Source organism: Mesorhizobium sp. M2A.F.Ca.ET.043.05.1.1 (genome assembly GCF_003952445.1).
GTDB lineage: Bacteria > Pseudomonadota > Alphaproteobacteria > Rhizobiales > Rhizobiaceae > Mesorhizobium.
Genome location: NZ_CP034446.1, coordinates 2,531,232 through 2,584,757, shown reverse-complemented (window position 1 = coordinate 2,584,757; position 53,526 = coordinate 2,531,232). Strand labels below are relative to the sequence as shown.

Sequence of the window (53,526 nt, the reverse complement as noted above, 5' to 3'; positions counted from 1 at the left end):
GAGCTGGGGCAAGCCGAACCCGATGTTCCGCCAGGCCTTCTGCTCCATGTTCATCCCCGGCGCCACCCACGAGCATTTCGCCTGGATGGACGATCTGATGCTGCGTACTGTCTCGCCCGACGATGCCTGGCGCCTGCAGAGCGCCTTTTCAGTGATCGACGTCAGCGATTTGCTGGAAAAGGTGAAGGTGCCGACGCTGGTGCTGCACGCGCGCGACGACAACGTCGCTCCCGTCGAATCCGGGCGCACCATGGCCGCGGGCATTCCCGGCGCGCGTTTCATCGAGCTCGAGAGCCAGAACCACATCCTGCTCGAAGGCGAACCCGCCTTCGAGGAGTTCATAGACCACGTTCGCGCTTTCATCGCCGAGACGGCGGGCAGGTAAGCGGATACGCGAAGTCCTCAACCCTTGGCGAGCGGCACGGTGAACACCGTCGCGGTGCCGGTGAGGCAAAGCTCGCCGGCTTCGTTGCGCACCGACGTCTCCAGCTTCGTGATCGGCTTATCGGCGCGCACCTCCTTGACCTCGACGCGGCCGGTGATCAGTTCGCCGACGCCGACCGCCTTGACGAATTTCCACGAGACTTCAAGGAACACCGAACCGGGGCCGGGGAGGTCTTCCGCCACCACCGCGTTCAGGATCCCGGAGGTGACGCCGCCCTGCACGATGAGCTTGCCGAACACCGAGGCCTCGGCCAGTGCCTTGTCGTAATGCAAGGGGTTACGGTCGCCGGTCATCTCGGCGAAGGCGTCGATATCCTGCGGTTGGGTGCGCCGCGAGCGCTCGGCAAAGGCGCCCACCTTTGGCCGTCCCTTGGTGACACCGACCCAGCCGTCCTTCATCACATGCCCATCCTTTATCGAATGCAAAGTCATGGCCTTGCTCCGGTTCGGTTGCGATTGAGATTGGAGCCGGCCGAAACCGGCGGCTCGTCCTGATTGGCCGGCGCACGGTGCGCCGTCGGCCGCGATGCAGGGAAGGGTGCCCGACGGCCAGGCATGGGCTGGCCTGCCAGCGCCTGCACCTCAGCCTTCAGCACCGCGCTGAAGCGGCGATGACGCCCGCCGAGATCGTCGAGCGTCCATTCGAAGCCGGCGATCGCGTCGGTGGTATCCAGGATCTGGTTGGCGATCAGGTCGCGCTGCTGCTGCCAGATCGCGAATGCCGCCTCCGAGCCGTCGAGGATGGCGCGCGCCAGGCCCTCGGCGTCGCGCAGCGCATCGGAAATGCCGTGCGAGGTGATCGGGTCGCGGAAGAAGCCGGCGTCGCCCACCAGCGCCCAGCCGGGGCCGTGCGGCTGGCGGATATAGCCCGGCACACCGCGGAACACCTGCAGGCGAGTGTCCTTCGGCGCGCGGGCCGCCTGTGCGGCAAGAGCCGGCGAAAGCGCTTCGAGCACATCCATGCGGGCACGCGCATGGCCGAGGCGGAAGCGCTGGTCGAACAGGCCGGTCGGCACCGAGGCGACAATGCAGGCGAGGCCGTCATTGGTCGGGATGAAGGAGCCGGCGATCCCGTCGCGGAAGTACCAGTGATAGCCGGCGCCCGGCTCGGCCGGCGCATAGCCATAGACATGGGCGGCGGACACTGCGCCGCGCCGCAAGGGCTGGGCGTCGACGCATTTTGCCACCAGCGAGCCGATGCCGTCGGCGCCGACCACGATATCGGCGCTGACCCTGAGCGATGCGCGCCCGGCAGCGCGGATCTCGACGCCGCGTACCCGCCCGCGTGTGTCGGCGAAGAGGTCGCCGACCGCGACTTCGTGCAGGATCTCCGCGCCGGCCTTGCGCGCCGCGTCGACCAGGATGCGGTCGAGCACCGTGCGCCGCGGCGCGATCAGGCCGGGTAGGTCCGAACCGGAGGCAAGCGGGATGGTGATCTCGTCGTCGCCATAGTGGAACGTCGTCGTCTCGATCAGCGGCGTCCCGGCCTCGAGCAACGGCTCGAGCAGGCCCCAGCGCCACAATTGCAGCACCGCGGGCCGCATCAGCGCATGTGTCGACAGCGTGTCCGAGCCATAGGGCTTGCGGTCGATCGCCAGCACCTTTAGGCCCGCGCGGGCGAGCAGCATCGCGGTCGCGGCGCCTGCGCAACGAGCGCCAACGATGATCGCATCGTAATGGCCGCGCCTGGGGGAGGCCATGAGGGAGATGGGATTGATTGCCATGGTCGTCGTCCTCAGGCGGCCTTGCGGCCGTTTCGGCCGAGATGACGGGAGATTTCGGAGGCGATCGCCTCGGCATCCGCGCCGACGCCGCCGATGAAGTTGGAATCGCGCTTGCGCAGGAAGCGGAAGCCGAGCGCGTAGAGGCCGGGCACGCTGGTGACGCCGCCCTGATGCGCGAGCTCGCCATCGCCGCCGAGCGCCAGCGGATCCAGCCAGCCGAACGAGCGCGCATAGCCGGTCGCCCAGATGATGGTTCGGACCGATCCGTCGGTCAGTGACAGCCGCTCCGCGGAGGCTGCCGGCATCACCACCGGCTCGGGCCGGTATGGTGTCGCCACACCCGCGAACCGGTCGATCTGGCCGAGCAGGCGCGCCTGCTTGGCTTCGGCTGCCGCGATGTGTGCCCCAAGATCGCCGGCGAAGCCGATCTCCCGGTCGCCGACGTCGCGCACCCGCCCGGTCAGTTCCACGCCGAGCGCCTGCAGCGTGGCGAGATCGACATCGGCCCTGTCGGGCCGGCCGGCGAGCTGCAGCGATGGCTGGCGCCGGGCGCCTTCCGGATTGGCGAGGTCTTCGGGGCGCTGCGCCATCAGACCCATCGCGCAGAGCCAGAAGAAGATGTCGTGGCCGCGCCATGTTCTGGGCAGCCGCGTATGCTTGCCGACCGAAAGCACCACGCGGCGCCCGGCGCGGGCGAGCTCGTCGGCGATCTGTACGCCGGAGGATGATGCGCCGACGACCAGCACGCCGCCGCTCGGCAGCTCGCCGGGCGAGCGATAATGCGAAGCGTGGATACTCAGCGGTCCGCGAATGGTTTCGGCTCCAAACGGGATGACCGGCCGGTCGCAATGCCCCGTCGCCACGACGACCGCGCGGGCCGACCAGTCGCCGGCGCTGGTACGCAGGCCAAAGCCGTCGCTGGTCCGCTTGGCGGCGATGACCTCGACATTGGTCTCGACGGGCGCATGCCATTGCCAGGCGTAGCGCTCCAGGCTTTCCACGAACGCCCCTTTGCTCATGAAGCCGTCCGGATCGCCGCCCTTGTAGGGTGAGGCGGGGAGCGCATTCAGCCAGTTCGGCGTGAGCAGCCGAAGCGAGCGCCAGCTCTGCGAGCGCCAGCGCTCGCCGATGCGCCCGCGCTCCAGCACGGCATGGTCGATGCCGGCCTGGCTGAGGCAATGGCTGAGCGCAAGGCCGGCCTGGCCCGCGCCGATGATGACGACCGCGCGTCTCATGGTTCAGTTCCGTCCGAGGAGAGGGAAGCGGCCCGGACAGTTCCGGACCGCCTGTCGGCTTACTGGATGCTCTTGATGCCGACGGTGACCGGCACGCCTTTGGTCAGCACGTCGAAGACGGCCGAACGGGCACGCGACTGCTCGACCAGCTGCTGGAGCTTTTCGGCCGGCGCGTCGCCTTCGATCTCGAACGACACATGGATGTTCTGGAAGCCGTTGCGGACCTCATCGGAGATGCCGAGGATGCCGCGCAGGTCGATGTCGCCGTCCACCGAGCACTTCACCTTGGTGAGCTTGATGCCGCGCGCGGCGGCGATGTTGGCGACGCCGGCCATCAGGCAGCCAGCCAGTCCGTGCAGAAGCCACTCGACCGGGGTCGGCGCATTGTCGGCGCCGCACAGAATCGCCGGATGGTCGGCGTCGGCATAATGCGGCTTCTCGTGCTTCTGCTCGTTGCCGGCGCCGAAGAAGCCATGCATGACGGTCTTGCTGTGCGTGCCCTCGATCCACTCATTGTGGGCGCGGAACTGGAACTTGGCGAGCTCCGGCTGCCCGGCGACGAAATTGATCGTCGCCATCAGGTTCGGCGTGTCGACGCCATTGAGAGGAAGCCGTGCAGGTTTGGTGTTGGGTTGCATCATCATCTCCAAAGGTTGTTTTGCGGCTTGGTTGCCGTGACGGCCTCTGTTTGCCGTTGGAGCGTTTGAACGAGAGTGGATGCGACCGTGGAATTTTCCATACGCCCACCGTGGAAATTGGCATGGACGTATCGTTTGAAACAAACTGACCCCGCGCCTGAACCGAACGCGCCGGAACGAAAGAACCCCGAGCGTTGGAGGCGCCCGGGGTCTATCAACGGCGTTGGCCGCGATCGGCGTCGCCCTGTCATCCGGCGTTGCGGATATCCATCTTCTCCGCTTGGGAGGCAGCGAAGCGAATGGAGGTGTAGCGGTCGATTTCCGAGCGTGCGATGCCCATGTCCTTGAGCAGAAAGTCGGGCATTGCCTGTAAGGCGGCGCGGTCGCTGCGCATCCTCATTGCACGATAGGAAAGTCTGAGCGCACGACCGGCAAAGCCGATCAGACCGGGGCTCGCGCGGCCGGTTTCATAAGTGGTCCGTTCCAAAGTCGTCATCGTTGTCTCCATCCTTTGCGGCGCGACCATTTCGCGTCGTCGATGGCCGACTTGTCGCCCATGATCGGGGGAGCCAGCGTTGGTGCGGGCGTCGAAATTGCCGTGGAATCTGGCGGTCTCTCAGTTGAAATATCCTCCTTTGCCAACAGGCGCCGGAGCGCGCTCGAGCGAAGCCGAGCGCGATCACTTCGCCTTCGCCGGCGAAGCGGCCGGCGATAGGATCGCGGCGCCGCTTCGCAGATCCCGCATGAAAGCGCGGGCGGGAATGAGGCTGGCGGCTCGCGCCCTTGGCCGAAACCCCGTGCAGCAGGCAAGCCGGCGTTCGAACCGGTCAGGAGCGAAAACAGGCGGGAGGAGCAACCAGATGCCTGTCCCGGCGTTGAGTGACAGCAGCCGGCTCACGAGGCCGCAAGCCGTGGGCCGCCGCGAAATGCTCTTTGGGAGCAGCGCTCATGCCTCCACTGGTGCTCTTTGTCGTCAAGAACCTCGCCATCGGGGCGATCATCGGGTTGGCCGTGGCGTGCTGGCTCCTGGCTTTCGGCACGCTCGGCAGCCATCTGTCGTCGGGCGGGGGCGACTATGTGGCTGCCGGGATGATCGCCTATTCGATGGCGTCTTGCTTCGGGATGGGATTCCTGGCCACGGCCCTGATGTTTCTGGAATAGGCCGTCTGCCCAACGCCGATGCCCCGGGACGTAGGGCCTGCCGCTCCAGCGAAGCAATACCGTAAACGACCGCCGGTAACCGCCCGCCTTTACCTTTCCGCAAATGCCCGCGCGAAGGAATCCATCATCGGCCGCACCAGATATTCGAAGAAGGTCCGGTCGCCGGTGCTGATGAAGGTGTCGACCGGGGCGCCGGGGTAAAGCTGTTCTCGCTTCACGCCGGGCGGCAGGGCATCGGCGATCTTCAGCCTGGCTCGGAAATAGGGCTCGTGGGTGGTTTCGTCGATCAGCCGGTCGGCTGAGATCTCGCTCACCGTGGCCGGCACCTCTGGCGTGAGCCGCGCGTTGAGCGCCGACAGCCTGAGCTTCGCCTTCTGGCCGACATGCACCTGGTCGATGTCCCTCGGCCTGAGCTTTGCGTCCACCACCAGGCCCGATGACGTGGGCAGGATCTCCATGATCTTCTCGCCGGGCGCGACCACGCTGCCTTGCGAATTATAGGTGGAGGACACGACAATGCCCGCCGCCGGCGCGGTGATCGTCGTGCGCTTCAGCACGGCTTGCGCGGCGCGCATCTGCTCCTCGATGTCGGCGAGGTTGGTGCGCACGTCGTCGAGCTTGGTCAGCGCCTCCTCGACGCGCTGCGTGCTGGCGCGCTCGGTCTGCGCTTCGGCCTCCGCGATCTGCGTGTTGGCGGAGGCAAGGTACGCCTCCAGCGCGCCGGCCTGACCGACAAGGTCGGCCTCCGAGCGCAGCAGCTGCGAATATTCCGTGCGGTTGGTGAGGCCCTTGCTGAGAAGATCGGTCTTGATGCCGAGCTCCTTCTTCACCACTTCGGTCTGCTGCTCGATGGCCGCCTTCTGCGCGTTCAGGCCCTTGACCGACTCGCGATGCATGGCGACGCGCTGCGCCAGGATCGACTGCTCCGAGCGGAAGCGCGCGAGCCTTGCGTCGAACTCTTTCTGCTGTTCGCGGATCAGGTTCTGGAACTCCAGCTGGAACGGCGCCGGCGCGGGCTCGGCGATGGGCGCAAGCCGGTCCAGCCCGTCGCGCTCGGCCTCCAGCCGCGCGGCATTCGCCTTCAGCGCGATCCACTGGCGGGTCAGCCGGTTGAGCTCGGCCTCCGGGGCGGTCCGGTCGAGCAGGATGAGCTCCTGTCCTTCGCGCACGCGGTCGCCTTCATGCGCCAGCAATTGCCTGATGATGCCACCCTCGCGATGCTGGATCAGGATGTTGCCGCCGGTCGCCGCGATCGTGCCCTGCGTGATCACGGCGCCCGCCAGCGGCGCGCTCGCTGCCCAAGTGCCGAAGCCGCCGACCAGCAGCGCGATCGCCGCGTAGCCGGCAAAGGCCGTGCGCCGGAAGTCGGTGCGCGGGCGGTCGTCGAAGCTGAGGCTTGGCGCGGACATCGTCTACGACCCGTGGCGGATGGTCTGCGAGGCGCGGATGACCGGAGCGAACGATCCCGTCACCACCGTGCTCCGCTGCGCGCCTTTGCCCTTGTCGACAGTCGACTGCCGCAGCACCTCGGCGCTCGGTCCGAACGCCTCGATGACGCCGCCGCGCAGAACCATCACGCGGTCGCAGGCCGCTGCGATCGAAGGGCGATGCGTGATGACGATCGTGGTGACGCCCGCCGCGCGCGCGGCCGCCAGCACCGCTTCGAGCGCCGTTTCGCCGGCGCCATCGAGATGCGTGCTCGGCTCGTCCAGCACCAGGATGCGCGGATTGCCGTAGAAGGCGCGCGCCAGCCCGATCCGCTGGCGCTCGCCGCCCGACAGCGTCCCGGCGACCATCGTCTGGTAGCCGTCGCGCAGCGAAAGGATCAGCTCATGCGCCTCGGCGCGTTTTGCCGCCTCGACGATCGCCGCGTCGTCCGCGCCTGCCTCGAAGCGGGCGATATTCTCGCTGACCGAGCCGGGGAAAAGCTCCACCTCCTGCGCCAGATAGCCGATATGCCGGCCAAGCTGGTTCTCGTCCCAGGTCCTGAGCTCGGCGCCGTCGATCCGGACCGAGCCGCCGCTCGGCTGGGTCGCCCCGACAAGCAGCCGCGCCAGTGTCGATTTGCCGGCGCCGCTCGGGCCGACGATCGCCACCGCTTCGCCGGGCTGAATCGCGAAGCTCAGCCGCTTCAGGATCGGCTCGGCACCGAATGTCGCATTCGGCCCGATGAAGAAAAGATCCTGCGCGGCAATCGCGCCGGCCGGATCGGGCAAGGTCAGTTTGCTCGGCTGTGCCGGCTGCGCCGCAAGCGCGACCTGCAGCCGCGACCAGGCGCGCCTGGCCTCGCCGATCTGCCGCCACGAGCCGATCAGCTGGTCGAGCGGCTGCAGCGCGCGCGACGACACCAGCGAGGAGGCGAAGATCATGCCGGCCGTCATCTCGCCCTTCAGCACCAGCCAGGCGCCGGCGCCGAGGATCGCCAGCTGCAGAATCATGCGCAGCGCCCTGGAAGTGCCGCTGAAGATCGCGTTGGCGCTGGCCGAGCGGTCATGCAGCACGAGCGCCTCCGCCACATGCCGTCCCCATGCGCGTGCGGCGTTTTCCACCATGCCCATGGCGCGCAGCGTCTCGGCGTTGCGGGCAAAGGCCTGCTCGGCCCGGCTGGCCAGAGCCGAGCGTTCCGCGGAGAGCGCATCGTTCCTGCCGATGGCAAGCTGGTTGGCCACGACCAGCACGACCAGCAGCGCGGTGCCGCCGAGCGTCACCCAGAACAGCACCGGATGGATGAGGTAGAGCAGGCCGAGGAAGACCGGCGCGAAGGGCAGGTCGAACAGCACCGCCACGCCGCGCGAGCGTATGAAGGCGCAGACCGCGGCGAGGTCGGCGAGAGGCGACGGCGCAGCCCGCTCGCTGAGCGAAGCGGCGAAAACCGTCGCGCCCAACCTGTCATTGACGGTGGCGGCGATGCGCTGCGTGTAGACGGCGCGGACGGCGTCCAGAAAGCCGAGGAAGCCGAGCGCCGCGACTGCGATGACCGACAGATAGACCAGCGTTTCGACGCTGGAGGAGGGCAGCACCCGGTCATAGACCTGGAGCAGGTAAAGCGGGACCACCAGCAGCAGCAGGTTGATCAGCAGCGAGAACAGGCCGACATCGCCGACTGCGCGCAGGAACACGCCGCGTAGCGAAACGGGCCGCAAGCTGGTCGGAGGGCGCTCTCGCGACATTGCCCTGGACGCCTAGGCTGTGTGTTCGGCCGTGACGTTCAAATGGCTCTGCTGCAGTTCGTCCAGCGTGTAGGCGTGAATGTAGTCGATCTTCATCTGGGCCGGCGTGGCGAGATGATCCGGCGGCGCGCCGGCCTGGCCGCCGACCGCGAGATCGACCAGCATGTACATCGGCTTGTTCATGTCCGACGGCGTTGCCGCTTGCGCGACCTGCACGCCGTCATAGGTCCAGACCAGCTTGTCCGGCGTCCACAACAGGCCATAGGTATGGTAGCCGGCGGTATCCATGACGTTCACCGTGGATCCGACCGTCGTGTGCTGGCCCGTCTCGAGGGTATGCGCGGTCATCAGCAGCGAATTCGGCTTTTGGCCATACATCTCCACCACGTCGAGTTCCGGCGGCCACGAACCGTCTTCCGGCAGCAGCCAGAAGGCCGGCCAGGCGCCGGCGTTTTCCGGCAGGTCGGCGCGCATTTCGAAATAGCCATAGGTCTGCGAGAACGAGTCATGCGTGGTAAGCAAGCCGGAGGTGTATTCGTAATTGTTGATCAGCGGCTTGATGTCGGCCGGCGCCTGCGCCGCGGTGATGGTGAGCACGCCATTGTCGATGCTGAACGGATGCACCGAGCTGGTCGGGGCGTAATTGGCGTCGATGTACCACTGCAATTCGCCATTGCGGGTCAGCGTGCTGCCGTTCGCCGCGCCCCACCAGAAGTTGGTGTCCCAGGTGCCGCCCTGGCTGTTGTTGAGGTTCAGCGTGTTGAACTCGTCGCTGAAGGACAGCGTCATGCCGGACTTGTCGATCGGCAGCTCGAACTGGCTGGGCTGGAACTTGTCGATGGTCGTGTTCTTGAATTCGAGGATCTCGCCCGATCCGAGGTTCAGAACCACATTGGGTCCCGCCTGGATCATGCTGTCGTGGATGGCGGCGAAGGAAGTAAAGCCGTAGCCATCGAGCCGCACGGTGTCGTTCGCGGCGAAATTGACGATCGAGTCGCTGCCATTGCCCTTGGCGATGATGAAAGTGTCGGCGCCGCCGCCGCCGCCATCGATCAGCACGTCGTTGCCCGCGCCGCCGTCCAGGGTCTGGCCGCCGCCCTTGGCGGTGATGATATTGTCCAGCGCATTGCCGAAGGCATAGTTGTGGGCGTTGGTGACGACGAGGTTCTCGACATTGTTGGGCAGCGTGTAGCTCATCCATGTGTTGATGGTGTCGACGCCCTGGCCGGCGTACTCGACCACCTTGTTGCTTGCCGAATAGAGGTAATAGATGTCGTCGCCTTGGCCGCCATACATGGTGACGTTGACGCCGCTGGAGGCCCAGATGGAGTCGTTGCCGCTGCTGCCATTGAACGTCCCGGGCGAGGACGCCGAAAACCAATGGTTGGAAGCGCCGCTATAATAAAGAGGAACGCCTATCGCGTTGACGACGAAGCTCATCGGACACTCCTTCCGTGCTGCCCCGCCCGGAGGTTCATTGCAGGTTCAAGCGCCTGCTTCGAACCAAATTTGCAACATGGATTATCGTTCCCGAAAATAAGCAAATAGTACAGAGAAAATCGGCGGTATTTTTATCGATATTTTTGCATAGATAGAATAAGTGGTGTCTAATGCAATTATGACGTGAGACTTTCTCAATTTTACTTAATTTTGCAAGGTTTTCTGCCGAGGGATTGTGCAAATGCCTTGGATGGGTGCATGTGGTGCAGCGCAGCCGCCCATAGCAGCCGGCGATGCAAAATCGGCGCCGGGCTGCCTGCCGGACAGGGGAGGGGTGGTTCGGTGCTATTGAACCGTTCCGCACCGCAAACCGCGACAAGGCGATCGGGCAAAAAATTTGACAGCCTCTGTCGGATCGGCTGGAGGCTGCCCGTCCTTGGGGCATCGATCAACGAAACCAGAGAGGATATCGAGACATGCCGAGCACCATCCACCTGCACCGCGTCCTGGCGACCAAGCCGGAGAAGGTCTATCGCGCATTCGTCGAGGCCGACGCGCTGGCCAAGTGGCTGCCGCCGAACGGCTTCACCTGCACGGTGCATGAGTTCGAGGGCAAGGTCGGCGGCGCCTACAAGATGTCCTTCCGCAACTTCACCACCGGCGGCAGCCATTCCTTCGGCGGCGAATTCGTCGAACTCGTCCCGGGCGAGCGCCTGCGCTACACCGACCGCTTCGACGATCCCAATTTGCCGGGCCAGATCGAGGTGACGGTGACCTTGAAGAAAGTGTTGGTCGGCACCGAGATCAACATCACCCAGGCCGGTATTCCGGACGCCATCCCCGCCGAGGCCTGCTATCTCGGCTGGCAGGAATCGCTGCGCAACCTTGCCAAGCTCGTCGAGCCGGAGATCAATCAATAGTCCCGGGCGAACCGGCGCGGTTGCCGTGATCCTCCCGCCTGGAATTGCGTCAAACCGAGAAACGTGGCGGCCGGGTTCCCGGCCGCCGCGTCCCCCAAGGTAAGCAATATTTCACCAAGCGCTGATAAAAGCCGCTGCCATGGATCGCAACAAGAACAACGACCTCTTTGTCCTGATGGCCGCGCTTGCCGCCATCGCGATCTACAACATTGCCTGCGGCATCAAGACGGGCGAAGTCCGGGGCAAGCTGCACTGGGTCGCGCTCTCGGATGATCCGACACGGTTCTGGAACATCGTGGTCGGCAATTCGATCGTCCTGGTGGGCTCGATAGCCTTCCTATGCGTTCTGTGGGTGATCAATTCACGCAAGCCGGGATGATCTGAGGCGACATATCCCACAGGGCGATAAGCAAAATTTCATCGGACGCGGTTAGACCACGCTCCATGTATCGCAACAAAACCGACGCCGTCTTTGTCCTGGTGGCGGCACTCGCCGCCTTCGCGATCTATAACCTCGCTTGTGGCCTGAAGACCGGCAAAATCCGGGGAAGGCTCAACTGGATTTCGTGCGCGGACGACCCGACGCGCTTTTGGAGCAACGTTATCGGCAACCTTGTCGCTGTCGTTGCGCTGTTGGGCTTTCTCTGGTTGCTGCATCGTCGCGGCGGCAAGTGACTTTTCGCCCGGCAAGACCGGGCGCCGTCCTGCCGCGGCGGGACTTACAGCGCCCTTGTGATGCCCCCATCCACGCGGATGTTCTGCCCGGTGATGTAGGCCGCTCCATCCGAGGCTAGGAACGAGATGGTCGCGGCGATCTCCTCGGACGTGCCGTAGCGCTTCATCGGCACGCTGTCGCGGCGCTCCTCGGTCGCCGGCAGGCTGTCGATCCAGCCGGGCAGCACATTGTTCATGCGGATGTTGTCGGCGGCATAGGTGTCGGCGAAGATCTTGGTGAAGGCGGCAAGGCCGGCGCGCGCCACGGCCGAGGTCGGGAACATCGCGCTCGGCTCGAACGCCCAGGCGGTCGAGATGTTGATGATGACGCCTGATTTCTGCTTCTGCATCACCGGCGTCACCAGCCGGGTCGGGCGCACGGCGTTGAGGAAATAGGTGTCGATGCCCTTGTGCCAGTCCTCGTCGCTGATCTCGATGATCTGCGCGCGCGGCCCGTGGCCGGCGCTGTTGACCAGCACGTCGATGCGGCCCCAGCGCTCCAGCGCGCCGTCCGTGAGGCGCTTCAGGTCGTTATTCGACTGGTTGGAGCCGGTGACGCCGAAGCCGCCGAGTTCCTTGCCCAGCGCCTCGCCCTTGCCGGAGGAAGAGAGCACACCGACCTTGAACCCGTCGGCCGCCAGGCGCGTCGCCGCCGCCGCCCCCATGCCGCTGCCACCCGCCGTCACCAGAGCCACTTTTTCGCCTGCCATGTCCTGATCCATCCTGGTGTTGAGGTGAAAGTGACCCTGTTAGCATGCGCGGGGCAGGGGAATGAACCGGATTAGATTGCGCCAACGTATGAGGGCTTAGGTTCCTCGCCCCCGCCAAAGGCGGGGAGAGGTGTCCGCGAAGCGGACGGAGAGGGGGCCTTCGTAGGGCGCTCCCCCTCTCCGTCTCGGCTTCGCCGAGCCACCTCTCCCCCGCCTTTGGCGGGGGCGAGGAACAGCACCTCACACCCTGAACACGCTCATCACCGCCTTCGAAACCCTCGCGCAGCGCCCCGGCTTCACGTCGCCCGGCTTGAGCGGCACGCCTTTTCCCGGCGCCACCGCCGGCTGGTACCAGCTCCGCAGCGCCTGGTCGGCGGCGCAATAGCCCCAGTTCACCAGGTCGACCGTCTCTTCGCTGCCCAGGAAATGCAGCGAGGTGCCGATATCGGCCGGCGCGGTCGCGGCGGTCTGCACGAAATTCGGCTCGGTCGCGTCCGGCTTGCTGGCGATCGACCAGAAGACGCCGCGCGTCGCCGCATAGTCGGGTCGGGTCGCGTCTTTGGGCAGGCCGCGATCGTCGGCGTCCTTGGCCGCCTGGAAGCGCGCCACCAGGTCCCGTCGCCTGAGCGAACGCACCTGGTTGTCGGTGGTGTCGAGCACGCGTTTGAGCTGCGAGAACCAGTTCCAGTAGCCCGCCTTCGAAGCCTGCCAGGGCGCGCCGGCATCGCTCACCAGCAGCCAGCGGCAGCGCTTCAGCGCCGGCTCGATGCCGTGATTGTCGTAGACGCCGCCATCGGTGAGCACGGCTCGGGAAGGCGCCACGGGCGCGCCGACCGAAGGGTCGAGCTTGTCGTTCTTCCAGGCGAAGGGCGTGAGGTCGAGCCTCAGCGGCGACAGGAAAGGCGGGAAGGCCGACGAGGCGGCAACCGCGGTCGCGACCGGCAGGTCGGCCTGGTACGCGACGCCAATGCGATAGTCAGCCACGTAGCGCCGCGACAGGCGAAACAGCGAGCCGGTGCCGAGATTGCTCGAGCAGAACACGAACCAGGGCTTCTCCGGCAGGCTCTTCAACATCGGCCTGGAGCCAGCGAACAAGTGCCGCTCATAGCAGGCGGCGACTTCTCGCGCCGCGTTCGAAAACGGGTTGAGCAAGCCCTTGAAGATCGACGGCGCGTCGACGAACACCTGCGAGAACTCCAATATCCTGTGCAGATAGATATCGAAGTTGCTGGCGACGCCGCCCGCGAAGACGAAGCGTGGCCAGAGCACCGCCAAGAGCCCGGCCGCAATCGAGCCGCCCGAAACCGAGCTCACCATGTCGAGCTTCTGGAGCAGTCCCGCCTCGTTGAGACGGCAGAGCGCGCCGGCGTGGAACAGCATGGCCCGGTAGCCGCCGCCCGACAGGCATAGGCCGAGGTCGTAGCGCTCGGCCTTGCCGTCGTCCACGTCCGGTGCTGACCCGGCCGCAATCGGTTCCATTGCGCCCCCCCGGACTACGGCGTCCTCGATCTTGGCTTTGGCCATTCCAGCCCAGCGCCGGCCCTCTTGCAAGTGGGGGAACGCGTAACTTCACGGATTGGAATCGGCCGCGACCGCCGGGAAGATTATCCAAAGCGTCTGGTCGGCACGCCGCGCACGCCGGGCTTGAGCGCGAACAGGCCGCCTTCGGCGGGATTGGCGGCAAGATGCTCCGCGCTCATCGTGAAGCGTGCGGAGGTCACGAACAGCGTGTCGAGCCCGGCGCCGCCGAAGGCACAGCTCGTCGGCCAGCCGCAGGGCAGCTCCGCGATCCGGTCCGGCCTGCCGTCCGGCGCGATGCGCAGCACGCAGCTCCCGCCCACCACCCGGCAGTTCCAGATGTGGCCCTCGGCGTCCAGGCATGAGCCGTCGGGCAGGCCGCGCGGGAAATCGGCGAGGAAGACAAGCCGCTCGCCAAGCCGCGCGGCTTCCTTGTCCCACGCGTAGCTGTAGAGCGCATTCTTCGTCGTGTCGGCGGTGACGAAGCGGCCGCCCGGCAACCACACCATGGTGTTGGTGATGCCGAACCGGTCCTTGCCGAGCGCCGTCACCGTGCCGTCCGCATCGACGCGATAGAGCCGCCCGTCGTCGCCGGTGATGGCTCGCGGCGCGTCGTCCGGTCCGATATTGTTGGCCATCGTGCCAACCCAGAACGAGCCGTCGGGCGCCACGACGCCTTCATTGAGCCGCGTGTCCGGCCTGTCCGGCTCGATCGTCGCGATCGTCCGGAACGGTCCGCCGAAATCCCAAAGCGCGATCTCCTTGCGCAGGCCGACGATGGCGCCGCCATCCTTTCTCAGCCCGATCGAGGTGACGAGATCCGGTGTCGGCCAGCTTTCGTGGACGCCGCTCAGCGGATCGAGCCGGTGAATCCGGCGGCCGATGATGTCGACCCATACCAGCATGGCTCGGGCTTCGTCCCAGACCAGGCTCTCGCCGACCACGTCGCGCGCGTCGAAAACCAGGGCGGCTCCGATATCGGGCATCGAGCTCCTCCGTCTCGTTTGGAAATCAGCTTGACATATATCTTTCGCGTGAACTATGAGCAATACGGTAACAACCTGTCATACAGGTTTTAGGGAAGCAATATGCAGGGATCGATGGAGCCGACAGAACCAATGAGCGAGCCGAGCCCCGGCCTGGTGAGCGCGGCGATTCAGGCGATCACCCAGCACATCCGCTCCGAGGGCCTTGCGCCCGGCGATCCGCTCCCCAGCGAAGCCGCCATGACGCGCCAGCTCAACGTCTCCCGCACCGTCGTGCGCGAGGCCTTCCGCTCGCTGTCGGCGATGCGCCTGATCGACATGAGCGCCGGGCGCCGCGCCACCGTCGCCAAGCTCGACACCGGCGCCATGTCGATGGTGATCGAGCACGGCATCACCACCCAGCAGATCAGCGTGCAGCAGGTCTATGACGTCAGGCGCACGATCGAGATGCGCACCGTTGCGCTTGCCGCGCTCCGCCGCACCGACCAGGAGGCGGCGGCCATTAGCCGATCGGCCCGGCTGATGCGCGAGAATTTCAGGAACCCAGAGGCCGTCATGGAGCATGACATCGCCTTCCACGAGGCGATCGCGGCGGCCTCGCACAATCCGGTCTTTTCGCTGATCGTCACCGCCTTCAGCGGCGTCACCCGCCGCACCTGGGTGATCGGCTGGCGTACCCGTTCTTCCGACGAGGCACAGCTCAAGATGATCAAGGGCCATGAGGATATCGCCGACGCCATCCTCAAGGGCGACCCACGGCTGGCGGCCGAGCACATGGGCGAGCATTTCGACAAGAGCGTCAAGGCGCTCATCGATGCGGGGATCGCCTGATGAAGATCCGCGCCGTGGAGACCATCCGCATCGCGGAGCGGCCGAACCTGCTCTGGGTCGAGGTCCATACCGACGAGGGCATCACCGGGCTCGGCGAGACCTTCTTCCTGTCGCGCACCGTCGAGGAATATCTGCACGAATATGTCGCGCCCAGGGTGATCGGTCGCGATCCTCTCGAGATAGACCTGCTCGCAGCCGACCTCGTCGGCTATCTCGGCTTCCGCTCCAGCGGCGCCGAGGTGCGGGGCAACTCGGCTTTCGACATCGCGCTGTGGGACATTTTCGGCAAGGCGACCGGCCAGCCGGTCGCGCAATTGCTGGGCGGCTTCAGCCGCCGTTCGATCCGCACCTACAACACCTGCGCCGGCACCGAATACATCAAGGACGCCAAGGGCCAGACGACGGCCAATTACGGCATCGGCGCCGGGCGGGATTATGACGACCTCAACGCCTTCCTCACTCGCGCCGGCGAACTGGCCGAGGAACTGCTCGAGGACGGCATCACCGCCATGAAGATCTGGCCGTTCGACCACGCGGCCGAAAAGACGCGCGGCAACGACATCTCCGCGGCAGACTTGAAGGCGGCGCTCGAACCGTTTGAAAAGATTCGCAAAGCCGTCGGCGACAAGATGGACATCATGGTCGAGTTCCACTCCATGTGGCAGCTCCTGCCGGCCATGCGGATCGCGCGCGCTCTGAAGCCATACGCGACTTACTGGCACGAGGACCCGATCCGCATGGACAGCCTCGGCGACCTGAAGCGCTATGTGGCCGCCAGCCCGGCACCGATCTCGGCCTCGGAGACGCTCGGCAGCCGCTGGGCTTTTCGCGACCTGCTGGAAACGGGAGCGGCTGGCATCGTCATGCTCGACATCTCCTGGTGCGGCGGCCTGTCGGAGGCGCGCAAGATCGCCTCGATGGCCGAGGCATGGCGGTTGCCGGTGGCGCCGCATGACTGCACCGGTCCGGTCGTGCTCGCCGCCTCGACGCATCTGTCGCTCAACGCGCCCAACGCGCTCGTCCAGGAAAGCGTGCGCGCCTTCTACCGCACCTGGTACCGCGACCTGGTGACCGCGCTGCCGGAAGTGAAGGACGGCATGATCACCGTGCCGCCCGGGCCGGGCCTGGGACTGGCGCTCAATCCGGAGCTCGGCCGCGCCTACACCGTCCACCGTCGCGTCAGCGACGCGACAAGCATCTGAAAGATCCAAAGGGAGGAACAGACATGAAGAAACTCACCGCAATGCTATTGCTCGGTGTCGCCCTGATTGGCGGCCAATCCGCGGCCCGCGCCGACGGGCTCAACATCGTCTTCACGCATCATTCATCGGCCTCGAACACGTTCTGGCAGGCGGTGAAGAAGGGTTTCGACGATGCCTGCGGCAAAGTCGAGGCGACCTGCAACATGGTCTTCACCCAGACCGAGGGCTCGGTCGAGCAGCAGGTCGCCAACATGCGCGCAGCACTTGCCGCCAAGCCTGACGCGCTCTTGACCTCCATCGTCGACGACCACGCTTTCGACGACGTCATCAAGGAGGCGCGCGACGCCGGCGTTTTGGTCATCGCCGTCAATGTCGACGACACCGAGGGCGCCACGGGCAATGCGCGGCAGGCCTTTGTCGGCCAGGGGTTCAAGCCGGCCGGCTACTCGCTCGCGAAGGCGATTTCGGAGACCTTCCCGAAGGACGGCCCGATCAAGGTGCTGGTCGGCATTTCCGCGCCCGGCCAGAACTGGTCCGAAAGCCGCGGCGCCGGCATCATGCAGTTCCTTGAGGAATACAAGGCCGCTCATAAGGATCGCGACGTGTCGTGGGAGCGCATCGACAGCGGCACCGATCTCGCCATCACCTCCGACCGCGTCGGCGCCTATCTGAACGCCCATCCCGACACCACGGCCTATTTCGACACCGGCTTCTGGTGCGCCGGCGTGGCGCGCGTCCTGGCCGATCGCGGCGTGGCGCCCGGCAAGGTGCTGCTCGGCGGCTTCGACCTCGTTCCGGAAGTGCTGCAGCAGATGCAGAAGGGTTATGTCCAGGCGCTGGTCGACCAGCAGCCCTACATGCAGGGCTTCATGCCGGTGATGGAGGCCTATCTCAACAAGAAGATCGGTCTTGCTCCTTCGGACATCGACACCGGCCAGGGCATCGTGCGGCCGAAGGAAGCCGACAGCATCATGGCGCTGTCCGCTCAGGGCATGCGCTGACGGTCGGATGGTGCTGGCGGGTTGCATAGCTTGGCGGTTGGCCGGAACGCTCCTCAAATCGTCATCCACGGGCGGAGCAAGGAGCGCAGCGACGCGGCGCAGACCCGAGGATCGATGCCGTGAGGTCGACGTGTTGCAGCGGTGCGGAATCCTGCTCCGCAGCGCCCTTCGATGGAGGTCACGGCATGGATCCCAGGGTCTCCGCGGCGTCGCTGCGCTCCTGCTTCGCCCTGGGATGACGAAGTGGGGGCGGCTGCGGTCAAGCCTGCAACCTTTGGCGTAGAAAAGAACTTCGCATCGGCAGCGTTGCCATGCGCCCTTGGACCTTCAAGTACCGGAGCCTTTCGTTGAAGCGCCTGTTCAAGACCTATCTCGAAAAACCGGAGCTGGCCGGGCTGATCCTTTTGGTGCTGCTCATTGTCCTGTTCCAGGTGCGCTCGCATGGCGTGTTCCTGAACGCCGACAATCTGCGCGGCATTCTCGGCATCCTGCCGGAGGCTGGCCTCGTCGCGATCGGCGTCACCATCCTGATGATCAGCGGCGAGTTCGATCTTTCGGTCGGGTCGGTCTTCGCGCTGATGCCGATGACCATGGCGGTGCTGATGGTGCATGGCGCGCCGTTCCCGCTGGCGTTGCTGGCCGGGCTGCTGGTCTGCGCGGCCATCGGCTTCATCAACGGCTACGTCACCATCCGCTTCGCGATACCGAGCTTCATCACCACGCTCGGCATGCTGTTCATGGCGCGCTCGCTCACGGTCGTGGTCTCGGGCGGCTTCCCGCCGCTGCTGCCCATCGACCTGCCCAACTGGCTGTTCACCTCCTTTGTCGGCCCCGGCAATATGTTCCGCATGTCGTTCCTGTGGTTCGCGGCGGTCGCGCTGCTGACCTCGCTGATGCTGTCGCGCACCAATTTCGGCAACTGGATCAAGGCCACCGGCGGCTTCCTGCCGGCCGCCGCCTCGATGGGTATCCCGACCGCCAGGGTCAAGATCGTCTGCTTCATGCTGTGCTCGGTGCTGTCGGGCTTCGCCGGCATGCTGCAGGTGCTGCGGCTAGGCTCGCCCTTGCCCTCGATCGGCGAGGGCCTGGAACTGCAGGCGGTCGCCGCCGCGGTCATCGGCGGCGCCTCGCTCACCGGCGGCATCGGCACCGTCATGGGCGGCATCATCGGCACGACGCTGATCCGCGTCATCGACAACGGCCTGGTGCTGAGCCACGTCGACGCCAACTGGTTCAAGTTCGCCATCGGCTTCCTCACCATCTTCGCCGTCGTCGCCAATGCCTGGATGCGCAAGCGCGCCAAGGCCATCAAGATGGAGGCTTAAGCCGTGGGCGACGCGATCATCTCGGTGCGCGACCTGCACAAATGGTATTCCGGCGTGCATGCGCTGAAGGGCGTCTCGCTCGACTTCAAGCGCGGCGAGGCGCTCGGCCTTGTCGGCGACAACGGCGCCGGCAAGTCGACCTTGATCAACATCCTGTCCGGCGTCCACCGGGCGGACAAGGGCGAGATCAAGGTCGAGGGCAGGGAAGTCAGCATCGCCACCCCGCGCGACGCGATGGATCTCGGCATCGAGACCATCTACCAGTACAACTCCATGGTCCCCACCATGTCGATCGCCAGGAACCTGTTCATCGGCCGCGAGCCGACCCGGTTCTCGATCCTCGGCGTCGGCATCCTGGACCAGAAGAAGATGGCCGAGGAGAGCATCCGCGCCATCGCCAATGTCGACCTGCATCTGCGCTCGCCCGACGCGCTCGTCGGCGAGCTGTCCGGCGGCCAGCGCCAGGGCGTCGCCATCGCGCGCGCCATGCATTTCAAGTCGAAGGTGATGATCCTCGACGAGCCGACCAACCATCTCTCGGTCAAGGAGACCAACAAGGTGATCGGCTTCGTGCGCGGCCTGAAGGAGCAGGGGGTGACCGGCGTCTTCATCAGCCACAATATGCATCACGTCTTCGACTGCTGCGACCGCATCGTGGCGATGGCGCGCGGCGAGGTGGTGCTGGACAAGCGCGTCGCCGACACATCGATCGACGAAGTCCATTCTGTCTTGTGAGGAGGAGCCGATGAAGGCGCTCGCTGGTCGTAAGGTGCTGCTGACGGGTGGCCTGGGCTCGCTCGGCCGGGCCCAGGCTGTGACGCTGGCGCGGGCCGGCGCGCACGTTATGGTGCTTGACCGTCCCGATGCCGTGAACGCGGCGGAGATCGTCGCCGGGCTGGCCAGCCAGGCCGCGGGCGATATCGCCTTTGTCGGCTGCGATCTCAACCGGCTGGCCGAGGCGGAAGCGGCGGTTGCCGCGCTGGCGGCGAAGGAAGGCGGCATCGATATCCTGATCAACAACGCCGCGCTGATCATCAACCGGCCGTTCGAGGACTTCTCGCTCGCCGAGTATGAGGACCAGATCCGCGTCAACTCCTCGGCCGCCTTCGCGCTGGCAAGGGCCTGCGCCCCGGGCATGAAGGCCAAGGGCTACGGCAAGATCGTCAATTTCTGCTCGATCACGCTGAACGGCCGCTGGGACGGCTATGTGCCCTATGTCGCATCGAAAGGCGCCATGCTCGGCCTCACCAAATCGCTGGCGCGCGAGCTCGGGCCGCATGGCATCAGGGTCAACGCGGTGTCGCCGGGCGCCGTGGTTTCGGAAGCCGAGGAGCGCGTCTTCGGCGACCGGCTGAAGGAATACAATGACTGGATCCTCGCCAACCAGAGCCTGAAGAAGCGCATCGAGCCGGACAATGTCGCCGATCTCGTGCTGTTCCTCGTCTCGCCGGCTTCCGACATGATCAGCGGCCAGAACATCGCCATCGATGGCGGCTGGTGATGGCCGGCGCAGTCGAGCTGAAGGATGGGCAGGCGAGGCTGGTCCTGGCGCCCGATGAAGGCGCAGCGATCGCCCGCTACGACGCGCTCGTCGCCGGCGGCGCGCCAGTTCCGCTGCTGAAGCCGGGGGACGGCACCGGCACGTCCGGCTGCCAGCTTCTCGTGCCGTGGTCGAACCGCATCTCCGGCGGCGGCTTCGAGTTCGAAGGCCGCTTCCATGCGGTCGAGCCGAACGTCCCGGGAGAGGCCTTTCCGATCCATGGCGACGGTTTCCAGAAGCCGTGGCGGCTTGTGCGCCAGACTGACACCGAGGCGGAGCTGCTACTCGACGACGGGGCGATCGGGCCATACCGCTACGCGGCTACCGTCACTTACACCCTGCGTGACGGCGCGCTGAAGGCGAGCCTCGCTGTCGAGAACCGCGCCGGCATGCGCCTGCCTTACGGCCTCGGTTTCCATCCCTGGTTCCCACGCGGCGACACGACCCTGCTGAAGGCGAAGGCGAAATGTGTCTGGCTGGAGGGCGAGCGCCATCTGCCTGTCGGCGTCGTGCCGGTGAGCGAGCATCCGGGCTGGGATTTCGATCGCCCTATCCCGCTGCCGCTGGAGTGGGTCAACAACGCCTTCGACGGATGGGATCGGCGCGCCTCGATCGTGCAGCTCGAGGACGGGATCAAGGTCACGCTGAGCGCCTCGCCGGAGCTTGGCGTCTACATCCTCTATTCGCCGTCGCCCGATGCCGGCTTCTTCTGCTTCGAGCCGGTCTCGCACGCGGTCGATGCGCATCATGGCGAGGGGCTGACGGTGCTCGACGATGGGCAAACGATGAGCGCGACGATGCGGCTGGACTGGGCAGTGTTGGAGACGGATTGAGAACCTCTACAGCTCCTTCTCGGCCAATTCCCTGAATCCATCCGGCACCGAGCGCGGGCCTTCCAGCGCCACCGTGCCGTAGCCGACGGCTTCCTTGCCGAAGCGCTGGCGGATCTTGTCGATGGCGCGGTCGGCGCCGACGCGGGCGAGGCCCTTGCGGCTGCCGGGCTTGCGCTTCTCATCCGTCAGGCCGAGCGGCAGTTCGAGCTGCAGTTCGGCATGCTCCTCCAGATGCGAGACGGAAATGGCGAGCAGCGAGATCTCCCGCTCGCCCGGATGGGCGGCCAGCACGCCGCGCACCAGCTCCTCGGCGATCTCGGCCAGCATCACTGTCGCCTGGATCGGCTGCTCCAGCGTCACCGAGCGGGTGACGGCACGCAGATCGGCGAAGCGCACCCGCACCGTCACCGTGCGGCCGGGCCGGTCCTTGGCGCGCAGGCGGCTCGCCACGCGGTCGGCCAGATGCAGAAGCGTCGGCACGAAGACGCGCGGCACCGCCGGCTTCCTGCCGAGCGCCGATTGCGCGCCGGCCGAATGCGCGCGGCGATGCGTCTCGAGCATGCGCGGGTCGCGGTTCCAGGCGAGCGCGGCGAGCTTCTGGCCGGCGGCGTGACCGATCAGCCGCTCCAACGCGCCGCTATGGGTGCGCGCCAGCTGGCCGATGGTCTCGACGCCGATCTCGGCCAGCCTCGCCTTGGTCGCCGGGCCGACGCCCCACATCAGCGTGACGGGCAGGTCGTGCAAGAAGGCGAGCTCGGTGCCGGGCTCGACCACCACCAGCCCGTCGGGCTTGGCCACCTGCGAGGCGATCTTGGCGAGGTGCTTTGTCCGCGCCACGCCGATCGAGATCGGCAGGCCGAGCTCGGCCTTCACGCGCTCGCGGATTTTCCGCGCGATCTCCTGCGGCGGCCCGAACAGATGCGTGCAGCCGGCGACGTCGGCGAAGGCTTCGTCGATGGAGATGCGCTCGACCACCGGCGTGAAATCGTCGATCACCTTGATCGCGGCGTCGCCGAGGCGCTGGTACTCGGAAAAACGACCGCCGACGAAGATGAGCTGCGGGCAGAGCTCGCGCGCCTTGCGGCCAGGCATGCCGCCGCGCACGCCGAACACCTTCGCTTCATAGGAAGCCGCCAGCACCACGCCGCCGCCGACGGCGATCGGCTTGCCGCGCAATGATGGGTCGAGCAATTGCTCGACCGAGGCGTAGAAGGCGTCGAGGTCGGCATGGAGAATGGTGGCGGCCGCGGCGTTATTCGTGGCGGCCATCGCGCGCTCCCATGGCCATTTGTGTGGCATTGCAGCATTAGCTGCGTCTTTTGTAAGGGGAATTAGTAGAACATAAAGAGAACAAAAGAAGCTCGCTGTCAAGCCGCCACGCTTGAGCGTGCAAGTTTCCACAACCTGAAGCCACAGCCGCGGGTAGAGGTCAGCTTGCACGATCACCCGTGAAGGAGATCGTGCGAACTTCACAGGAGGCGGTCCGCGCGCCCGCCAAGACGCGTGTCGAGATCGTGCGGCTGCCGGGCTACACGTGGTTTCCCTCCCATGTGAAGCGGCGCCTGACGTTGCGATCATCTGCGACCGCAACCGGATTCATACACCTTATTATGAGGGTCTGCTAATATATTGAGCGCTCCCGGCGCTCGAAGAATTTGAAAGATTTTTTTGGCGCCTTATCGGAAGTTAATGCGGAACCTTGTCGCCGCTGCTTTCCTGTTCTCGCGCTGGCACGGCGGTGGTTGAGGGACCCATCCGTTTTCGCCCGACAGGGAGAATTCGATGCGACCTCGGCAACAATCAAGGCGATATCATCGCGGCCTCGTGCATTCCCCCATCAGCATCATGCCGAACCTGTTCCAGCGCTGGCCGAGCGCCGCGGCGGCGCGACATCCTCGGCGAGGGAAGAAGCGTTTGGGCGGGGATAATCGACAACCACCAGGAGGAAACCATGCTTGATCAAGCCGTCAAAGCCTATTCGCGTCCGCCGGTCATTGCTGCTCGCCGCGGGTCGCCGGCGCTTCGCCAATGCTGCGACAGCTACATCTGTCCGGTCTGCACGCAGGTCGTCGAACTGACGGATTATCGCCAGGTGCTTTGGCACCAGCAGCCCGGCCATCAGCCGATGGACCTCGAGGCCTGATTCTACCTTGAATTTGGAAGGAGCAGTTGGAACGGCCAGTCAAAAAGGTGGACCCGTCAGCAGGCCGTGTCTTCTCTCCCTCCGCCGATTTTGATGGCCGGGCAACGGCAGCCGAAAGCGATTGTTCCGGCCTTTGGGCGACGGTCCGAGGCCTTGTTCGGACTGAAGTCTCAGCCGCCGAACGCAGAGGCCCGAGGTGCCGATTTTCAAGAAACAACAGCGCCATCAATTCATTTGGTTAGCAAGCCGCCGGACAAGTCCCTTCATCGGCGGTCGACCACGGAGTGCCCATCATTCCTGCGATGTGATGGGCACTCCTTTCTCCTGAATCGCTCCTGGAGTTGCTGGCCGTGCAACCCGGCAACACGATCGCGAACCTGATTGCGGCACTGCTCCTGGCGCTGATGATCGGCGGCGTCTTCCTTCTCTTTGGCAGGCCGCTCTGGCCGCAACGCCACGCTCGGATGATAGTCCTTCTTCCAATCGACACCATGACAACCGGATCGGTGCGCAAGGCCTGTGTCGAGCCATGCCTGCCGGCCCGCTTCGACCTCAAGCTCGCGCCGGCAAGGCCGCCGGGATGAAGCCGGCCTGGGAACCAGTCTGCGCCACACGCCGTTGACAGGGCGAAGGGATGGCCGCAGCGGAGGCCGCCATGGATCATTTCGAACTCATCGATCTTCTGTGCGTCATCGACGCATGCGTGAGCGACCGTTCGGCCGGGCGCGTCGTGCCGATGTCGAGGGCCGTCGAGGAACTGCGCGTGCTGACCGGTGATTTCGTCTCGTCGGACGAGGATGCGACCACCGCCTTGACGCAGGTTGCGCTGGAGCGCGGCTGCGCGGTGCTTTTCGACGAGCAGCCGGGCGCCGACATCATCGCGTAATTCTGCGCGGCGGCCGGGCCGACGGTTCCCGGCAGGAACACCGGTCGTCGCGGCCCTTGCGGGCCGCTGCCGCTTTCCGCCTCACTTCGCCAAAGTGATCATCCGGCCCGCATACATCTCCCGGTTTCCCAGTTCGGCCGCGCAGTCCGACTTCACGGCGGAGTTTCCCGTCATCGCCACGGTGTCGCCCACCAGCCGCAGGCAGCTGCCCTGGCCGCTCATGTCCGAATTTCCGGCATAGGTGATGGCGGCGTCCGGCGCGTAGATGAAACCGCTCACCAGCGAGCCGGATCCGCCGTTCAGCGTCAGCGCCTGTGTGTTGCCGTGCGCCTGGTAGACGGTGATGCCGGCATAGGGGCCGCTGGTGGGCGGCGAGAGGTTCACCTGCTCGTTGGCATTGATGTAGAGCTGCGAGTTCTCCATCAGAAAGATCGTCACTCCCTGGCCGCTCAGGCTGCCGTTCCCGCCCGGCTTTATGACGACGTTGCGCATGATGTAGGTGCCCGGATTGAGGGTGATCTTTCCCGACAGGGTCTTGTCGCAATAGGTGCCCGGCGAGAGCGTTATTGTCTTGCCGTTGGGCACCGGCAGGCAGAGCGTATAGGCTGGCGGAACGACGTCGGCCAGCGGATCGAACGAGGCGTACTGGTTCTCATGCGGCGTGCCGCAGGAAAGCGTGGCGCTGGGCGGCGTCAACCCTTGCGTGGCGCCGACCGTCGAAACGCAGCCGGCGCTGACGACCGCCGAGCCGCCGCGGTTGACGGAGTCGGGGGCGTCCGAATTGGCCGCGATCACGCAGCCTGCCATCGCCACATTGGTCGAGCCCTGCAGGTTGACCGCGTTGTCGGCATGCTGATTGAGCGCCAGCACGCAGGCCTGCGCCCCGGGCTTGATCTTGACCGAGGCGGTCCGCGTCGCCTGCCAGGCCGGCATGGCGCCGAGGAAGGCCGGCCGGCTGATGCTCGACGACGCCGAAATGAAATAGGCGCCCGGATCGCCGCTGGCGGCGGCCTGGAAGGCGGCGAGGCTGCCCGACAGCTCCTGCGCGTCGGCGGCGCTCATATTGGCCGCGAAGAAGGTCTGGCCCAGTTGCTGCAGGTCGGCCGCCGACATGCCCGGCTGGTATTTCGTGCCCATCGCGAGGCCGGCGGCGTCGAGGGAATTCTGCAGCTGGGCGGCGTCGTCGCTGGTGCCGATCAGGTCGATGGAAGCGGCCAGACCAAGCATCAGCGGCACCATGGCAACCGCGGTCGCGACCGCGAAGTTGCCGCGCTTCGAAACCCAAAACCGTCCAAGCATGGCGCCCGCCCCTGTCGTATTTCACAGAGTGTTATGCGTGCCGTCTCTACGTGCGATTTCCAAAAAAGATAAAATGCAGAAAGTGCTAAAATATTAGGTTTTACCGATAGTTCCGTCTTAAGTCCTAAGGCTGATGGGCCTTAAGTCTGAGTACGCGCGGCGTAAGTTGGAGGCGGCGTCCCGCTGCGGTCCTACCGGCGCAACTCGACCGAAATAATTAGGCATTCGTTCATACGGCAATGATTGACGTGGTGGTTGGGATATCTTGGGCGCGCTCGGCCATGGCCTCTTCGGGTCGGTTCTTCAGACCTCTTTTTTTCCGGCGCTTCATTCGACGCTTTTGCGAAGGCAAGGGCGGCAATGTCGCGACCATCTTCGCGTTCACCCTGCCGATCGTCGTCGGCGGCGCGGGGTTGGGTGTCGAGACGTCCTATTGGTACTATTCGAGCTTGAAGCTGCAGGCGATCGCGGACGCGGCCGCCTATGCGGGCGCGCTGGAAAAGATCCAGGGATCCAACACCGCCACGATCACGGCGGCCGCCACGCAGTCGGCCACCGACAATGGCCTCGGCAACGGCACCATCACCGTCAACACGCCGCCCACCTCGGGACCGAACACGGCCAAGAAGGCGGTGGAGGTGATCCTCAACCAGAACCTCGACCGGATGTTCACCTCCATCTTCACCCAGACGAAGGTGCCCGAACAAGCGAGGGCGGTGGCGCTGATCACCGACGCTTCGAAGGCCTGCGTGCTGGCGCTCAATCAGTCGGCCTCGCAGGCGGCGCTTTTTTCCGGCAGTTCCAGCGTCAAGTTCAACGGCTGCTCGGTCATGTCGGACTCGACGGCCAATGATGCCATCAAGGTGCAGGGATCGGCGGGGCTCCAGACGGATTGCCTGATCTCTGTGGGCGGCGTTTCACTCAACAACCCGGTGACCACGGTCTGCAAGGCCCCGATAACCCAGGCCCTTCCGGCGGCCGATCCATTCTCCAACCTGCCGGCACCGACGGCCAGCGGCTCCTGCCAGAAGGTTAACAACGGCAAAACGACGCAGACGCTTAAGTCTGGCACCTATTGCAGCGGCATGGACCTCAGCGGCAATGTCGCGCTTTCTCCCGGCGTCTATGTCGTCCAGGGCAATTTGAAGATCAACGCGGGCGCGGTCATCACCTGCGCCACACCCTGCAACGACGGTGTGACCGACGGCGTGACCATCTACATGGCCGGCAGCAACACCATCAGCATCAACGGCAATGCCAGCGTGAACCTGAGCGCGCCGACCTCGGGCACCTATTCCGGTGTGCTGTTCTACGGCGACAGGACGGGGACGGCAGCGCAGAGCACCTTCAACGGCACCGCGGATTCACACTTGACCGGCGCCATCTATTTCCCCAGGCAGCAGGTCAACTATCTCGGCAATTTCTCGGGCCAGAAAGGCTGCACCCAGGTAGTTGCCGACACCATCCAGTGGTCGGGCAATTCGACCATCAACCAGAACTGCAAGGATCTCGGGATGGGGGACGGCATCCCGGCGGCACCGTCGGTCGCGGTCGTCGAGTAGCGGACATGGAGTCGTTGGCAATCCGCTTCCGCAAGAATCGCTCTGGCACCGCCGCGGTGGAATTCGCACTCGTACTGCCGGTGCTGTGCACGGCACTCTTCGGCATCGCCGACGGCTGGTCCTATGTCACCTCGTCGCTGAACATGCGGGCGAGCGTGAAGACGGCGGCGAACCTCCTGTTGGCCGGCTCATCCGACGACAGCGCCACCCAGTCAGCAGCGCTCGCAAGCTGGTACAACAAGCCAGCCGACGCGGCAGTGACGGTCAGCCGCACCTACAAATGCGGAACGACCGTGGTTGACGCGGCGACCCCGTGCACAGGGTCGGACCTACGCACGATCTATGTCCAGATCCAGGCGTCGGGCACCTGGGTTCCGCCCTTCACCTTCGGCCCCTTCCCAAACAACACCGCGCTCGGCCATCAGCAGGTGGTCCGTGTCCGCTAGCAAAAGGGGAAAAGCGTTTGCCGGCAATGCCTCAGGCGGCGCCGCGATTGAGTTTGCGCTCATTGTGCCTATCCTGATCATGTTGCTCTTCGGCATCTTCGCCTTCGGCTGGTCAATGAACGCCGGCTCCAGCGTGCGCTATGCGCTGGAGGCCTCCGCTCGCTCGCTGCAGCTCAACAACACGCTGACCCAGGCCGACATACAGGCGATCGCGACCCAGAAGCTGCAGGCGCTCGGCTTGCAGAACGTCAACGTCACGATCACCACCGATCCGGCGAGCGGCGGCTTCTGCATGGCGCATGTCAACGCCAGCTACGCGTTCGTCATCAACTTCCCCTATTTCAGCGATTACCCGGTCAACTACGCGACCATGGTGAACGTGCCGCTAGCGAACAGCGTGCAAGGAGCTTGCCCTCAGTAACAGTCGGAACTGAATCGGTCGATTTGTGCCTTTTCGCGAAGCAGAAGCTGAAGGCGCTCGGGCTGCAGAATGTGAACGTTACGATCAACACCGATCCGGCAAGCGGCGGCTTCCGCATGGCCCATGTCAATGCCAGCTACGCCTTCGTCATCAACTTCCCCTATTTCAGCGATTATCCGATCAACTACACGACGTCCGTGACCGTGCCGCTGGTCGGCGGCTAGAGCAATTCCAGGAAAAGTGCGAGCGGTCAGGCTCGGCGTCTTCGCCGTAGCCTTCCGTCCGGAATTGCGTAAAAACAAGGAGATAGAGCGGTTCGCCGTTTCCGTGAAACGGTGAACAGCTCTAGAAGGGCAGGGGCAAACCGGGCATGAAACCCGTCTCGTCGGGTGCCGGCGGCCTACATGCCGCCCATCGGCTCCGGCCGGTCGGGGCATCATCTTAGCAATCGCTAAAGTCGCAAGCTTGACGCCAGCCAGGAATGCTAGGGATTTGCCGTCGTCCTATCAGGAGCGCAGCCATGACCTCTCCCGTCGGAAGCCAGCATCCCACTGGCGTCGTGTATCATTCGAGCAAACCTCAGAAATCGTCGGAAACCTTCCCGGGCAAGAGCGCGGAAAGCGTCGGCCACCTTGCAAAGGTCTCGGTCGCCGAGACAGATGCGGGCGAGCCGAACGCGCAAGGAAAAGCCGCGTCCCGCATCGCCCGCATGGATCTGACGGTGCTCTCTCCAACCGGCGCGGGTGAGGAATCGGATACCGCGACCGAGGCGCCGGACACCGCCGGCGACGTGGAAGCCGCGTGAAACGGCTTTCCGTCCGCAATTGCGTCAAGACAAAGAGCCAGGGCGTTTCACCCTTTCCGTGAAACGGTGAACTAGCAGCCTTCCGCTGTCGTCTTCATCTGCCCGGGAGCGTTCGATTTGGCGCTGGTGTCCTGCTGTCCAGGGGCTGCCTGCTTCGCTGTTCCGGTCGTCTGTTGTCCGGGGGCGCAATCCTTCGCCGAGTTTGGATTGGTCGAGTTCGTTTTGGTTTGATCCGTGTCCTGGCTGCTGGGCATCGTGGTCGTGGATGAAGAACCCGACGAGGTACCCGACTGCGCTGTCGCCAGACCGCCGGACAGAGCAAGCAGGGCGGCGGCAAGAAGAATGCGTTTCATGGCGATTGGTCCTTTCAGCTAACGTCCCTTCAGTCATTTAATCCCGGCGGGGCAGGAGTGTTCCGAGTGCCCGAACGCGCTCGATCCGCGGGACTTTCGCGTACCCAAATGACCCCTTGGGACCATGGTCCGGCGAGACAAGGGCCCTCATTTTTCCAAACGGCCCAAAAGCGCTCGGCCCTTTGTATTTCCGTGTGATTTCAATGAGTTAACGAAATTTTTTTGGAAGAGTGCGAGCAAATGGCGGCGATGCTCTCATTTGGCGACCGAAATTGCCTAAAGTTTATCCGACGGCGTTAGGAAATTCTCATATGAGGCTGCCTAGCGGTTGGGCCATGTGAAAGATTCATCTGCGGAGAAGCACAATGACATTGCGTAAGACACTTCTGGCGTCCCTTGCCATTCTGGCGCTGGCGGCGGCCCCGGCGCTCGCCGGCAACGGCCATGGCGGCGGCAATGGCGGCAACCACGGCGGCAATGGCAATGGCGGGAATGGAAACGGCGGCGGCAATGCCGGTGGCAACGGCAACAGCGGCGCCGAGCACGGCAAGTCGGCTTCTGCTCACGGCCACAACAAGAGCGCCGACGACAGCGCGACGGACGACACGACGACGGCCGCCACGCCGAAGGAGAAGAACCTTCACGCCAAGCTCGGCCGGCTGAATTCCCTGCAGCGCAACATCAACGCCTACATGAACTCCAAGAGCAAGAAGTTCGCGGGCATCCAGGCCTATGTGACAGCGGCAGCGGCAGCTCAGAACGCGCAGGCTAAGCTCGACGCGGCGAATACGCAGCTCACCGCCGACCAGAACAAGCTCGCCGATCTCACCCAGCAGCTCGCCGATCTCAACGCTACTGACACGACGGGCTTCTCGCCCGAACAGCAGGCGGCTCTCGATGCGCAGATCACCGATGTGAAGTCGCAGATCGATGCCCAGAACGCGGCGATCACCGCTGACACCCAGGCGGTCGCTGATGCCCAAACCGAGGTTACCAATACACCCGCCCCGGACGACGCGACGTTGGACGCCGCCCTGCAAGACATGGCCAACAAGCCGGTCGATCAGGAAGTGACGGACTGGGCCAAGGGGGTGCTTGCCGACAAGATCGACCAGGCCGCCGCAGCGACGACGACGCCGTAAGTCCAAACGAAACGACCAGAAGGTGGACGAAACGCCGCCGGGCCTCGCCCGGCGGCTTTTTTATAGGCACCGCCTCGGCGTGAAGCCGTCGGCGCGCGCCAGGCCGGGCCTATTTCGGCGGCGCGTCAGACCTCAGTCGTCTTGTCTTCGGCGACGCACGGCGCCTATGTCATCGTTGCGCTCCCTGTTCTTGCCCTCCATGGCGCATGGTTCGGGCTCCGCTCCCCCAGCGGAACCGAGCCCAGATATGGGGAGTTCAGGAGACGACAGTCGATTCCCCCGGGATGTAGCTGCTCCTTCATCGAGCCCGCCACTGGTTCAGGCACCAGTCGGCGGGCTTTTGATGCCGGGCGGAGCCGGCCGAAATCAGTTCTGCCCGGCGGTTTCGCCGTAACCTTCAGCCTTGTCTGATCGAACAGATGCAGCGTTTCGTTTTTTCCCTGACACGGTGAAGCGCTTTAATCGGCGTGATCGAGCAGGCGGGTGGCGTCCGGGCGGTCCCGGGCTTGTTTGCTCCCGGCGTGGTCGATGCCCTCGACCGTGATGGCGAACGTCCCGTTCTCGGTCCTGCCGATGAAGCCCTTCGCCTTGAGGTACCACAGGTGGAATTCGAGGTGCTCGCGCGGGCAGCCCGACAGGCGTTCGAGCTCGTCGTCGCCGATGCCCGGATTGTTGACGTCGCGCCGGCGCCGCACATAGAGAAGCGACAGCAAATTGGCCTGGATGGCGGCATCCCTGTCCATGCCGCCGCCGTCGCGCGCGCCATCCGTGAGTTCGTGGCGAAGGCCCAGATGCTCGCGGTAGAGAATGTCGTACTGGGCCCGCTTGACTGGATCCCGCAGCGTATTGTGGGCCTCGACGATCTCGCTGAAGCGCGATTCATTGCCTGTTTCCCGATTATCGGGATGGTAGCGCATAGCAAAATAGCGGAAAATCCGCTCGATTGTCTCAGAATTGGCGTTCGGGCTTATTTCCAGAACTTCGTAGTAGTCAGTGAACATGTAATCGTGCTTCCGAAATTACGGAAACCACTCCCCGAATCCGAGCATTGCCCAAATGCCGCGCGCTTGCAAGGCACCACTGGGCCGGTTCTGAACGGGCGCAGATGCCCGCCGCAACTGCGCGAACTCGAGCCGGATTCGGGACGCTGAAGCGCATGCTTTCGCACGCCTGCCGGCGGGGAAGGGATGTCCTGGTCGGCGCACTGGTTCGCGGGCGCCCGATCGGCGAATGCCCTGCTCTGCTGTGCGGATTCGAAGCTTGCGGGACTGATCGGCGATCGCGGTGGAATAAATCCCGCACTCTGCTACGTTAGCCATGTCTGAAATTCAGGTGGCAACCTGGATGGGGGCCGACCTCAAGCCCGGCTCCCTTTTTGGCTCGCCTCGAAAGAGGCGAGCCATTTTTTTCGCGAAGCCGCCTCGCGGCTTTCGTCCGAAGGTTTCACCGCCCTAAAGCGCGTCGCGATCCTTCGGATTCGCTCCATGCGCTTTATTCTTGGGCTTTACGCTAGTCTTTATCCCCAACAGGGTCCCACTTTCGGGAGACATGCTTTAGGTGCGCCATGGCTAATATGGCTGGCCGGATATAGAATTCATAGAGTCGGGTCCACAGAGGCATTGGGAGGGACAACAGAAATGCCACGCGTATCGGAACTCTTCTTCAAGACGGCCATCGTCTTTCTCATCCTGGGCATCGCCGCCGGGCTGCAGATGGCGATTTCGGGCGATCACGGCGCCTTCCCGGCGCATGCCCACATCAACCTTCTTGGCTGGGTCACCAGCGCCATCTTCGGTGGCTATTATGCGCTCAACCCGGCCAAGGCCGAGCGCCGCATCGCCATGATCCATTACGGCCTCTATACGGCCGGCATCGTGATCATGCTGCCGGCACTCTACTGGATGTTGGCGGCAGGCCATCCGGAGATCGAACCGGTCGTGGCGATAGGCTCGCTGATCGTCGCCGCTGCGGTGCTGGTCTTTGGCTTCGTCGTCTTCTCGTCGTCGGAGACGGTGCGCTCCGCCTCACCAGCCGCGGCACGCTAGCTTGCGATCGAGCAGGGGGCTTCGGCCTGGACGGGCTGGAGCCTCCAACCGAAGAGCACGGCAAGACGGCCGTTTTGCATCGCGCCGAGTAACCTCTGTTGCGGACGGGCGCTGGCGACAATGCCAAACTGATCGCGCCTCGGAAGCATAACGCGGGGCCGGCCCGGCTCGCTGCGCTCGAGCAGAGGCGTGCAGTGTGTCGGGCGAAACGGATTGCCGCCGCTTCCGGGAAAGCGACTGGCCGGCCATTCGCGAGCAGGCTGCGGCCGGCTAAAGCATGTCTCCCGAAAGTGGAATCGGTTTCGGGATAAAGACATGCGCAAAATCAAAAACCTAAAGCGCATGGAGCGAATCTGAAAGATCGCGACGCGCTTTAGGGCAGAAGCTTCGGAAACAGCAGCGAGATGAGAGCGTGGATGATGCCGTCCCGCTCGAACGGGCCAGGCAATTTGGCGGGCGAGACGGCGCCGTCGCTCGATTTGGCCTCGTCGGTCACGCGGGCCTCGCCATGCACCAGCCACAGCACCGCGGCGAAGTAGCCGGCCTGCAGAATTACCGCGGCAAGGACCGCCCAGCCCAATGCCGTCCAGACCGATCCAGTGGACGCGAATGTCCAGCCGAGGATCACCAGCAGCGTCGCCGCCATTCCCACAAGAAACTGCGGAAAATACATTTGCCCAACCGAGCGCCGCGACCATGTCCAGTCGTCGACGATCTCGCCCATGTCTCTACCCGTCATGACCCTTGCACCTTTTCCGGGTGGACCGCAAGCTTGAACAATCTGCCCGGCGGCCTTGTCGCACCATTGTCCGCTCCGACAGGGACCAAGGGAGCAGGACTTCCTTGTAGCAACCGCCAATTGCGCCGGATCGTTCCATGCGCCCCGGCATTCAAGCAACGCCTCATGGAACGCGTCGGCGACGGCGCGGCGATACCTGTAAGGGCAGGGACGGCCGGACAAAAAAAGGCCCGACGAGGCGGGCCTTTTTTGTCTTCATGATGTCCTTGTCAGCTCAGGATCACGACGATCTTGTAAGTGTCGGGGTCGACGATGACGATGCGTCCATCGGCCAACACGAAATACTCATAGGATTCATAGGCTGGCACGATCTTGACGATGCGAGCCGGCAGGCGGTGCAGGCGCACCTTGTGCCGCGGCACCTCGACGCCAACTGAAATGTCGAAGCTGACATCGCGAACCGGCTCGACATGGGTTTCATGAATGACCTGCGTAATCTGCGTCCTTTGCTCGACGGTCACATTGTTGATCGAGGCCGTCTTGTTCTGGTCGGTCTGGACGTTGGTGTTGCCTTGGGCGTTCATCTCGGTCTTTGTGCCCGTATTGGTCTGGGCATTCTGATCGGTCTTGGTGCCGGTACCGGTCTGAGCGTTCTGCTCGGTCTGCATCTTGGTGTTGGCGCCCTGAGCGTTCTGCTCGGTGGTGCCGGCCTTGCCCTGGGCCTGCTGCTTCTTCTTGAGCTGCGTGTTGTCCTGGGCATTCTGGTCAGTCTTGGTGCCGGTGTTGGTCTGAGCGTTCTGCTCAGTCTGCATCTTGGTATTACCCTGGGCGTTCTGCTCGGTGGTGCCGGCCTTGCCCTGAGCCTGCTGCTTCTTCTTGAGCTGGGTGTTGTCCTCGGCGTTCTGGTCGGTCTTGGTGCCGGCCTTGCCCTGGGCCTGCTCATCGGTCTTCATCTTGGCCTTGCCCTGCGCCTGCTCCTGGGTGTTGGCGCCGGCCTTGCCCTGGGCGTTCATCTCGGTCTTCGATTTCGTCTCGCCCTGGGCCTGCCCGCCTGCCTTGCCGCCCTTCTGGCAATCGGCCGTGCCGGCCGCGCAATTGTTGTTGTCGCCGCTTGGCTGCGCGGATTCGGTCTGCGCCATCGCGGCGCCACAACTCACACTGAGCGCGATCATGCTTGTGATCAGCAGATGTTTCATTGGATTTCTCCTCGGAAAGTCGGTCCCTTCGCATGGGTAACCCGGCTCGAAACGCATTGTTCCGAAATTGCGGCAACGGGCAAAAGGGAGGGTCTTGCCGCACACGGCGGCAGTAATTTTCGCACGCGCCAGCCCCTCTTCTGGCGGGATTTCACAGGGAACAACGCTGGGCGATTGGCGTTACGACACTGCCGACCCGCTGTGGAAAATCGCAGGCGCAGCATCAAGGCGATTTGATCCAATCCACATAGGAGAGACGAACAATGAAAATGCACATCACCTCCGCCGCCGCCGGCTTGCTGCTTCTTGCCGGCATTGGCGCCGCTGCCGCGCAGGATGTCGTCATCGCGCCGGAGCAGGAAACCGTCATCAAGGAATATGTGCATAAGCAGCCGCTGGCTTCGGTGAAGGTTCCGGGCGTCGAGTTGAACATCGGCAGCACGGTTCCCGACACGGTCGAGCTGCACGAGGTGCCGAACGTCAAATACCGTTACGTTGTCGTCGATAACCGGACGGTCATCGTCGACCCCGGCACGCGCAAGATCGTTAAGGTGCTGGATTAATCGACAGCACGCGGGAACGAGATGGCCCGTCGCCAGTCACGGCGGCGGGCCATCGATCGATTATTATTTTGTTACCATGTGCTAACGGAACCTTCCCGCCGCGGTTGAGTTAGCGGCTCTGGGCCACGCTGTCTCATAGACAACACAAATCATTGGCAGGGTGGAGATTCGGGCGGCGGCGAACAGTTACGGGCGGGTCAAGGAGGAGTTTGACCAACATGTCGAAACGAGAAGTCGCAACATCCCGGTCGCTCGGGATGCGCGTCGCCGATCTCAAAGCCAGGATGCGGGACGCCCGGATCACCGAGCATGAGATGAAGACCTTCCAGAAGGTCGCGGCCATCATGGGAGGCGGCGAGGGCTCCCTACGCATCGAAGCGGACGACCTGATCGCCGCGTCTTTCGTCACCGAGGCGCTGGGCGAGCCGACGCCGACCTGACAGCGGCCACCAGCCGAGAAAGCCCCATCGATCCCAGTCGGTCGTCAGCCCCGGCGGCGGTCTACGGGGCAAACGGACGCCCAGGCGGCTCCGTTGCCGGAGATCTCGCCGGCCAGTTCCTGAAGCCTACAGGCAGGCCCTACGCGCAGCGGCCCCAATGCGCACCGGCTCTCTGTCAGTGCGCCGGCCGCTGCAGCGCCCGGCTCTCACGTGCCCGGTTGCGCCTGATCTTGGCCTCGCGCAGCACCGCGACCGGATCTGCCCCGGTCCACTCGATCCCCGCCTTCCTCGCGAAGATCAGGAACGCCTGGCGCGCCTTGTCGAGATCGATCTCGCCGGCCCGTGCCGCCTCGCAGGCGCGCAGCGCCCTTGCGTGGCTTTCGCCCCGCGAAGCGAGCGGCCATTCCTTGAGAAAATTCTGCATCCCGGTGAGCGAGGCGATCTCGCGCTTGAAGCCGGCGCCAACGGCGATCGCCACGGGGGAGCGAAGTTGGATGTCGCTTCTGATGTAACCTTCTTGCATGACGGCGGCGCCCTTTGGATTTCAAAGTCTTGGGGAGTTTCAATGCCTTCCAATGCGGAGCCGATGCGAAGGTTCCGCCACATCAATTAGTCGTCGCTGACGGAACAACACCTCGCCGGGGGCGTTTGCCCCGGGAGCTCAACTATTCGACCTGCCGATGTTTCCGCGTCCTGCGGAGGCAGGGCGGAGCTCGCCAATACGCGATCCGGAGGATCGTCGTGAACCGATACGCGATCCGAAGGTCGTCGTGAATACGCGATCCGAAGGATCGTCGTGAATCCAACAGGAGAGAAACGATGAAAACCACCCTCATTCCAGCTGTCGCCGGCCTGGCTCTGATGGCCGGCATCGGCGTCGCGGCCGCGGACGAGGTGATCGTCACCCCCGAGCAGCAGACCGTGGTCAAGGAATATGTCCACAAGCATCCGATCGCCTCGGTCAACGTGCTCGGCCTCGAGCTCGGCGTCGGCTCGACCGTGCCTGATACCGTCGAGCTGCAGCAGGTGCCGGACGTGCAGTATCGCTATGCCGTGGTCAATGACCACACGGTGTTGATCGATCCCGGCACGCGCCGCGTTGTTCAGGTGATCCAGTAACATCTGACACCCCTGAAGAGCCCGATCCTTGCCCGACGCTTCGGTGAAGGATCGGGCTCTTCTCGCATCGAGGCACATGGCCTAGAATAGTCAGCGGTTTGGGAGGCAACGAAGCGCGGAAGGAGTCGTTGCCATGCATCATCCACACGTCGAATCACCTGATATCGCCCGGCAGGTCGACAAGCTGCTGGCCGAGCACAGGACTGGCCTGCTTTCGATGCAAGAGGCAATTTCCCTGCTGCGGAAGCGTACGGGGACCGACCGCTCTGACGCGGATTTAGCCGGATTGATCACAAAGAAGGCAGCCCATCTCGGCATCGCTGTCGTCACCGACGGCCACTGAGCGAATTTGCCGCCTAAGTCGGTCGCTTATATGCGTGATACCGAAGACGCCGCGTCAAAATTCCGCTAGTGTTCGCGCCGGGGAACCGTCCCAACCTTAGGAGGCGACAGTGACGGACGACAGGCACGAACGCATTCGCCAGCGCGCGCACGAGATTTGGGAGCAGGCCGGCCGGCCCGAAGGTGCTCACGAAGAGCACTGGAACCAGGCGACCGCCGAGATCGACGCCGCAGGCAAGCCGAAGAAGGCTCCGAAGAAGGCGGCTGCCGCCAAGGTCGAGAAGCCGAAAGCCGCCAAGGCGGAAAAGCCCGCCAAGGCACCCGCCAAGGCAAAGGCGGCCAAACCGAAAGCCAAGGCCTGAATCTCCGGCGGCCGCGCCGCCGCCGGCTCATCCCGACAACGATCTCCGACAGCGACCGGACGTGGGTAGTCCGCGCCCGGCGGTTCGCCATGGAGATGCCCAAACTTCCGTTGAAGACGCGCTGGCTCAACTGGTAGGAAGATCAAGCAGAGGGAAGGCGCCGCCGATCGCTAGCGCCTCCCTTGCTTTCCGGCGTATTGCGCGACCGCGCAGAGAAGGGCAAGCGCCGCGGTATCGCAGGCGGCCCGCGACGGCGACGGGCCCTTGGCGAAAAGCACCGCATCCGCGACCGGAACCGTCAGTCCGTGCTTTCTGGCAAATGAAGTGACTTCGTAGGGCTGGTCCTCGGGCAGTGCGCCGATGTCGATTTGCGGTTGCATCAAACGTGTTCCTCCCTGGTATGCGTCTATTCCCTCCTTCGCCCGGCAGGAATTAACGCCCGGCCACTCACCCGCGTCCACCAATTGGCGATTGTGTGAAACGATGCATTTACCGGGGCGGCGAGCCGAGGGTTGCAGCCGGCCGGTTGAAGGGTCCGCGGCGCGGGCTTCTTCGGTCCCCGCACGGAGGAGGGAAGCCCTCACCAGGCATCGCTCGACCGGGCGAACCTTACCCCCGCCGCGATCATCGCGCTTTCGCACTCGCTGATCAGCCTGAGGTTTCGCAGATACCGCGCCATCGTCTCCGGCAGCCAGGCGGCGCAGGCCTCCACATAGGCGCGGCCGTGCACAAGCGCGCCGGTCGACAGCCGCTCGTCCTTCTCGGCGATCACCTTCAGATATTGCCGAATGAAGCGGATGTCGTCGGCGATGTCCTGGCTGGCCATGCGCCAGGCGCCGGCGAGGCGCTCGCGCTCGGCGAGCGGCAGTGGCGACAGCAAAGGGCGGGAGAGGTCGGCAAAAGCGGCATGGTTCGCGGTGTTCAAGCAGATTCCCTCAAAGGAGATATCGTACTTTATGTACTAAATCCGGTCAAGCGAGGTTCGTACAATTTGAACGATGTGCCGTCTTGAGGTAGATCAGGCGATCCGCGTCGGAAAGCCTTCGAGCTGCACGCCGACTTCGCCAAGCGCTCGCCCCAAGATCGACTGGACCATCTCATGCCTGTCCGGCTTCAGCAGGCTCAAACCCTTCCGCAATGCGTCCCGCCAGGCATCGCCGCGCTCCCACGCTTCCGCGAAAGCCAGTGCAAGGTCATCCTGTCGGCGCGTCGTATCCAGCGCCTCGACCAGCAGGCCCACTTGATGGAGGTCCTTCTCCCGCTTCGCCGCCGCGCCTCGCTCGCGGCGCGTCGCCACGATCAGCTTGTGGACGGCGAAGCGTTCGGGCGAGGGGACAAGCACCGGCACGCCGGAGCGGTGCAGCAGCACCGTCCTCACCGGATCGCGGATCAGGAAATCGAGGAAGCGCAGCGGCTGCGCCGAGGCGCCGCCGAGCGAAGGCATCGGGCTGGCGCGATCGGCATGCTCGTCGCTGCCGCGGTTGGGGGTGAGGAACTCGATCCGGTAGCGCGAGGCGTTCTGGTACTGCGTGGTCCGGCCGGCATTGGTCCGGTGCGGGATTTCGCGAAACGTCGGGTCGACGGTCTTCAGCACGTCGATGACCGGCGGCATGCTGTCTTCCACTTCGGCCGAAACGGAATGGAACTGTGCGAAATCGGCATCGCCTGTCTGCAGCGCTGCACCCGGCAATCGCACCCCGAGATGCCCGGCATAGGTCTGGAAAGCGACGGTGCCCACCAGCACCGCGCGCAGCCGGAAGAGCCCCGCCTTCTCCAGCGCCTCGACGACATCGCCGGTGAAGGTCTCGGGTGCGGTCAGGCCGGCATCGCGGACAAGCGTGGAGACCAGCTTGCGGCGGCTCCTGAGATCGCCCTTGATCTCCCTGAAGGCCGCAACCCGACTGGCGATCTCGGGATCCTCGGCCGGACCGACGTAACGCCTCTTTTTCTCGGGGCGGGTTTCCTCGAAATACCAGTAGTCGCGGCCCTTCACCGGCACGCGCACGAAATTGCCCGCCGTCGAGAAATCCGTCTCGAAGGAAGCATCGAGGCTGCGCTGCACCAACTCGGCGTAGAGGGTGCGGTAGGCGAGGTCGATGGTCTTCATGGGTGCTGCTATTGTGCGTTATAAGATTCCTGCGATTTTCTTATAACTGCGCCACCAGTCGATTGCAAGTTCGTTATAAGAAATTCGTGAAAATCCTATAACCACCGGCATCTCCCCCTAGGGGGAGATGAGACTCGTGGCCCAACTGGCGTCGCAAAAAACCGCTTTCCCAACCCGGCAAACAGTGCTTTAACGCGCTCATCCACAGGGGTGCTCCGTACGGTCGGGGCTGAGATGGTGGCGGCAAGCCTCCGGACCCTAAAGCTGATCTGGATAATACCAGCGGAGCGAGGCGGGCCATGTTTTCCGGCGCACAGATTTCCCTTTATCCCATGGCCGACGATTTCGTCGGCATCATCCTCGGCGCGTTGGGCGCGCTTGATCCTTACCGCGACAGGCTCAGGATCGAGACCGACGACATCTCGACGCTGCTGGTCGGGCCGCCCGAAGTGCTGTTCCCGGCGATGCGCGACCTCTTCGTGGCGGCGGCCAAAAGCGGCAAGCATTGCGTGCTGTCGGCCGCCGTCTCGCGCGGCTGCCCCGGCGAGCCGGACGATCCGATCTGCCGTTCCGACGAGATCGGCGGCCCGGCGGTCCCGCTCGACGAACGCAAACGCGCGGCGCTCGGCGCCGTGCGGTCGACGCCCTCGACCGACCAGCCGGTGGCGGCGCAATTCTCGCTCTATGCTATGGGCACCGGCGACCACATGGACGAGATCTATGGCTGCATCGATTTCCTGAAGCAATCCGGCGTGTTCGACCGTTCCAAGAACTTCTGCACCAGGCTGCGCGGCGACGCCGGCGCGGTGTTCGCCACGCTCAACGAAGCCTTCTGCCGCTTCGGACCCGGCGCGGGCCACGTGACCCTCGACATCACGATTTCGGCCAATAGCCCGACGGCGGTTTGAGCTCCACGCGGCTCGAGCGTCGTTCGTCGAGGAGAGTGTCGTGGCTATTGGCGAAAGCATCGGTGCCGGCGAATCTCCCCCGCAAGGGGGGAGATCAGCCCTCACGTCCGCCTTCGCCAAGCTCGCTCCCGCCGCCCTCGCGTTTGCCTTGCTGCTCCTCGCCTGGGAGCTCTACGCCCGTCTCGGCGGCCTTGCGCCCACCGTGCTTCCCGCACCCTCGCGCGTGCTGGCGCAGGCCTGGGAGAACCGCGCGGCACTCGCCGAAAACACGCTTCCCACCATCCGCGCCACGCTTGCCGGCTTCGCCTGTTCGCTGATTGCCGCCTTCGTGCTTTCGGCGCTGGTCGATTTCTTGGCCCCCCTGCGCCGCGCGCTGTTTCCGCTGCTGATCGCCAGCCAGACCTTGCCGCTGGTGGCGATCGCGCCGCTGGTGGTCTTGTGGTTCGGCTTCGGCCTCTTGCCGAAGATCCTGCTGGTCGCGCTGGTCACCTTCTTCCCGATGATGGTGGCGCTGGTCGAAGGCTATGCCGCGACAAGCGCCGAAATCAGCCAGATGCTTGCCGCCATGGGAGCAGGGCGCTGGCGCATATTCTGGCTGGCGCGGCTGCCGTCGGCGATGCCCTATTTCTTCGCCGGACTGCGCATCTCCATCACCTATGCGGTGGTGGGCGCGATCTTCGCCGAATATGCGGGCGCCGCGAAGGGGCTGGGCATCTACATGCTCAGCGCCAAGAACAACTTTCGGCCCGACCTCGTGCTGGCCGCCGTTGCCGTCAGCTCGGCGCTGACGCTGGCACTGTTTGGTGTGGCCGTGCTCGTCCAGCGTTTCGCCATGCCCTGGGAGAGGGCCGGGCGCGACCGCAAGGCCGAACGCTCCGGGCACCGGCCATGACCCGGCTCGAGCTTCGCGATGTGCGAAAAAGCTTCGGCGCGCTCGAGGTTCTGGCCGGCGTTTCGCTCGATGTCGGCGCGGGCGAGTTCGTGTCGATCCTCGGCCCCTCCGGCGCCGGCAAGTCGACGCTGTTCCAGCTCCTCACAGGCGCGATCCGGGGCGAGGGCGAGATGCGCTTCGACGGCGCGCCGCTCCATGGCGCCCGCTTCGCCTTCATGCCGCAACGCGACGCGCTGATGCCGTGGCGGCGCGTCATCGACAACGCCACGCTGGGGCTCGAAGTGCAGGGCATGAAGCGCCGGGCCGCGCGTGAGCGCGTGGCGCCCTTGTTCGCCGAATTCGGCCTTGCCGGCTTCGAGCGCGCCTGGCCGGCCGAGCTGTCGGGCGGCATGCGCCAGCGCGCGGCGCTGCTGCGCACCGTGGTGCAGCAGCGCGACATGCTTTTGCTCGACGAGCCGTTCGGCGCGCTCGATGCGCTGACCCGGGCGGCCATGCAGCGCTGGCTCGAAGGCATGTGGCGAAGCCACCGCTGGACGGCGTTGCTGATCACCCATGACGTGCGCGAGGCGGTGCTTCTGTCCGACCGCATCTATGTGCTTTCGGCGCGGCCCGCGCGCGTGGTGCGTGAGGTGTCGGTGCCGCTGCCGCGTCCGCGCACCGAAAGCGCCGCGCTCGCCCGCGAGGCGGCCGCGATCGAGGCCGGCATCCTCGACACGCTGCTTGGACAGCCGCCCCCAATTCCCGACCATCCGATGGAGAAATGAAATGACCGACTTCACCCGCCGGCAGGCGCTGTTCCTGGCCGCCAGCTTGCCATTTGCCGGGGCCGTCACGCAGGCCCGGGCCGCCGCGCAAAAAATCACCGTCGCGCTCGACTGGACCGTCAACACCAACCACATCGGCCTGTTCGTCGCCCGCGACAAGGGCTTTTACCGCGACGCGGGGCTGGACGTTGAAATCCTGCCCTATGGCGACACCGGCTCGGGCACGCTGGTGGCCAACCGCGTTGCCGATTTCGGCATTTCGGGTTCGCTCGGCCTGTTCACGCAAAAGAGCGCCGGCGCCGACCTGAAGGCTGTCTATGCCGTCGTCCAGTCGGAGACCGGCCGCGTCGTCTTCAACGCCGACCGCGCCGCCATCAATAGCCCGAAGAATCTCGACGGCCTGACCTATGGCGGCTTCGGCAGCGCCTGGGAGAACGCGCTGTTGCAGACCATCATCCGCCATGACGGCGGCAAGGGCGATTTTTCCACCGTGACGCTGGGCACCTCGGCCTACGAGGCGCTGGCCAATGGCGCGGTCGATTTCACGCTCGAAGTCTCGACCTGGGAAGGCGTCGAGGCCGAGCTGAAAGGCTTGAAGCAGCGCAGCTTCCGCTACGCCGATTACGGCGTGCCGGACGAGCACACGACGCTGATCGTTTCCAGCAACGCCTTCCTCGCGGCCAATCCGAAGGCCGCCGCCGCCTTCGTCCAGGCGACACGGGCCGGCTACGCCTTCGCCGTCGACCACGCGAAAGAGGCTGGCGAGCTGCTGGTCGCCGCGAACAAGGATACGCTCACCAACCCGGCGCTGATCGACGCATCGCTGAAGGCGCTGAACGACGGCCATTTCCTGAAAAGCGCAAACGGCGCCATCGGCACCATGGACAAGGCCAAGATGGAAGCGATGGGCGGGTATTTGTTCACCGCGGGCATCCTGCTCGACGGCAACGGCAAGGCACTGAAGGACAAGCCGGATCTGGGCGCGTATTTCACGAATGAGTTTTTGGGCTAGACACACCGACGCTGGCTAATCTCTCGGGGACATCGCAATCGGATATGGCATGGCGGAGGGGCGCTCGAGTTGCCTCAAATAGAAGCCCGAAAGGGCGCGAAGGAACGGGCCTGTCAGCCTGAGTGCGAAAAAGCTCAGCTGTCGGCCTTCCTCCTGCCGAACAGCCTTCTCAGCCATACCAGCGGCAAGAGCAGGAGGAAGGCACCCTTCTTCAGCACCAGCAGCGCCAGCGCGATCAGCCCGGCGCCGGCGGCCTTGCCGTATTTGACGCCGAGCATCGTCGCCAGCACGCCGAGTGCGCCGTAGCCCGCCACCTTGTCGCCGCTGGAGAATTCGAAATAGGAAGAGCCTGCCTGTGGCTTGTAGGCGGCGGCCGATGCTTCGACGATCTTCTGCACCGCATCGCTGGTGATGTTGCCATTCACCGGCACGATCTTCATTGGGACATAGCCCTGCCGATCGAAGACCGAAACCGAGATGTTGATCGTCCTGTCGCCGGCCCAGTTCAGAATGTTGGCGTAGTAGAGGATGTTCTTGCCCTTATCGACGCGCGGGTAGACCAGCCAGCCATCGAACCGGATGTCCTGTCCAAGCCGCTGCGACTGCGCTTTCACCGAGTCCCTGAAGCTCTCCTCGATCGAGCCGATCTCCTCGCTGCGGTCGGCGTTGTCCCAGTCAGCGAGGCTGACATAGCCGTCCGACACTGGCTTCTCGACCGTCAGGTTATCGATCTCCGGCGTGAATCCGAAGATCAGCTGATCGATCGTCGAGCACTGATCATGGTCCCAGCCAAATTCCTTCACCACCAGATTGCAGCGGTCCTCCGGCTTCAGGTAGATGGCGCCGCTGCCAGCCGGAGTGATTGTGCCTCTGGCGGCGCTCAGAGGCTGGGTAAAATTTTGCGGATGATAGTCCGTATCCTCGGCATGCACGATCGCTGGCTGCGCCAGGAAGCAGGTATGCGCCACCACAATGAAAATAAGATTTTCCCTGATCGATTTGTTCATGACCCCCTCCCGCTAGCGGGACCCCAACTTCACGCAGTCGTGATCTAACGGGATTTTCAACGCAAGTACAAGTCGGAAAAGTTCTTTTTTTGTTCTTTATGCAGACTGCGGCTGGCCTAATTCTTCATGATGGCGTAGAGCAGGGCGGTTTTGACATGTCGTCCAGGTTCGCCCTGCAGCGAAAGGGCCGCTGCAAACAATTTCGCCGTTGCCGGGCACAGGCCCGACAAAGCCTGATTGGCGTTCGCTATGGCCTCCATCTCGGTCGGCGTGCCGCCGCTTTTGGTAAAGGCCTCGGCGACGAGCGACCAGTCCTGATCCTCGGGTTCCGCAGCCGGCAGACCGCTTCTTTTGGCGGCGCCAAAAGCGCGAAACAGCGTCGCGCCGATCCGATCCAGATGCACCAGAAATTCGTTGTCGGGCGCGCTGACGGCATCTGGCCCGAGGCGCAGGTAATTGTCGCAGTTGGTTGGCGTTTGCCGCGCCATCAGGTAGTTGATCATGGCAAGCTGGGCCGAGAGCGCCTGCGACGCTTCGTTGTCTGGAGTGGAAGGCAAAAGCGGCGCATACCTGCGCCGCAGTTTGGCGACAGCAACCCGGCTGGTGTTCTCCACGGCCTGCTTGCCTCCCAGGCGGGCCACGACCATGACGTCGTCGAGCAGTGCGTTGTAGTCGTCCGGGAACTCGTCGGCGATTGCTTTCAATATCTGCGAGTCCTGCTTTTGAACCTCGGCGTTAATGTAGGCTCTGGTCAACACTTGGGGCGCGGGCGTCTGCTTGCCGGCTTGACTGGCAAGCTTGCCCGACTTTTTCGATAGGGATGCTTTCTCCTTTGCGGCCCTTGCCAATTTTCGACCCTGACGGGCCATGTCGGATTTAGGGTCCAGCTCGAGCGCCCGGTCGAAGTCGGCAATGGCGCGATCATAATCGCCCAAATAGTACCTGGCGCTACCGCGCCCGAAATATAACGGGGCGTCGTCCGGCTCCATTTCGATCGCACGGCTGAAATCTGCGATGGCCTTTTCCGGCTCGTGCATCTTCACCAGTATCAGAGCGCGGCCGTAATACCCTGGACTGTAGGATGGATCGATCTCGAGCGCTCGGTTCACGTCGGCAAGAGCCCCGTCAAGGTCGCCCTTTTGCAGGCGCGCCCTGGCGCGCGCCGAATAGGTCGACGGTTCGTTTGGCGCGAGCGCTAGGGCGCGGCTGTACTCAGCGACGGCGCGATCGTATCTGCGTTTCCTGTAGAACGCGTCGCCGCGCTCGAGCGCCGCCGCCAAGGCCGCTGGATCTGGAGCGGCCTCGGCCGTCGCCGCTTCGTTTTCGCCTTTCGCTGCCACCGCTGCCTTGCGGGCTACGGCGTAATCACCATTGCCTGGATCGAGCTTGAGCGCCTGGTCGAAATCGGCGATGGCGCCGGCATAGTCCTTGCTGTCGGCGCGAGCCATGCCGCGCGCGTAATAGCTGGCGTCGGCCTTGGGATCGATGCCGATCGCCACCGTATAGGCGGCGACCGCGCGTTCGGCGTCGCCCTCGGCGTGCCAGGCCATGCCTTTGCAATAGTGGGCGTCGCGCGCCTTCGGGTCGAGCGTGGCGGCCCGGTCGCAATCGGCAAGGGCGCCATCGACATCGCCGGATGTGACCTTGGCGAGGCCGCGGTGAGAATAGGCCGCGGCAAAATTGGGGGCGAGCTGAATGACCCTGTCGAAATCGGCGATCGCCTGGGCGTAGTCGCGTGTGGCTGCCCTGGCCCTGCCGCGGCCGAAATAGCCGAAGCGGTTGTCGGGTTCGAGCGCGATCACCACGTCATAGGAACCGATCGCCTTGTCGTATTTGCCCATGTCCAGCCAGGCATCGCCGCCGAGGATTGCTTGCAGCGCGCGCTGGTCTTTTGTCTCCAGCGACTTTGCAGCCAGGGTGTCGTCCGTGGCCGCCAAATTCGGAAGTACGGGTTGCGGGGCCGAAGCGGCGTCCGCCGGCTTCGACTGCTCCAAGTCCTGCGCCGGGGCGGCGTTGCCCGCATCGCCGGCAGCCTGCTCGTCGCAGCTTCCCGATCGGGCGGGATCCAGCTCCACGGCGCGCCGGCAATCGGCCGCCGCGCCGGCCTGGTTGCCCTTGAGCGTCCTGGCGCGGCTGCGGCCGAGATAGGCGTTGGCATTTTTGGCATCGAGGCTGATTGCCTTGTCGAAATCGAGCAGCGCGCCGTCGACGCCGTATTTTGCCAGGCGCGCGCCGGCGCGTTCGACCAGTATCCTGGCGGCGGCTTGGTCCTGAGCGGCCTGATCCTGTGTTCCCGCGGCCGGAACGGTTTGCCCGCCGGCCATGAGCGCGGCGCACGCGCCGGCGCGCTGCGGGTCGAGTTCGACAGCGCGCCGGCAGTCGCTCGCGGCAAGGGCATTGTCTCCTTGCGAGGCCGCGGCGACCGCCCGGTCGTAATAGGCCTCGGCATTGTCGGGATCGAGTGAGATGGCATAGCCGAAGGAAGCGATCGCGCCCGGCACGTCGCCGGAGGCCTGCTGCTTCAATGCTTTCCGGATTTGCGCGGCAGCTTCCTTGGAAAGGACCTGCCTGCCGGTGGTCTCCAACTGCTTGGCCAAAGAGGAAAGATCCGGCTTGGACGCCGTTTCCGCCGCAGGCATCTCGGCATTTGCCGGCCCCGCGTCACAACTGCCAATCTTCTTCGGATCGAGCGCGATGGCCTTGCGGCAGTCGGCCGCCGCGCCGGCGCTGTCGCCTTTGCGTGATCGCATCAGCGACCGGCCGAGCCACGCCCTGGCATCGGTTGCATCGAGCGCGATCACCTTGTCGAAATCGGCAAGCGCACGATCGTCGTTGTCCTTGCTCGCCCAGGCGACGGCTCGGGCGTAGTAGGCATCGACCATTCCGGCATCGAGCTCGATCGCCTTGTTGGCATCGGCGATGGCGCGCGCCCAGTCGCTCTTGCCGATCCAGGCGGCGCTGCGGTTGGCATAGGCGTCGGCGCTTCGGGGGTCCACGGCCAACGCGGCGTCGTAATCGGCAATGGCGCGATCGAACTCGTCCCTGGCGGCGTAGGCGAGGCCGCGATTGACGAGCGCAATGAAATCGCCCGGATCGATGCGGATCGCCTTGTCATATTCCGCAATCGCCTTGTCGCGTTCGCCGGTCTTGCTCCAGGCGGTGCCGAGGCCCGTATGGGCGTCGCCGTTTTGCGGATCGGCCTCGATCGCCTGCTGGAAATCGAGCATGGCCGCGTCGATCTTGCCCTTGCGAAGGAAGGCCGAGCCGCGGCTGGAATAGGCGTCGCTGGCGGACGGTTCGAGGCTGATCACGATGTTGAAGTCCGCGATCGCGCGGTCGTAATCGCCCTTGTTGGACCAGTCGGTGCCGCGGTTGAACAGCGCCGAGGTCGCCTTTGGATCGAGCGCGATCGCCTTGTCGTAGTCGGCAATCGCGCCATTCCAGTCCCGCTTATCGTCCCGGGCGGCGCCCCGATAGAAATAGGCTTTGGTGCGCTGGCGCTGCGCCTGCGTATCGTCTTCGGCAATCGCCGTGCAGGCAGCGATGCGCTGATCGACCGCGGCCTGATCGACATTCGCTTCCTTTTGGTCACTGCTCTGACCGCCGCTTTCGTCGCCGAAGCAAAGGGCATAGTCTCCGGCAAAGGCGGGCGTGGCGAGCGCGCCAAGCACCGTCACCCCTGCCAACGCCAGCCCATATGAGAGCACGGCGACGAATATGCGCGAGACCGCGCCGATGCGGCGAGACATGGTTTGAACCTCCCCCCGGAGTTGCCGCGACCGCGGCTGCAAGTCCTATATAGTTCTGTTTTTGTTCTAAAATGCAAGCAGAAATTGTAGCGACCGCCGAAATCGGCCTCCGTCGAGGATCTACCCTCACATATCGATAATCGACCTTCTCACCCGGCCGATGATGGTGATCGCGCCCTCCAGTTCCGGCGGGGGGATATCCAGGTAGGAAGCCGGCTGGAACGGCGGGTTGTCGTTCGGGCGATAGCGTTTGTAGGTGGCCCGTCCGGTCTCGTCCGAGATCACATAGCAGCCATTGGTCACCAGCCGCTTGTCGCGCAAATTGACGAAGATGATCGAATCCGGCGGCGAGATCTTGTTCATCGACGGCCCGTCGACGCGCAGCGCGATCCATTCGCCCTCCTCGAGGTCAGCGGTGGGGATCGTCGGATATTCGGAGAGGTTGACGACGCTGTCCTGGCTGCCGAGCTCGCCGGCGCTGATCCATGACACGATCGGCACGTCGACGGTGACGGGCGCTGAGGTGAGGCTGACCGGCGCTGCTTCCGCGCTGTCTCCATTGAACAGCAGCCAGCCGGGGTCGACGCCGAACAGCCGGCCGTATTTCTCGGCGGCCTTGCGCGACAGCGGCCGGTTGCCGTTCTCATGGCTGATGAGGGTGTTCTTGTTGATGTCGCGCAGCGCCCGCGCGGCATCGCTGGGCGAGGCATAGCCGGCCTGGGCGCGCGCCTGCTGCAATCTGTGCCGTGAATCCATCATCGTACAAAATGCCCGAAATTTATCGTCCAAACTGTACGATTTCGCTTGCGCGCCATTCGTACATAACGTACGCTTAGCGCATGAATGAGCATCCCGCAAGCATTTCCGCATTGTCCGTGATTCCCGCGCAGCCCACGAGCATCCAGGGACTGCCCACTGATATCTCGGGGCTTATCGACCGCTGGGGCAGCATCGGCGCTTTCGCCGCCGATGTCGGCTGCGGCTACGAGGCGGCGCGCCAGATGCGCCGCAGAGGTCGCATCGCGCCGCAGCACTGGCCGCATGTGGTGGCGGCGAGCCGCCGGCTGGGCATTGCCGGCGTCAGCTACGAATGGCTGGCCGGCCGCGCCGCCATGCGACGCGCGGCCGCCATGCAAGGGGAGGCGGCATGAACGCGCTGCCCTCACCATTGGAATTCCAATCGTCCGGACTGTCTTCCTCCCCGGTCCGGACGCATTCCGGGGCGCTTGCCCCGGATCCGGTCGAACCGCCCGCACCCCGGTTCGCCGGAACGGCCGGAGCCGTTCCTCCCCCGGCTCCGGCCCCCAATCCGGGCATAAGCTGCATCCGCACCGAGGACGGCACCGTCATCCTGTTCGACCGCGCGTCGGGCAGGGCGGTGTCGGGCCTGACGCGGGCGGCGGCTGAAGCCAGGCTCCGCGAATTGGAAGGGGCCGCGCGCCCCGCCTGATCCCGACCCTTTTCCGAACCCCACCGACGGCCTCGCGGTCGAACCCAGGCGCTTGGGCTCCAGCCCGGCGCTTTCGCAAGCCCACGCCCCAGCAATCGACGGAATGAGAAGATGGCAGCCGCCTACACCGAAAAGGAAATCGACGAGATCGCCACCTGGCTGAAGGAGGGGCTTTCGGCCTCGCGCATCGCCGGCCGCTTCAGCGCGCTGCGCGGCGCCCCAGTCTCGCGCAACGCCATCATCGGCATCGTCCACCGCAACGCCGGCTTGCGCGCCATCGGCTTCGCCAACCCCAAGGGCGGCCGCGCCGGCGGCAGGCCGAGGAAGCATGCCCGGCCGGATCGTCCGGGAAGGCGAGGCAGGACGGTGACTGGAGGGCTCTCCGAGCCGGCCGCACTTTCCAGGTTCGCCGAATTCGTTGAAGGCGCCGGAGCTGCCAATCTCTCCCCTTGTGGGGGAGATGTCCGGCAGGACAGAGGGGGGCGCTGTCCCGCCGACGTATCGGCCGTAGACAGCCCCACGCAAAAGGACTTAGCCAAAGCCCCTGCCAAGCCGAAAAAACCCAAACCCCGGAAGCCCGCTCGCACCTTGCCGCCGGCCTGGCTTGCGCCCGGCGAGCGCCAGAAATCCGAAGCGCATCTCTACAAGCTCCCGGCGCCGCCGCCCGCGGTAAACCCCGGCCGCCAGCCGCATGTCGCGGCCATGCGCTTCCTCGACTGCCTGTTCGGCCGCTGCCGCGCCCCGCTCGATCTCGCGCTACGCGAGGATGCCGAAGCCGATCCGCTCGGCGCGCGCCCGGGTCCGGACATGCTGTGCTGCGGCCTGCCAACGTCGGCCACGCGGTCCTACTGCGCGCATCATCACGCCAGGTTCCACGGCCATCGCGGGAGGGGGATGTGATAGCGCCGGCGCTAGTCTCCCCCCTCGAGGGGGAGATGTCGCCAAAGGCGACAGAGGGGGTCGCTGCGCGTAGAGCGCCAACCTCTTCCTACCGCATCTGCGAGGCGCTGGAGCCCTACGTGAGACGACCCCTTCTGGCCTGCCGGCCATCTCCCCCTCAAGGGGGGAGATTCGAGCTCCACCGCCTTTGCGAGCCCTCCCCATGAGCGGCACGATCTGGTCGAAATTCTTCTGGTCGGACTGGGAGTCCGATCCGAACCTGCGCCTGTGCTCGCTGGCCGCACAGGGTTTGTGGATGCGCATGCTGTGCATTGCCGCGGCGCACGAGCCCATCGGCTATGTCGCCATCGCCGGCAAGGGGCTGGAGGAGGCCGCCCTTGCTCGCCTTGCCGGCTGCGCGGAGATGGAGCTTGGCGCGCTCCTTGGCGAGCTGGAGGGCAACCGCGTCTTCTCGCGCGACCGCCACGGCCGCATCTATTCCAGGCGCATGATCGCCGACGCCCGCAAGGCGCGCGCGGCGCGCAAGAACGGCTTGAAGGGCGGCAACCCAAGCCTCTCGAAGGAAAGGGCTTTTTCGCCCCCAGATAAGCGGCGGGCGAGGGTCAGGGATAAGGCGGGTGATAAGCCCCAGAGTCCAGACTCCCAGAGTCCACAGCCCATCGATCCAACGGGAGAAAAAGCCCAGGCGTTTTCTTTCCCCGCTTCCCGGGACAGGAATGGAAAAGCGTCTTCAGGGCAGAGGCCCGAACAGAAATGGCAGCGGCGCAGGACGCATGTCGATGCCGCCAACGCAATCATCGAGGAGATCAATGACCGCAGCCGAATTGCAGCAGGCGGCGAAGGCGCTGGCCGCGATGTTTTCCTGCTTCCCGCAATCCGCTCTGGCTGACGCCGAGATGCAGCTGCGCGGCTACCTTGCCGCCGTGCAGGACGCCGAGCTTCAAGACGTCGAGGCCGCGATCCGGCGCTTCATCCGCGGCGAGGCCAAGATGGCCAACGCCCAGTTCTGCCCGTCGAGCGCGCAGCTGTCGATCGAGGTGCGCGAGAGGCGCCTGATGCGGGAGCTGACGGCGAAGCGGGGTGTCCAGCTAGGCGCGAATTCCTCGCCCCCGCCACGCGGGGGAGAGGTGGCGCGGCGAAGCCGCGACGGAGAGGGGAGCGCCCTCCGCGAAACCAAAGCCGGCTGAGACCCTGGCTCCTCGCGTCACAAGCGAAGCCGCAACGAGGGCACCGCAATCTCCTACGCCATTGGCTTCGCGGAGGGCGTCCCCTCTCCGTCCGCTTCGCGGCCACCTCTCCCCACCGTTGGTGGGGCGAGGAACCCAGGTTCTGCAACGCCACCCACAAAGGACCGCACCCATGCCCCGCAAGATCGCCAAGAAACCCCAGCCCCCAAAGCTCCCCAAAGGCGAGGCCGAGCAGGTGCGCATCCGCCGCGAGGTCGGCCACGACTTCGCGCTGAAGCAGGACGCCTTCGGCCGCCAGCGGCTGACCGCCGGCACGGCCGAGGCGCGCCGCGCCTATGAGGTGTCGAATGGCGGCTACACCTCCACCGGCGGCATCGTGCGGCTGCGCAATGTCGATCCGCTGGTGGGCATCACCTCGCTGACGCGCCAGCAGCGCGAGGCCGGCCAGCGTTTTCGCGATGATTTCGAGCGCGCCGCCCGCCACGGCCTGCAGCCGCAATCCTGGAGCGAACGCGTCGACGCCAGCCGCAGGGGCGGCGGCGTCCCAGACCGCGTCCTCTCAGCCGGCCGCGCCCATGCCCAAGCGGCGGCGGCGCTCGCCCATTGGGAAGTGGCGGAGGTGGTGCGCAAGACCTGCCTCGAAGGCCAGCCGGTGAAGGCCATCGCGGAGCGTAGCGGCGAGGGAAGGGATGTGGTGGTGAAGCTGCTGAAGGTCGGGCTGGATTTGTTGGCGGTGCACTACGGGATGATGGGGAGGAAGGCGAGGTGAGGGTGGCCTAGTATATGTCACTCAAGGCATTATTATTTACCCCATGAACGACGAGACTGAGCAGTTGCTTGCTTACCTAACTGCAGATCCAACTGGTCAGCTGCACGATGGCCTAGGCTTAGTCGACAGATATCTCGAAGCTGTCGAACGACAACATGCTTTGATGTTCGATGCGTGGCGGCAGAAGAGATACAAACGCGCTCTGGTAGAGTTGCATTTTTTTCTAATCGCTATCGACAGAGTGAAGGATGGAATTGTCTTAGCGTCAAATGTCTTGGGCACCGAAATGGCCAGCCATGTGGGGGCTTTGGATCTCTCAGCATACAAGAGAGCAAGGGATCATTTCGAGCATATTGAAGATCGGCTCTACGGCTCGCGAAAGAACGCACTGAAGAAGATCGAAGAAGCTGGGAACGAACGCACCATTCACTACGGCCTGTCTGCCGAAGACAAAAGCTTCCGATGGAGCGATCAGAAAATTGATGTCTCGGAAGAGTTTCTAAGTAGCTTTCTTTCTTGGGCGGCTGAGGCGAAAGCGATAGCCAATCGCTCCATTTAAACGTGAGGTGAAGCAGGCAGCGGGCAAGGGTCGTTCCCACGATTTTGCACTATTCCAACTTATCGCCCCCAGACCCCTCCCACCCAAACACACTCCTACCCCCCAGCAGATGCGACTGGTCCATCTCGCCCGCCACAATTTCCTTCAAGCTCGGCCCCGTCACATACCGCTCCATCCGGCGTGACTCCCCGTCCAGCCGTCTCAGCGCCTCCAACTCCTCGCTCCGCCCGAGCTTCGCCTTGCCCACCGCCGATTTCAGCACGCCGATCGTCTCGTCATACACTTTCAGCGGCACGGGGAAGGGGTGGCGGTCCTTGCCGCCGTGGGCGAGCGAGAAGCGCGCCGGGTCGGAGAAGCGGTAGGGGGCGCCGTGCACCACTTCGGAGACCATGGCGAGCGCCCGCACCGTGCGCGGGCCGACGCCGGGGACGAGCAGCAATTCCGGAAAATCCTTGGGGCCGCGTTCGATCGCCGAGGCGATGTTGCCGTGCAGCCGGCGCATGACGATGTCGCTTTCGCGCACGTCGTGATGTGCGGGCATGACCAGGTTGGGTAGCAGCGGCTGCGCGGCTGGTTCCGGCTCGGGTCGCGGCTCCAGCACGGCAAGCTCGGTCAGGATCTTTTCCGGGCTCATGGTCTTGAGCAGCTCGACCTGGCCGCCGCGCGCTTTTCCGGCGCGGTGGTCGGTGAGGTTGATGATCTCGCCCTGGCGTTCGCCTTCGATCGCGGCATGCGGCTGGTCGACGAAGCTGGTCAGGCCTTCCGACAGCCAGTGGTAGCGGCGCGCCTGGCGGGCGTCGCCGTTCATGCCTTGCTGCACCACCACCCAGCGCCCGTCATCGGCGACGATGAAGCCGTGCAGATAGAGGTCGTAGCCGTCCTGCACTGCGGCGCTGTCCACCTTCGCCACCAGCCGGCTGGCGGTGGCGAGAGCATCGCCGTCCAGGCCGACGCGCTCTCCGATCGT

General features: G+C 64.7%; 63 protein-coding genes and 1 riboswitch (2 of these 64 running past the window's edge). Of the genes, 38 read left to right on the top strand and 25 right to left on the bottom strand.

Going from position 1 to position 53,526, the window contains the following annotated elements; genetic code table 11:
• On the top strand, positions 1-385 hold the 3' end of the coding sequence (locus EJ069_RS33270) for an alpha/beta fold hydrolase (protein WP_245456532.1). 1,166 nt of this gene lie to the left of the window's left edge; 385 of the gene's 1,551 nt are visible here — the last part of the coding sequence; the start codon falls outside the window, past its left edge; the stop codon is at positions 383-385.
• Positions 386-402: 17 nt separating this feature from the next.
• Here the strand turns inward: EJ069_RS33270 and EJ069_RS12710 are convergent, their stop codons facing one another.
• The 5 genes from EJ069_RS12710 to EJ069_RS12690 form a co-directional block, all read right to left on the bottom strand.
• On the bottom strand, positions 403-876 hold the full coding sequence (locus EJ069_RS12710; RefSeq protein ID WP_245456531.1) for a MaoC family dehydratase: 474 nt from the start codon (positions 874-876) through the stop codon (positions 403-405).
• Positions 873-2,168, bottom strand: a complete 1,296-nt coding sequence (locus EJ069_RS12705; protein WP_126061574.1) for an NAD(P)/FAD-dependent oxidoreductase — start codon at positions 2,166-2,168, stop codon at positions 873-875. Before EJ069_RS12705 ends, EJ069_RS12710 begins: the two co-directional genes overlap by 4 nt.
• A gap of 11 nt (positions 2,169-2,179) precedes the next feature.
• Complete coding sequence (locus EJ069_RS12700; protein WP_126061573.1) at positions 2,180-3,403, bottom strand: NAD(P)/FAD-dependent oxidoreductase; 1,224 nt, start codon at positions 3,401-3,403, stop codon at positions 2,180-2,182.
• 59 nt (positions 3,404-3,462) lie between these two features.
• Entirely contained in the window at positions 3,463-4,041 is a 579-nt protein-coding gene (locus tag EJ069_RS12695) for an OsmC family protein (protein ID WP_245456530.1), read from the bottom strand.
• 247 nt (positions 4,042-4,288) lie between these two features.
• Positions 4,289-4,537 carry a DUF1127 domain-containing protein gene (locus EJ069_RS12690; protein ID WP_189476323.1) on the bottom strand — a complete coding sequence of 83 codons (249 nt, stop codon included), beginning with the start codon at positions 4,535-4,537 and terminating at the stop codon, positions 4,289-4,291.
• Between the two features lie 452 nt (positions 4,538-4,989).
• Between EJ069_RS12690 and EJ069_RS12685 the strand changes: the two genes are divergently transcribed.
• Positions 4,990-5,202 (top strand): hypothetical protein, encoded by a 213-nt coding sequence (locus tag EJ069_RS12685; RefSeq protein ID WP_126061570.1) that lies wholly within the window; start codon positions 4,990-4,992, stop codon positions 5,200-5,202.
• Positions 5,203-5,291: 89 nt separating this feature from the next.
• Here the strand turns inward: EJ069_RS12685 and EJ069_RS12680 are convergent, their stop codons facing one another.
• The 3 genes from EJ069_RS12680 to EJ069_RS12670 form a co-directional block, all read right to left on the bottom strand.
• Positions 5,292-6,611, bottom strand: coding sequence for an HlyD family type I secretion periplasmic adaptor subunit (locus tag EJ069_RS12680; protein ID WP_126061569.1), 1,320 nt, complete (start codon positions 6,609-6,611; stop codon positions 5,292-5,294).
• Positions 6,612-6,614: 3 nt separating this feature from the next.
• Positions 6,615-8,321: a type I secretion system permease/ATPase gene (locus tag EJ069_RS12675; protein ID WP_245456529.1), complete on the bottom strand. Its 1,707-nt coding sequence runs from the start codon at positions 8,319-8,321 to the stop codon at positions 6,615-6,617.
• A 63-nt stretch (positions 8,322-8,384) separates the two neighbouring features.
• Complete coding sequence (locus EJ069_RS12670; RefSeq protein ID WP_126061567.1) at positions 8,385-9,812, bottom strand: family 16 glycosylhydrolase; 1,428 nt, start codon at positions 9,810-9,812, stop codon at positions 8,385-8,387.
• A 476-nt stretch (positions 9,813-10,288) separates the two neighbouring features.
• Between EJ069_RS12670 and EJ069_RS12665 the strand changes: the two genes are divergently transcribed.
• From EJ069_RS12665 to EJ069_RS12655, 3 genes are all read left to right on the top strand, one after another.
• Positions 10,289-10,732, top strand: a complete 444-nt coding sequence (locus EJ069_RS12665) for an SRPBCC family protein (protein ID WP_126061566.1) — start codon at positions 10,289-10,291, stop codon at positions 10,730-10,732.
• A gap of 139 nt (positions 10,733-10,871) precedes the next feature.
• Positions 10,872-11,111: a hypothetical protein gene (locus EJ069_RS12660; RefSeq protein WP_126061565.1), complete on the top strand. Its 240-nt coding sequence runs from the start codon at positions 10,872-10,874 to the stop codon at positions 11,109-11,111.
• A gap of 65 nt (positions 11,112-11,176) precedes the next feature.
• Entirely contained in the window at positions 11,177-11,407 is a 231-nt protein-coding gene (locus EJ069_RS12655) for a hypothetical protein (RefSeq protein ID WP_126061564.1), read from the top strand.
• A 44-nt stretch (positions 11,408-11,451) separates the two neighbouring features.
• On the opposite strand, the gene EJ069_RS12650 is transcribed toward EJ069_RS12655, so the two are convergent.
• The 3 genes from EJ069_RS12650 to EJ069_RS12640 form a co-directional block, all read right to left on the bottom strand.
• Entirely contained in the window at positions 11,452-12,156 is a 705-nt protein-coding gene (locus EJ069_RS12650) for an SDR family oxidoreductase (RefSeq protein WP_126061563.1), read from the bottom strand.
• Positions 12,157-12,396: 240 nt separating this feature from the next.
• Entirely contained in the window at positions 12,397-13,635 is a 1,239-nt protein-coding gene (locus EJ069_RS12645) for a patatin-like phospholipase family protein (RefSeq protein WP_126061562.1), read from the bottom strand.
• A 125-nt stretch (positions 13,636-13,760) separates the two neighbouring features.
• Positions 13,761-14,660 carry an SMP-30/gluconolactonase/LRE family protein gene (locus EJ069_RS12640; protein ID WP_126061561.1) on the bottom strand — a complete coding sequence of 300 codons (900 nt, stop codon included), beginning with the start codon at positions 14,658-14,660 and terminating at the stop codon, positions 13,761-13,763.
• A gap of 132 nt (positions 14,661-14,792) precedes the next feature.
• Here EJ069_RS12640 and EJ069_RS12635 point away from each other — a divergent pair, with 132 nt between their 5' ends.
• The 7 genes from EJ069_RS12635 to EJ069_RS12605 all read left to right on the top strand — a co-directional run bounded on the left by EJ069_RS12635 (position 14,793) and on the right by EJ069_RS12605 (position 21,392).
• The gene (locus tag EJ069_RS12635; protein WP_245456528.1) at positions 14,793-15,491 is read left to right on the top strand and encodes a FadR/GntR family transcriptional regulator; all 699 of its coding nucleotides are present in this window, start codon (positions 14,793-14,795) and stop codon (positions 15,489-15,491) included.
• Complete coding sequence (locus EJ069_RS12630; protein ID WP_126061560.1) at positions 15,491-16,693, top strand: mandelate racemase/muconate lactonizing enzyme family protein; 1,203 nt, start codon at positions 15,491-15,493, stop codon at positions 16,691-16,693. Before EJ069_RS12635 ends, EJ069_RS12630 begins: the two co-directional genes overlap by 1 nt.
• A 23-nt stretch (positions 16,694-16,716) precedes the next feature.
• A complete protein-coding gene (locus EJ069_RS12625; protein ID WP_126061559.1) occupies positions 16,717-17,694 on the top strand; it encodes a sugar ABC transporter substrate-binding protein in 978 nt (325 codons plus the stop codon).
• A gap of 347 nt (positions 17,695-18,041) precedes the next feature.
• On the top strand, positions 18,042-19,019 hold the full coding sequence (locus EJ069_RS12620) for an ABC transporter permease (RefSeq protein ID WP_042639726.1): 978 nt from the start codon (positions 18,042-18,044) through the stop codon (positions 19,017-19,019).
• A gap of 3 nt (positions 19,020-19,022) precedes the next feature.
• Entirely contained in the window at positions 19,023-19,754 is a 732-nt protein-coding gene (locus EJ069_RS12615; protein ID WP_126061558.1) for an ATP-binding cassette domain-containing protein, read from the top strand.
• 10 nt (positions 19,755-19,764) lie between these two features.
• Entirely contained in the window at positions 19,765-20,520 is a 756-nt protein-coding gene (locus tag EJ069_RS12610; RefSeq protein ID WP_126061557.1) for an SDR family oxidoreductase, read from the top strand.
• Positions 20,520-21,392, top strand: a complete 873-nt coding sequence (locus EJ069_RS12605; protein WP_126061556.1) for an aldose 1-epimerase — start codon at positions 20,520-20,522, stop codon at positions 21,390-21,392. The genes EJ069_RS12610 and EJ069_RS12605 overlap by 1 nt, the downstream gene beginning before the upstream one ends.
• Before the next feature lie 6 nt (positions 21,393-21,398).
• On the opposite strand, the gene dinB is transcribed toward EJ069_RS12605, so the two are convergent.
• A complete protein-coding gene (gene dinB, locus EJ069_RS12600; protein ID WP_126061555.1) occupies positions 21,399-22,661 on the bottom strand; it encodes a DNA polymerase IV in 1,263 nt (420 codons plus the stop codon).
• Between the two features lie 682 nt (positions 22,662-23,343).
• Here dinB and EJ069_RS12595 point away from each other — a divergent pair.
• From EJ069_RS12595 to EJ069_RS12585, 3 genes are all read left to right on the top strand, one after another.
• Positions 23,344-23,535 carry a hypothetical protein gene (locus EJ069_RS12595; RefSeq protein WP_112125352.1) on the top strand — a complete coding sequence of 64 codons (192 nt, stop codon included), beginning with the start codon at positions 23,344-23,346 and terminating at the stop codon, positions 23,533-23,535.
• A 350-nt stretch (positions 23,536-23,885) separates the two neighbouring features.
• A complete protein-coding gene (locus EJ069_RS12590; protein WP_126061554.1) occupies positions 23,886-24,119 on the top strand; it encodes a polymerase in 234 nt (77 codons plus the stop codon).
• Positions 24,120-24,190: 71 nt separating this feature from the next.
• Positions 24,191-24,421 carry a hypothetical protein gene (locus EJ069_RS12585; RefSeq protein WP_126061553.1) on the top strand — a complete coding sequence of 77 codons (231 nt, stop codon included), beginning with the start codon at positions 24,191-24,193 and terminating at the stop codon, positions 24,419-24,421.
• Positions 24,422-24,502: 81 nt separating this feature from the next.
• On the opposite strand, the gene EJ069_RS12580 is transcribed toward EJ069_RS12585, so the two are convergent.
• Positions 24,503-25,720 carry a pilus assembly protein TadG-related protein gene (locus EJ069_RS12580; RefSeq protein ID WP_126061552.1) on the bottom strand — a complete coding sequence of 406 codons (1,218 nt, stop codon included), beginning with the start codon at positions 25,718-25,720 and terminating at the stop codon, positions 24,503-24,505.
• Positions 25,721-26,001: 281 nt separating this feature from the next.
• On the opposite strand from EJ069_RS12580, the gene EJ069_RS12575 reads away from it, so the two are divergent.
• From EJ069_RS12575 to EJ069_RS12555, 5 genes are all read left to right on the top strand, one after another.
• Positions 26,002-27,282 carry a pilus assembly protein TadG-related protein gene (locus EJ069_RS12575; protein ID WP_126061551.1) on the top strand — a complete coding sequence of 427 codons (1,281 nt, stop codon included), beginning with the start codon at positions 26,002-26,004 and terminating at the stop codon, positions 27,280-27,282.
• A gap of 5 nt (positions 27,283-27,287) precedes the next feature.
• On the top strand, positions 27,288-27,728 hold the full coding sequence (locus EJ069_RS12570; protein WP_126061550.1) for a TadE/TadG family type IV pilus assembly protein: 441 nt from the start codon (positions 27,288-27,290) through the stop codon (positions 27,726-27,728).
• A complete protein-coding gene (locus EJ069_RS12565) occupies positions 27,718-28,149 on the top strand; it encodes a TadE/TadG family type IV pilus assembly protein (RefSeq protein WP_245456527.1) in 432 nt (143 codons plus the stop codon). The genes EJ069_RS12570 and EJ069_RS12565 overlap by 11 nt, the downstream gene beginning before the upstream one ends.
• A gap of 23 nt (positions 28,150-28,172) precedes the next feature.
• Positions 28,173-28,373 carry a hypothetical protein gene (locus EJ069_RS12560; RefSeq protein ID WP_126061548.1) on the top strand — a complete coding sequence of 67 codons (201 nt, stop codon included), beginning with the start codon at positions 28,173-28,175 and terminating at the stop codon, positions 28,371-28,373.
• 296 nt (positions 28,374-28,669) lie between these two features.
• Complete coding sequence (locus tag EJ069_RS12555) at positions 28,670-28,954, top strand: hypothetical protein (protein WP_126061547.1); 285 nt, start codon at positions 28,670-28,672, stop codon at positions 28,952-28,954.
• Between the two features lie 71 nt (positions 28,955-29,025).
• On the opposite strand, the gene EJ069_RS12550 is transcribed toward EJ069_RS12555, so the two are convergent.
• Positions 29,026-29,307 carry a hypothetical protein gene (locus tag EJ069_RS12550; protein WP_126061546.1) on the bottom strand — a complete coding sequence of 94 codons (282 nt, stop codon included), beginning with the start codon at positions 29,305-29,307 and terminating at the stop codon, positions 29,026-29,028.
• A gap of 365 nt (positions 29,308-29,672) precedes the next feature.
• Here EJ069_RS12550 and EJ069_RS12545 point away from each other — a divergent pair, with 365 nt between their 5' ends.
• Positions 29,673-30,449: a hypothetical protein gene (locus EJ069_RS12545; RefSeq protein ID WP_126061545.1), complete on the top strand. Its 777-nt coding sequence runs from the start codon at positions 29,673-29,675 to the stop codon at positions 30,447-30,449.
• A gap of 458 nt (positions 30,450-30,907) precedes the next feature.
• Here EJ069_RS12545 and EJ069_RS12540 read toward each other — a convergent pair whose 3' ends face one another.
• Positions 30,908-31,450 (bottom strand): J domain-containing protein, encoded by a 543-nt coding sequence (locus tag EJ069_RS12540; RefSeq protein WP_126061544.1) that lies wholly within the window; start codon positions 31,448-31,450, stop codon positions 30,908-30,910.
• 636 nt (positions 31,451-32,086) lie between these two features.
• Here EJ069_RS12540 and EJ069_RS12535 point away from each other — a divergent pair.
• Positions 32,087-32,494, top strand: coding sequence for a hypothetical protein (locus EJ069_RS12535; RefSeq protein WP_126061543.1), 408 nt, complete (start codon positions 32,087-32,089; stop codon positions 32,492-32,494).
• A gap of 373 nt (positions 32,495-32,867) precedes the next feature.
• Here EJ069_RS12535 and EJ069_RS12530 read toward each other — a convergent pair whose 3' ends face one another.
• Both EJ069_RS12530 and EJ069_RS12525 read right to left on the bottom strand, forming a co-directional pair.
• Positions 32,868-33,233, bottom strand: coding sequence for an exopolysaccharide production repressor protein (locus tag EJ069_RS12530; RefSeq protein ID WP_245456526.1), 366 nt, complete (start codon positions 33,231-33,233; stop codon positions 32,868-32,870).
• A 269-nt stretch (positions 33,234-33,502) separates the two neighbouring features.
• Positions 33,503-34,429, bottom strand: a complete 927-nt coding sequence (locus tag EJ069_RS12525) for a DUF1236 domain-containing protein (protein WP_126061542.1) — start codon at positions 34,427-34,429, stop codon at positions 33,503-33,505.
• Between the two features lie 263 nt (positions 34,430-34,692).
• On the opposite strand from EJ069_RS12525, the gene EJ069_RS12520 reads away from it, so the two are divergent.
• On the top strand, positions 34,693-34,992 hold the full coding sequence (locus EJ069_RS12520) for a DUF1236 domain-containing protein (RefSeq protein WP_126061541.1): 300 nt from the start codon (positions 34,693-34,695) through the stop codon (positions 34,990-34,992).
• Between the two features lie 218 nt (positions 34,993-35,210).
• A complete protein-coding gene (locus EJ069_RS12515; RefSeq protein WP_126061540.1) occupies positions 35,211-35,432 on the top strand; it encodes a hypothetical protein in 222 nt (73 codons plus the stop codon).
• A 175-nt stretch (positions 35,433-35,607) separates the two neighbouring features.
• Here EJ069_RS12515 and EJ069_RS12510 read toward each other — a convergent pair whose 3' ends face one another.
• Complete coding sequence (locus EJ069_RS12510) at positions 35,608-35,955, bottom strand: DUF982 domain-containing protein (protein ID WP_126061539.1); 348 nt, start codon at positions 35,953-35,955, stop codon at positions 35,608-35,610.
• A 296-nt stretch (positions 35,956-36,251) separates the two neighbouring features.
• On the opposite strand from EJ069_RS12510, the gene EJ069_RS12505 reads away from it, so the two are divergent.
• The 3 genes from EJ069_RS12505 to EJ069_RS12495 all read left to right on the top strand — a co-directional run bounded on the left by EJ069_RS12505 (position 36,252) and on the right by EJ069_RS12495 (position 37,255).
• Positions 36,252-36,551: a DUF1236 domain-containing protein gene (locus EJ069_RS12505; protein ID WP_126061538.1), complete on the top strand. Its 300-nt coding sequence runs from the start codon at positions 36,252-36,254 to the stop codon at positions 36,549-36,551.
• A gap of 133 nt (positions 36,552-36,684) precedes the next feature.
• Positions 36,685-36,894, top strand: a complete 210-nt coding sequence (locus EJ069_RS12500) for a hypothetical protein (RefSeq protein WP_126061537.1) — start codon at positions 36,685-36,687, stop codon at positions 36,892-36,894.
• A gap of 109 nt (positions 36,895-37,003) precedes the next feature.
• Entirely contained in the window at positions 37,004-37,255 is a 252-nt protein-coding gene (locus EJ069_RS12495; protein WP_126061536.1) for a DUF2934 domain-containing protein, read from the top strand.
• Positions 37,256-37,425: 170 nt separating this feature from the next.
• On the opposite strand, the gene EJ069_RS12490 is transcribed toward EJ069_RS12495, so the two are convergent.
• From EJ069_RS12490 to EJ069_RS12480, 3 genes are all read right to left on the bottom strand, one after another.
• Positions 37,426-37,635 carry a hypothetical protein gene (locus EJ069_RS12490; protein ID WP_126061535.1) on the bottom strand — a complete coding sequence of 70 codons (210 nt, stop codon included), beginning with the start codon at positions 37,633-37,635 and terminating at the stop codon, positions 37,426-37,428.
• Positions 37,636-37,835: 200 nt separating this feature from the next.
• Entirely contained in the window at positions 37,836-38,180 is a 345-nt protein-coding gene (locus EJ069_RS12485; RefSeq protein WP_126061534.1) for a hypothetical protein, read from the bottom strand.
• A gap of 93 nt (positions 38,181-38,273) precedes the next feature.
• Positions 38,274-39,362: a GSU2403 family nucleotidyltransferase fold protein gene (locus EJ069_RS12480; RefSeq protein ID WP_126061533.1), complete on the bottom strand. Its 1,089-nt coding sequence runs from the start codon at positions 39,360-39,362 to the stop codon at positions 38,274-38,276.
• A gap of 196 nt (positions 39,363-39,558) precedes the next feature.
• Positions 39,559-39,671, top strand: a riboswitch (TPP riboswitch).
• Here EJ069_RS12480 and EJ069_RS12475 point away from each other — a divergent pair.
• The 4 genes from EJ069_RS12475 to EJ069_RS12460 all read left to right on the top strand — a co-directional run bounded on the left by EJ069_RS12475 (position 39,662) and on the right by EJ069_RS12460 (position 42,938).
• Positions 39,662-40,270 (top strand): YkoF family thiamine/hydroxymethylpyrimidine-binding protein, encoded by a 609-nt coding sequence (locus EJ069_RS12475; protein WP_126061532.1) that lies wholly within the window; start codon positions 39,662-39,664, stop codon positions 40,268-40,270. It overlaps the preceding riboswitch by 10 nt.
• 58 nt (positions 40,271-40,328) lie before the next feature.
• Entirely contained in the window at positions 40,329-41,162 is an 834-nt protein-coding gene (locus EJ069_RS12470; protein ID WP_189476478.1) for an ABC transporter permease, read from the top strand.
• Positions 41,159-41,926 (top strand): ABC transporter ATP-binding protein, encoded by a 768-nt coding sequence (locus EJ069_RS12465; RefSeq protein WP_126061531.1) that lies wholly within the window; start codon positions 41,159-41,161, stop codon positions 41,924-41,926. Before EJ069_RS12470 ends, EJ069_RS12465 begins: the two co-directional genes overlap by 4 nt.
• A gap of 1 nt (position 41,927) precedes the next feature.
• A complete protein-coding gene (locus tag EJ069_RS12460; protein ID WP_126061530.1) occupies positions 41,928-42,938 on the top strand; it encodes an ABC transporter substrate-binding protein in 1,011 nt (336 codons plus the stop codon).
• Between the two features lie 134 nt (positions 42,939-43,072).
• Here the strand turns inward: EJ069_RS12460 and EJ069_RS12455 are convergent, their stop codons facing one another.
• The 3 genes from EJ069_RS12455 to EJ069_RS12445 form a co-directional block, all read right to left on the bottom strand.
• On the bottom strand, positions 43,073-43,945 hold the full coding sequence (locus EJ069_RS12455; RefSeq protein ID WP_126061529.1) for a DUF2167 domain-containing protein: 873 nt from the start codon (positions 43,943-43,945) through the stop codon (positions 43,073-43,075).
• Between the two features lie 116 nt (positions 43,946-44,061).
• Positions 44,062-47,694: a tetratricopeptide repeat protein gene (locus EJ069_RS12450; RefSeq protein ID WP_245456525.1), complete on the bottom strand. Its 3,633-nt coding sequence runs from the start codon at positions 47,692-47,694 to the stop codon at positions 44,062-44,064.
• A 126-nt stretch (positions 47,695-47,820) separates the two neighbouring features.
• Positions 47,821-48,453 (bottom strand): S24 family peptidase, encoded by a 633-nt coding sequence (locus tag EJ069_RS12445; protein WP_126061528.1) that lies wholly within the window; start codon positions 48,451-48,453, stop codon positions 47,821-47,823.
• 116 nt (positions 48,454-48,569) lie between these two features.
• On the opposite strand from EJ069_RS12445, the gene EJ069_RS12440 reads away from it, so the two are divergent.
• From EJ069_RS12440 to EJ069_RS12405, 7 genes are all read left to right on the top strand, one after another.
• Positions 48,570-48,845 (top strand): hypothetical protein, encoded by a 276-nt coding sequence (locus EJ069_RS12440; protein WP_245456650.1) that lies wholly within the window; start codon positions 48,570-48,572, stop codon positions 48,843-48,845.
• Positions 48,842-49,144 (top strand): hypothetical protein, encoded by a 303-nt coding sequence (locus EJ069_RS12435; protein ID WP_126061527.1) that lies wholly within the window; start codon positions 48,842-48,844, stop codon positions 49,142-49,144. Before EJ069_RS12440 ends, EJ069_RS12435 begins: the two co-directional genes overlap by 4 nt.
• Positions 49,145-49,255: 111 nt before the next feature.
• A complete protein-coding gene (locus EJ069_RS32740) occupies positions 49,256-50,044 on the top strand; it encodes a GcrA cell cycle regulator (protein ID WP_189476318.1) in 789 nt (262 codons plus the stop codon).
• 202 nt (positions 50,045-50,246) lie between these two features.
• Positions 50,247-50,933, top strand: a complete 687-nt coding sequence (locus tag EJ069_RS12420; protein ID WP_126061526.1) for a hypothetical protein — start codon at positions 50,247-50,249, stop codon at positions 50,931-50,933.
• Positions 50,854-51,231, top strand: coding sequence for a hypothetical protein (locus EJ069_RS12415; protein ID WP_126061525.1), 378 nt, complete (start codon positions 50,854-50,856; stop codon positions 51,229-51,231). Before EJ069_RS12420 ends, EJ069_RS12415 begins: the two co-directional genes overlap by 80 nt.
• Positions 51,232-51,403: 172 nt before the next feature.
• Positions 51,404-52,000, top strand: a complete 597-nt coding sequence (locus tag EJ069_RS12410; RefSeq protein ID WP_126061524.1) for a DUF6456 domain-containing protein — start codon at positions 51,404-51,406, stop codon at positions 51,998-52,000.
• 43 nt (positions 52,001-52,043) lie between these two features.
• The gene (locus EJ069_RS12405; RefSeq protein WP_126061523.1) at positions 52,044-52,559 is read left to right on the top strand and encodes a hypothetical protein; all 516 of its coding nucleotides are present in this window, start codon (positions 52,044-52,046) and stop codon (positions 52,557-52,559) included.
• A gap of 49 nt (positions 52,560-52,608) precedes the next feature.
• Here the strand turns inward: EJ069_RS12405 and EJ069_RS12400 are convergent, their stop codons facing one another.
• A protein-coding gene (locus EJ069_RS12400; protein WP_126061522.1) for a DUF763 domain-containing protein crosses the window boundary here: on the bottom strand, positions 52,609-53,526 show its 3' portion. The gene runs 330 nt beyond the window's last position; only the last 918 of its 1,248 coding nucleotides appear in the window; its start codon lies beyond the right edge, outside the window — the gene reads right to left on this strand; the stop codon is at positions 52,609-52,611.

Bases quoted from the DNA above. Each gene is read 5' to 3' on its own strand.
- EJ069_RS12475 (WP_126061532.1), top strand. From the start codon at position 39,662: ATGTTTTCCGGCGCACAGATTTCCCTTTATCCCATGGCCGACGATTTC.
- EJ069_RS12545 (WP_126061545.1), top strand. From the start codon at position 29,673: ATGACATTGCGTAAGACACTTCTGGCGTCCCTTGCCATTCTGGCGCTG.
- EJ069_RS12625 (WP_126061559.1), top strand. From the start codon at position 16,717: ATGAAGAAACTCACCGCAATGCTATTGCTCGGTGTCGCCCTGATTGGC.
- EJ069_RS12695 (WP_245456530.1), bottom strand. From the start codon at position 4,041: ATGCAACCCAACACCAAACCTGCACGGCTTCCTCTCAATGGCGTCGAC.
- EJ069_RS12480 (WP_126061533.1), bottom strand. From the start codon at position 39,362: ATGAAGACCATCGACCTCGCCTACCGCACCCTCTACGCCGAGTTGGTG.
- EJ069_RS32740 (WP_189476318.1), top strand. From the start codon at position 49,256: ATGGCAGCCGCCTACACCGAAAAGGAAATCGACGAGATCGCCACCTGG.
- EJ069_RS12540 (WP_126061544.1), bottom strand. From the start codon at position 31,450: ATGTTCACTGACTACTACGAAGTTCTGGAAATAAGCCCGAACGCCAAT.
- EJ069_RS12525 (WP_126061542.1), bottom strand. From the start codon at position 34,429: ATGAAACATCTGCTGATCACAAGCATGATCGCGCTCAGTGTGAGTTGT.
- EJ069_RS12660 (WP_126061565.1), top strand. From the start codon at position 10,872: ATGGATCGCAACAAGAACAACGACCTCTTTGTCCTGATGGCCGCGCTT.
- EJ069_RS12450 (WP_245456525.1), bottom strand. From the start codon at position 47,694: ATGTCTCGCCGCATCGGCGCGGTCTCGCGCATATTCGTCGCCGTGCTC.
- EJ069_RS12705 (WP_126061574.1), bottom strand. From the start codon at position 2,168: ATGGCAATCAATCCCATCTCCCTCATGGCCTCCCCCAGGCGCGGCCAT.
- EJ069_RS12700 (WP_126061573.1), bottom strand. From the start codon at position 3,403: ATGAGACGCGCGGTCGTCATCATCGGCGCGGGCCAGGCCGGCCTTGCG.
- EJ069_RS12650 (WP_126061563.1), bottom strand. From the start codon at position 12,156: ATGGCAGGCGAAAAAGTGGCTCTGGTGACGGCGGGTGGCAGCGGCATG.
- EJ069_RS12680 (WP_126061569.1), bottom strand. From the start codon at position 6,611: ATGTCCGCGCCAAGCCTCAGCTTCGACGACCGCCCGCGCACCGACTTC.
- EJ069_RS12575 (WP_126061551.1), top strand. From the start codon at position 26,002: ATGGCCTCTTCGGGTCGGTTCTTCAGACCTCTTTTTTTCCGGCGCTTC.
- EJ069_RS12550 (WP_126061546.1), bottom strand. From the start codon at position 29,307: ATGAAACGCATTCTTCTTGCCGCCGCCCTGCTTGCTCTGTCCGGCGGT.
- EJ069_RS12520 (WP_126061541.1), top strand. From the start codon at position 34,693: ATGAAAATGCACATCACCTCCGCCGCCGCCGGCTTGCTGCTTCTTGCC.
- EJ069_RS12570 (WP_126061550.1), top strand. From the start codon at position 27,288: ATGGAGTCGTTGGCAATCCGCTTCCGCAAGAATCGCTCTGGCACCGCC.
- EJ069_RS12445 (WP_126061528.1), bottom strand. From the start codon at position 48,453: ATGATGGATTCACGGCACAGATTGCAGCAGGCGCGCGCCCAGGCCGGC.
- EJ069_RS12685 (WP_126061570.1), top strand. From the start codon at position 4,990: ATGCCTCCACTGGTGCTCTTTGTCGTCAAGAACCTCGCCATCGGGGCG.
- EJ069_RS12530 (WP_245456526.1), bottom strand. From the start codon at position 33,233: ATGACGGGTAGAGACATGGGCGAGATCGTCGACGACTGGACATGGTCG.
- EJ069_RS12410 (WP_126061524.1), top strand. From the start codon at position 51,404: ATGCCCCGCAAGATCGCCAAGAAACCCCAGCCCCCAAAGCTCCCCAAA.
- EJ069_RS12515 (WP_126061540.1), top strand. From the start codon at position 35,211: ATGTCGAAACGAGAAGTCGCAACATCCCGGTCGCTCGGGATGCGCGTC.
- EJ069_RS12500 (WP_126061537.1), top strand. From the start codon at position 36,685: ATGCATCATCCACACGTCGAATCACCTGATATCGCCCGGCAGGTCGAC.
- EJ069_RS12640 (WP_126061561.1), bottom strand. From the start codon at position 14,660: ATGCCCGATATCGGAGCCGCCCTGGTTTTCGACGCGCGCGACGTGGTC.
- EJ069_RS12510 (WP_126061539.1), bottom strand. From the start codon at position 35,955: ATGCAAGAAGGTTACATCAGAAGCGACATCCAACTTCGCTCCCCCGTG.
- EJ069_RS12595 (WP_112125352.1), top strand. From the start codon at position 23,344: ATGCTTGATCAAGCCGTCAAAGCCTATTCGCGTCCGCCGGTCATTGCT.
- EJ069_RS12690 (WP_189476323.1), bottom strand. From the start codon at position 4,537: ATGACGACTTTGGAACGGACCACTTATGAAACCGGCCGCGCGAGCCCC.
- dinB (WP_126061555.1), bottom strand. From the start codon at position 22,661: ATGGCCGCCACGAATAACGCCGCGGCCGCCACCATTCTCCATGCCGAC.
- EJ069_RS12710 (WP_245456531.1), bottom strand. From the start codon at position 876: ATGACTTTGCATTCGATAAAGGATGGGCATGTGATGAAGGACGGCTGG.
- EJ069_RS12460 (WP_126061530.1), top strand. From the start codon at position 41,928: ATGACCGACTTCACCCGCCGGCAGGCGCTGTTCCTGGCCGCCAGCTTG.
- EJ069_RS12610 (WP_126061557.1), top strand. From the start codon at position 19,765: ATGAAGGCGCTCGCTGGTCGTAAGGTGCTGCTGACGGGTGGCCTGGGC.
- EJ069_RS12670 (WP_126061567.1), bottom strand. From the start codon at position 9,812: ATGAGCTTCGTCGTCAACGCGATAGGCGTTCCTCTTTATTATAGCGGC.
- EJ069_RS12405 (WP_126061523.1), top strand. From the start codon at position 52,044: ATGAACGACGAGACTGAGCAGTTGCTTGCTTACCTAACTGCAGATCCA.
- EJ069_RS12455 (WP_126061529.1), bottom strand. From the start codon at position 43,945: ATGAACAAATCGATCAGGGAAAATCTTATTTTCATTGTGGTGGCGCAT.
- EJ069_RS12665 (WP_126061566.1), top strand. From the start codon at position 10,289: ATGCCGAGCACCATCCACCTGCACCGCGTCCTGGCGACCAAGCCGGAG.
- EJ069_RS12465 (WP_126061531.1), top strand. From the start codon at position 41,159: ATGACCCGGCTCGAGCTTCGCGATGTGCGAAAAAGCTTCGGCGCGCTC.
- EJ069_RS12415 (WP_126061525.1), top strand. From the start codon at position 50,854: ATGACCGCAGCCGAATTGCAGCAGGCGGCGAAGGCGCTGGCCGCGATG.
- EJ069_RS12535 (WP_126061543.1), top strand. From the start codon at position 32,087: ATGCCACGCGTATCGGAACTCTTCTTCAAGACGGCCATCGTCTTTCTC.
- EJ069_RS12655 (WP_126061564.1), top strand. From the start codon at position 11,177: ATGTATCGCAACAAAACCGACGCCGTCTTTGTCCTGGTGGCGGCACTC.
- EJ069_RS12605 (WP_126061556.1), top strand. From the start codon at position 20,520: ATGGCCGGCGCAGTCGAGCTGAAGGATGGGCAGGCGAGGCTGGTCCTG.
- EJ069_RS12420 (WP_126061526.1), top strand. From the start codon at position 50,247: ATGAGCGGCACGATCTGGTCGAAATTCTTCTGGTCGGACTGGGAGTCC.
- EJ069_RS12630 (WP_126061560.1), top strand. From the start codon at position 15,491: ATGAAGATCCGCGCCGTGGAGACCATCCGCATCGCGGAGCGGCCGAAC.
- EJ069_RS12555 (WP_126061547.1), top strand. From the start codon at position 28,670: ATGACCTCTCCCGTCGGAAGCCAGCATCCCACTGGCGTCGTGTATCAT.
- EJ069_RS12585 (WP_126061553.1), top strand. From the start codon at position 24,191: ATGGATCATTTCGAACTCATCGATCTTCTGTGCGTCATCGACGCATGC.
- EJ069_RS12645 (WP_126061562.1), bottom strand. From the start codon at position 13,635: ATGGAACCGATTGCGGCCGGGTCAGCACCGGACGTGGACGACGGCAAG.
- EJ069_RS12505 (WP_126061538.1), top strand. From the start codon at position 36,252: ATGAAAACCACCCTCATTCCAGCTGTCGCCGGCCTGGCTCTGATGGCC.
- EJ069_RS12435 (WP_126061527.1), top strand. From the start codon at position 48,842: ATGAACGCGCTGCCCTCACCATTGGAATTCCAATCGTCCGGACTGTCT.
- EJ069_RS12580 (WP_126061552.1), bottom strand. From the start codon at position 25,720: ATGCTTGGACGGTTTTGGGTTTCGAAGCGCGGCAACTTCGCGGTCGCG.
- EJ069_RS12490 (WP_126061535.1), bottom strand. From the start codon at position 37,635: ATGCAACCGCAAATCGACATCGGCGCACTGCCCGAGGACCAGCCCTAC.
- EJ069_RS12635 (WP_245456528.1), top strand. From the start codon at position 14,793: ATGAGCGAGCCGAGCCCCGGCCTGGTGAGCGCGGCGATTCAGGCGATC.